The organism is Prevotella sp. P5-50 (assembly GCF_002251295.1).
In the GTDB taxonomy this organism is placed as follows: Bacteria; Bacteroidota; Bacteroidia; order Bacteroidales; family Bacteroidaceae; genus Prevotella.
Window position 1 is genome coordinate 57,672 of record NZ_NPJA01000002.1, and the last position, 57,671, is coordinate 115,342.

Consider the following 57,671-nt stretch of genomic DNA (forward strand, 5'->3'; position numbering starts at 1 on the left):
CCTCAAAGAGGGAAATGCTATTAAGGATTTCATGTCTCCCGACCGTGTAGTGGTTGGTGTGGAGAGTGAACAGGCCAAGAAGGTGCTTACAAAACTCTATAAGCCATTTCTTATCAATAACTTCCGTGTCATCTTTATGGATATTCCGTCTGCGGAAATGACTAAATACGCAGCCAATTCCATGCTTGCCACGCGTATTTCATTTATGAACGATATTGCCAACCTTTGTGAACGCGTGGGTGCGGATGTCAATATGGTGCGTGCAGGAATAGGAGCAGATACCCGCATTGGCCGCAAGTTCCTCTATGCAGGTTGTGGCTATGGTGGAAGTTGTTTTCCTAAAGATGTGAAGGCGCTGATCAAAACTGCCGATCAAAACGGCTATTCCATGGAGGTGCTCAAGGCGGTGGAGCGCGTCAACGAGCGTCAGAAGAGCATACTCTTCGATAAACTGAAACGTGCTTTCGACGGAGAGTCGCTTGAAGGTAAGACGATTGCCCTTTGGGGACTTTCGTTCAAGCCGGAAACCGACGATATGCGTGAGTCCACAGCACTCGTCATGATCGGATTGCTGCTTGAGGCAGGATGTACGGTTCGTGCCTACGACCCTGTGGCCATGGCAGAGTGTAAGCGTCGTATCGGCGATAGTATTTCTTATTGCCGTGATATGTATGACGCTGTACTTGAAGCAGATGCACTTCTGTTGCTGACCGAATGGAAAGAGTTTCGCTTGCCCACCTGGGGAGTGATTCGTAAGGCCATGCGACGCCCGCTGGTCATCGACGGTCGTAATATTTTTGATAGCGAGGAACTTGAAGAAAATGGATTTGAATATCATTGTATTGGTAAGTGAATGTGTAAATTGAAATATATTCTTTGTCTCGTTGTGTCTGTCTTTCTATCTGTCGGTTGTAAACAACAATCGGCTGGTCAAGTAGAAGAGCGTGCGGAAAGCAAGCAAGCCAAACAGTTGTTGCAAGGCGTTTGGATGGATCAGGAATCAGAGATGGTGGTCTTCAAGATGCAGGGCGATACCGTCTATTTTCCTGACTCTACCAGTGTGCCTGCCTATTTCCGTGTGATCAACGACACCTTGTTTATTGGCGACAACGACATCAAATATCCTATCGTCAAGCAAATGCCCCATGTATTGTGGTTCAAGAATGCCGGAGGTGACGTGGTGAAACTTGTCAAGAGTACCGATCCGGAAGACGCGAATGTCTTTAAGCGAAAACGCCACGGCAAGGTTCTTACAAGCAGACAGATCACAAAGACCGATACCGTGGTGATGTACGACAATAACCGCTATCATTGTTATGTGGCAGTCAATCCGTCCAAATACAAGGTGACGAAAAACAGTTATAATGACGACGGACTTCAAGTGGAGAATGTCTATTACGACAATATTATCCATCTGAGTATCTTCCAGGGTTCAGCACGCGTTTATTCACAGGATTTCCGCAAACAGATGTTTGAAAAATATGTGCCCAAAGGTGTCTTGGAACAGTCGGTATTGGGAAATTTGGAATATGATAAGGTCGGTGCCGACGGATTCCGTTTCTTGGCAACCATAGGAATTCCAGATGATGCCAGTTGTTATCAGGCAGAAGTCGTTGTATCGCTGAATGGCAAAATGTCTATTAAACAAATGAATTATTGATAAGGCGTTAAAAAGATGAAAGTCACGCTGTTACAGATTGACTCTAAATGGATGGATGAACGCGGGAATATCTTGCGTGCAACAGCTCTTATGGACTCCCAGCCAGGAAGCGATTTATATGTCTTGCCGGAAATGTGGAGTACCGGATTTGTAACAGACACCATGGAGAATGTTCCAGATGAAAAGCATAGCGTGGCTTTGCAGTGGATGAAGGAAGAAGCGGCACGGCGCCGTTGTGCCATCTGTGGCAGTCTTGCCGTACGAGATGATGAAGGGGCATATCGCAACCGACTTTATTTTGTTGACGGACGTCATGACCGTGTGGCGTATTATGACAAGCATCATCTTTTCTCTTATGGCGGCGAAAACCTACATTATACTCCCGGACAGCATCACACCATTGTCGCGTATGAAGGAATGAGAATCCTTCTGCTGACCTGTTACGACCTGCGCTTCCCCTGCTGGATACGTTATGCAGACGATCGGGCGTATGATGTCATCCTCTTGGTGGCTAATTGGCCCCAAGGTCGCCAATCGGCTTGGCAGATACTTACAGCCGCCCGGGCTATAGAGAATCAATCCTATTTCATAGGAGTCAACAGGGTCGGTGACGATTTAGTCACACATTATATTGGTGGGAGTTGCGCCATTGACCCTATCGGTCGCACGATGGTTTCTCTTGGCGATACAGCAGAGGCTGTCAGCGTAGCACTCTCACAGTCAGAACTGTTAAGAAGACGTGAAAAATTCCCTGTGCTCGATGACCGTGATTGAAATATTCTCCAAAAACGTTGCGCATTTGCTGAAAATAGCCTACCTTTGTAGTCGCAACAAAATAAAAGGCGTAAACCTATGACACTGATTATCGTACTCATGTTCGTTGCGGCATATTTGCTGATTGCCACTGGTCATTTTACCGGTGTCAACAAAGCTGCAATTGCCATGTTCCTTGGCACGGCTGGATGGGTGGTCTATGTTTGTTATGGCACAGACTTTGTCATGCAGCAACACCCTGCGGATTACCTCGAATACCTATCAGGCCGCACTCCAAATAGTGAAACAGTCAAGTATTTCATTTGCGAGAATGTCTTCTTGAAGTATGTAGGCAAGGCTGCGGCAATCGTTATGTTCTTGTTGGCCACCATGTCGATTATCGAACTGTTGAACAACAACGGATGCTTCGATTTCATTTCCGAATGGATCCGGACACGCAACTCCAAACGATTACTGTGGACCATTACCCTGGCCACTTTCATCATCTCTGCCAATCTTGACAACCTTACCACCACTACGATGATGCTTGTCATCATGAATAATGTTTTGCAGAGCGGACGCCAACGGATGCTCGTAGGTTCTGCCATTGTGCTTGCTGCAACTTGTGGCGGATGCTTTACGGTAATAGGTGATCCCGTCGGACTTATCCTATGGGGCGATGGCGTGGTTACCGCCAGCCATTTCTCAGCCTATATGCTGTTGCCTGCCCTGATAGCCTGGATAGTTCCTACTATGCTCATCAATCGTGAGTTGCCCGACCGCCTCGATACCGAGTGGATAGCCTCTCCTTACCGTGGTGACGATACTCGCCTGAACCGTTGGCAACGATTGGTCATGCTCTTTGTGGGCATCGGCGGATTGTGGTTCATCCCAACATTTCACAATATCACCAAACTATCCCCCTTCTTAGGCGCTTTGTGCGTCTTGAGCGTGCTTTGGCTTGTCAACGAAGCTTTCAACCGCCGATTGATGAATGCCGATCAGATGGCGCAGCGTCGCATCCCCCGTGCCTTACAATATGGCACCATCCAGCAAATCTTGTTTGTCATGGGAATCATGATGGGCATGGGTGTCATGCTTGAAACGGGAGTGCTTGGCGATATAGGCATTTGGTTGGCAGAAACATTCCATAACAATTGGTTGCTTGGCATTGGAGCAGGACTGCTTAGTGCCGTGGCAGACTCCTTTACCGTGGGCTTAACCCATATCATGCTCTATCCTCTGGCAGAGAGTGGGGAGATGGCGGTAAACGGAGCATATTGGATGATTATGGTGTTCTCAACGGCTGTAGGCGGATGCCTGCTTTGTGTAGGATCGGTCAGCGGTGTGGCACTCATGAAGATGGAACATGTTCGTTTGGGATGGTATCTGCGCCATCTCACATCGAAAGTTGCAGTAGGATGGTTGTTGGGACTTGCCGTCTTGTGGGCAGAAATACACCTATTATAATATTAAGAAGGATAACTCATTAATACCATATTATTATGTCTAAGATTAAAACAATAGGAATACTTACATCGGGAGGAGATGCTCCCGGTATGAATGCAGCCATTCGCGCCGTCACCCGTTCGGGTATCTGCAATGGACTTAGTGTAAAAGGCATCTACCGCGGTTACGACGGACTGATCAAAGACGAAGTGAAATCGTTCACGACTGAGGATGTGAGTGGCATTATCACGCGAGGCGGTACCATCCTGAAAACTGCCCGTTCCAAGGAGTTTATGACTCCTGAAGGCATGCAGAAGGCATACGAAACATGTATCAAGGAAGAGATAGATGCCCTTGTGGTCATCGGCGGTAATGGTTCGTTGACCGGTGCACGCAATTTTGCTATGGAGTACGACTTCCCCGTAGTGGGACTTCCAGGCACTATTGACAACGACCTTTACGGTACTGACTCAACCATCGGCTACGATACTACGATGAATACCATCATGGAGTGTGTCGATCGCATTCGCGATACTGCTAACTCCCACGAACGCATCTTCTTCATCGAAGTCATGGGTCGTGACGCTGGTTTCCTTGCTCAAAACTCAGCCATTGCCTGTGGTGCAGAGGCAGCCATCATTCCTGAGGAATCTACCGATGTCGATCAGCTCGCACGTTTCATGGAGCGCGGCATCCGAAAGTCTAAGAAATCATGTATCGTCATCGTTTCCGAGAGTCCCAAATGCGGTGCGCTCTACTATGCAGACCGTGTGAAGAAGGAATTCCCTGAGTTTGACGTGAGAGTATCTATTCTGGGACATTTGCAGCGAGGTGGAAGTCCCTCCGCCCACGACCGCATCCTGGCCTCCCGTACTGGCGTAGGAGCCATCAAGGCACTGATGCAGGGCCAGCGCAATGTGATGATTGGCGTGCGCAATAACGAAGTGGTCTTTGTGCCATTCAGCGAAGCCATCCGCAGCGACAAACCATTAAACAAAGGACTGATCAAGGTGCTTGATGAACTGAGCATCTGATCTGGACGGACCTTGTTGACAATCCCATCATAATAAGTTATAAACACAGCATATGGAATTTAAGGATTTAGTACAGATGCGTCGTTCCCACCGTAAGTTTACCGAACAGGAAATCGACGGAGACGATGTAAAGACAATATTGCGTGCCGGACTGATGTCACCCACCTCCAAGGGTCAGCGCTCCTGGCAGTTTGTCGTGGTTGACGACAAGACCGACCTGGAAAAACTTTCCGACGCCAAAGATTTGGGCGGACAGTTTCTGAAGGGTGCTGCATTAGCCATTGTTGTGCTGGGTGATCCCCTGCAGAACGACTGTTGGGTGGAAGACGGTTCTATTGCTGCCATTTCCATGCAGTATCAGGCAGAGGCCCTCGGACTTGGTTCATGCTGGGTGCAGATGAGAGGCAGAGGACTTTCCGACGGTACAAGTGCCGATACGGTTATCCAGGGTGTGCTCGACATTCCCGAAAACCTTCATTGCCTCTGCATCTTGGCAGTCGGTCATAAAGCAGACGAACGCAAGCCTCAGAATGAAGACCGGCTGAAGTGGGAGAACGTACACCTCAACAAGTTCTGATGCAGATCGTATTGATTGGCGCAGGACGCCTCGCCACCAATCTTGCCGTTGCCCTCCATCAAGTGGGCCATGACATCGTGGCAGTATATAGTCGTACCATGCAGTCTGCCCAGGAACTGGCGCAGCGTGTTGGTGCGTGTCCTACCGACAGGATAGACAAACTGCCTGTTAGGGCAGACGCCTTTATCCTTTCGGTTTCCGACAATGCCCTTGAAGACATAGCCCGACAAGTGGTGAAGGGTAGGGAAGAACAAATCTTCTTTCATACCGCAGGATCCATGTCTATTGACGTGTTGGCACATGCCCGCCATTACGGAGTGTTCTATCCCATGCAGTCGTTTTCCAAGGAGCGGTTGGTCGATTTCTCAGTCATTCCCTTGTTTGTAGAGGGAAGCGATGATCAGACCTTGCAGACCGCTTTAGCCTTGGCAGACAGCATTAAGGCAAAAGCCTATCCGTTGTCCAGCGCCGACCGCCAATACCTGCATGTTGCAGCCGTCTTTGCCTGCAATTTCGCCAACCATTGTTATGCGTTGTCGGCAGAGGTGTTGCAACGTCACGGCATAGACTTCCGTGTCATGTTGCCGTTGATCGACGAGACAGCACGAAAAGTCCATCAGCTCACTCCTGTTGAAGCACAGACAGGTCCTGCCGTTCGCAACGACATGAATGTGGTCACCCACCATCTCGATCTGTTGTCCTCTACACCGTGGTTGGCAACTATCTATGAAGAGTTTTCCAAAGACATACAACGCACAGCATTGACAAAATGATAAACTACGATTTACAAAAAATTCGAGCCGTAATCTTCGATTTGGACGGAGTCCTCTCTGCCGAAACCATCTCACTTGGTGCCGACGGAACCCCTTTGCGTACCGTCAATATCAAAGACGGTTATGCCATTCAACTGGCGGTGAAGATGGGACTCCGTGTGGCCATCATCTCAGGTTGTCTTATCGAGTCAGTACGCAAACGCTACGAAGGCCTGGGAATGACAGACATCCATCTTGGAGCATCCGTTAAGATCAAGGTCTATCAGCAGTTCAAGGAGAAATACGGACTGACCGACGAAGAGGTCATGTTCATGGGCGATGACATACCCGATCTCGAAGTGCTACGCTTGGCAGGCTGTCCTGTATGTCCGCACGACGCCTGTCCCGAAGTCAAGGCAGCCAGTCTTTATGTCAGCGACTACGATGGAGGCTACGGCTGCGGTCGCGACGTATTGGAGCAAGTATTGAAAGCACAAGGCAAATGGCTGAAGGATGAAAAAGCCTTCGGGTGGTAATTCCCTCAGTTGCGCATGTGGGGAAGTTAAGGGAAGTTAGGGAAGTAAGAGAGAAGTTAAGGGACACGACAAATGATGTTAAACAGCAAATACAAGATAATCCTTGCAAGCAATTCTCCTCGTCGTCGCGAATTACTTGCAGGCATTGATGTGGATTTTGAGGTAAGGGTAATACCCGACATCGACGAGAGTTATCCACCATCGCTTCCCGTAGATCAGGTGGCAGGATTTATCTCGCAGAAGAAAGCAGACGCCTATTTGCCGACCCTGCATGATGACGAACTTGTCATTACAGCCGATACCGTGGTTATTGTAGGACAGGAAGTGCTCGGCAAACCAGCCGATGAGGAAGAGGCCCGCACCATGTTGCACAAGCTGAGTGGTAAAACCCATCAAGTGACAACCGGAGTGTGTCTGGTTACCCGTCATCATCGCGAATCGTTTTCTGTCACTACTGATGTCACTTTCAAGACATTGTCAGACGACGAGATTGATTATTACATCCGCACATATCGTCCTTTCGACAAGGCTGGCGCCTATGGCATTCAAGAGTGGATCGGATATGTTGGCGTGACTTCCCTTCATGGCAGTTACTTCAATGTGATGGGATTACCGGTGCAACGCATCTATGAGGCGCTTAATAAATGTTAATAGCACACTTATAATATGCATAAATGGTTAAAAAACGTGCTTAAAATGCATTTTGGTGTTGATAGAGTGTTGCTATTCTGAAATTAAATTGTACCTTTGTATCACGCAACTAGTAATTTTAATCTATATTTATCATTTTCCTCGGGGGAAGCAATCTGTGAAGACGCTTCCCTTTTTCTTTATATCACATAGAAACTACAGAAATTTTTAATGTCACACGGACGACACGGAATCACGTAACAAGCAACAACGGGCTGAAAGCCCAATGGTTTTCCTAGCCCAGGGCAACGCCCTGAGGATATCATGGCATATTATCAACTACGTCCTGTAAGGACAAAAGTGAAAACACGGGGGCAAGTCCCCTTGTTTCATGTTTGTTTTCAATAAATTAGCTTATTATACTCCAGAACTCTTCTGGCAGAGATATATTCTCCACATTCTTAGCTGCTATGAATAGTGGAGCGATGTCTTCTGGTTCAAAGCCAGCAATGCCGCAACCTATAGGAGTCACGAGAAAGTGCATTTCAGGATGCTGAGAAGCGAATGCCAGAAACTCATCCACATAAGGTTTGATAGTCTCTACGCCACCTTGCATGGTAGGAATGGCATACGACTGTCCCTGAATACCGACACCGTTACCCATGACAGCACCGAAGTTCGTGTGAGCCATACGTGCTGCACCACCTGCGTGAATACCTTGAAGGTTTGAACCGAAAACAAATATCTCGTTTGATTTGAGGGAAGATATAAAAGAAGGAGTAATACGCTTGTTGTCCATATATGATTGATTTTTTGCCATAATAGAATGTCCGAGCTCCTCGTACATGCGAGCATAACAAGATGTGCCGCGTGGAGTCTCCTTGTCCATTCTTTTACACAATTCCACAGTGCCTGTGTAAAGACCGGATCCATAGTTTTCTATAACGAAAGGAGTCACCACCTCTTCCATCATTTTCTTGTATCGTTGATTAACGGCTGCTGGAGTCATTCCCAGTTGCGCAGCCACCTCTTTCTGTTTGAAACCGACACGGAAGATCATGAATGCAATGTCATGCATGATACGGTCATGGTAGTGAGCTGCAACAGCCTCTGCCACATAAGAGAGCATTCCCTCTTCCTTATCGGTAGAGCGAACATATTCCAGTACCACGTCAGCAGCTTCCTCAGCCTTGTGTTCAAATTCCTTGTTGTATGCTTTCAGCGCATCGAGTACTACAAAGTGAAAACCTTTGGCCATCCAAGTGGAGAGTTTCATCTCCTTTGGCTTATCCAATAGAGGCTTGAACTTGAATTTCAGCAGATGGATGTAATACTCATGTGCCAGTGAGTAGAAGTCCAGTCCCGTCTTGTTGCGGAGTTGGTATTTATAATCATATATGTTATATGCGCGACGGCAGTAACCATAGAAGTATTCTTTGGTTATAGCAGGATCGAACGAGCGGAATCCGTCAATGATGTATTTATCAGCATGTTCCATCATATTGAACTTTTGTAGTTAACTGCAAAGATAATCTTTTTCAATCAAAAAAATCGAGTTTTTACAGTTTTCTGCTTAATTTTTTTCACCAGATTCTCTTCTTAATGTATAAAGACGTCTTATAAATCAATGTTTAATCATCTAAATTCCAACAATTATGACAACAGAAAGCAAAACCACCAAGAGAGTATATAACCTTGTTATCATCGATGAATCAGGCAGTATGAATATCATCCGCAGACAAGCACTTGCAGGTATCAACGAGACCATCACCACCTGTCAGAAGATGCAGAAAGCCCACAAAGACCTGGAGCAGCGAATCACCCTCATCACCTTTGACAGCGATCATTTCAAGCTCCACTATGACAATATCAATGCAGCAGAAGCATGTCCATTGACTCTGAAGGACTACAAGCCATGTGCAGCCACTCCACTTTACGATGCTATCGGCAAGGGAATTGCCAAGATCAACGCACAGACAGAAGCCGATGACAATGTTCTTGTTACCATCATCACCGACGGCGAGGAAAACTGTTCAGAGGAGTACAATCTCAAGATGGTCAAGAACCTCATTGAGAAGCTGAAGAAGCAAGGCTGGACATTCACGCTCATTGGTACAGAAGACCTCGATGTGGAAGGCATGGCAGGTTCCATGGCCATTGACAACCACCTTTCATTTACCGAAGATGCCGAGTCAACAGAAAGAATGTTCGCCCAGGAGCGCAGAAGCCGAGAGCGTTATAATGAATGTCTATACTGCAAACGTGAAATGCCTATAGGCAGTTACTTTGACGAAGACAAAGCATAATATACAAAAAGGGAGACAAGCGACACTGGTCATACTTCCAGTGTCGCTACTATAACGGAGCAGAGAATCCCCCGAACCCCCACTTTTCATGTCACGTATGTCACGGGGTAGGTCGTTGTCATCCCCAAATATCCGACGTTCCGTTATGACATTGACCTTTCTCTGTGTTTAGTTTATAGGTTAAAGTTTATAGTTAAAGATTATTATTTCTGGCCATAGGCCATATTTTATTAAAGATTTCCTCCAAAGATTTCTAGCCTTCAGGCTACCCCAAAAAAATCCACGGATCACACGGAGAACACGGAGAAAGATTTTCGTTAAAGATTATTCTAAAGATTTTCGTTAAGATTTCGAGCCTGTAAGGCGATCCATAACAAAGTCCTTCCCAGAAGCGAGGAACTCGAGCGCATTTTGGTTAGGGATTTTTGTTAAAGATTTTGTTTGCTGCCTCCCTGAATTACAGATTATTTCTTGCGAAGCACCCCCCCCCAAAAAAAAATCCATTTCCCAAAACTGTCAACTGTCAGACAGTAACGCAAAAAAATCATTTTTGGAAACTGTCAACTGTCAACTGTAACGCTTGTAACACAAAAAAAAATGGTTCATCCGAAAAATGCGTAGTTACGATGTAGGAAAAATGAAAAAAAAAGGGCTCTGTAGATTTTGTCCGTGGATAGCCCACACATAACTGTTAGCCATATATCATCGTGCAACGGTACAAGAAGAGCGGCAGAACATGTACACCTGTAATAAGCAAATTTAAACACACCTTTTTCGTAAAATTAAACCGCCGTATGCCGAACGGCACGTACTGTGGTGTGAGAGGAACGGAAACGAAAGTAGGTCAGAAAACTTTCGTTTCCCGACCTACTCGATTCAGAGTTTGCGAACTCCTATATGTATGTAGCGCCGTATACGAGACCAGTTCATACGGTGCAATGAAAGGTGCTAGGGGAGAAATCCCATACATCGACTCTATTATCGATTTGGTGTACCGTGCTGATCGTACTTAATGCCCTTTATATTAACACCCCATCCCCTAACCTTAGTTGAAGAAGTGCGGTATAGACCTAAGAACCAACTGTGCTTCTCTGTCTCAAACTCCGGTTCGAGAATAATATCCACATTTGCATTCTCTTTGGCACGATAAAGAGCCTGAGCTTCACGCTTGTTCAATCCCTTGTAGCGGTTGGCGCTCTTCAAAGTCTTGTTGCCATTGCGCTCCAATTGAATGAAACCAAACAAAGTGGAAGTGTTTACAGAAGCTTGCACTTTCTTCGCATTTACGTAATCAAGTTCAGCCTCAACATAAGTGTTAATGTTGTTGTTGCCAAGACTCATAATAGCAGCCTCTTTCTGATAAGATGCACAACTTGTAAAACTCGCAGTGAGTAGGCCTGCGCAAATGACCGTTAGAAATAAATTCTTTTTCATATATAATTGTCATTTCGCCTATTGACACCCCAGATTCGGCAAAGTTAGTAATAAACTATCTTTATCTCATATATGCGAAAAAAGCGTAGGTGCCAGTTTCTGTCCATCCTGGATCAACGAACCATCGCATCACCTTCCCTACACAGGATAGACAACGCAGTTAGCCTACGCCAGTACCGTTGGTCACAAAGACAAATGTTAGAAAACGTCTTTCTCAGATATATGACCGACCCTTACCCACATGGGGTTAACGGTCGATGTTGCAAAATTAAGTCTTTTTTTAAATATTCGCAAATATTTAGATAATAAAAGTTTAATCCCTTAACATTATTAAACAAACGATGCCTTCAATCCTTATTCGTTATTCCACATATTCCACCTGTTCCGCAACTTCTACCACCTCTTGCGGAAAGTTGGTTGTTCTAAGTTGAAATACTAAAGATTTTGAGATTCAGGGATTTGTTTGTAATTTTACATTCAGTTTTACATCTTAATCATAAAGATTATGAGGTCAGTCGGCTCTGCAGATTTTGTCCGTGGATAGCCCACACATAACTGTTAGCCGAATATCATCGTGCAACGGTACAAGAAGAACGGTTGAACACATACACCCACCGAAGTTCGGATCAGAAGCCTTTTATCTTGCTCAAAATGCCTTTAAGAATTGTCATAATTGTTAAATTTTTTGGTTACACATGGTGGAGGGTTAGCTGCCCGTCCACGTTTCTATCTCTGTTGCCGCTCTGCTGTTTCCCGCCACATTTGGGGAGTCAGTGGGGAGCAGCTGCGGACCTGCTTCGCAGGAGGCGTTGTCGCGACATCTTTCCACACCCGGTGTGCACCCCTGTTGAGGCAAGTCCTCACTCTACTTATACGCTTTTTGCACAAATAGAACCCGAAAACGGACGATCTTTAACAAAGTTTACGGTTTTGGCCGTTTTTGGTCACCATTCTGCAAATTTCACCCAGAGCGTGCAGCCCCAGGGTTTTGGGTGGCAAAATGATGACAAAAATGATGACAGATGACAGAAAATGATGACAGTTTTAGTTAAAAAAGTAAAACTGTAATTTTTCAAAGCATTGATATTCAATGTTTTACAGACGAAAATTGCCAAATGATGACAATGACAGCAAAAAAAAAGGTTCATCCGACAAACGCGTAGTTTTTATCATGCAGAGATAGGATCTTGAGTTCGAGGAATTTCTCATCTCGATACCCATATGCTTGCCGTTTCATTGTTTTGATTTTATTGTTGATACCTTCTATTTTTCCTGTGGAGATATGATGTTCATACCATGGCAGTATTCCACTTCGGTGTGCAAGTAGCGTCATTGCATACTTCTGTAGGAGTGGCACTTTTGAGTCTTGTGCCTGTTTTACCCAATCCTTCAGCACTTGCTCGGCCTGCTCTTTGGTGACCTGCATCCATATTTCCCTAAGAGATTCCTTGAGATAATACCCTTTCATCAAGGGTGCATTCATCTCAAGAGCGTTCTCCAGCCTGTTCCTATGGCAGGAATCGTAGATATCCTCTCCGTTGCAGAGCAGCAGCCATCTTGCTCCTTTCAACACCTTGCGCTTCATGAGGTCTGCTTCCTGGTTATACGCCTGACGCCGCAGTTTGTCCAATGTGTCGTTCATCAGTTTGACTACATGGAAATGGTCAAAGACAAGTGTCGCTTCCGGTGCATTCTCCTTCACGGAGGATATGAAGGCAGCCGAGAGATCTGTCGCTACTGCCTTTATCCGGGTCTTTGCCTTACGTACTTTCTTCCAGAACTTGTCGAGGGCATCAGCACCCTTACCATCTCCGACATATACGACCTGCCCTGTCAGAAGATTGACCACGATAGTCTTGTAGACATGCCCCTTGCGGACAGCAAACTCGTCTATGCCGATATACTCCAGCTTGCTTAGGTCGGGATTTCCGTAATGACGCTGGAGATAGCGCTTCTGTATGTCCTTTACAGTATCCCATGAGATGTTGAGGAACTGGGCAACGTCCTTAATCGTTCCTATACGGGAGAGGTCAACAACATAGCGGGCGAACTTGTTGGTATAACTCCGCTTGCCTGTTACGAAGTGAATCTTCTCCTGACGGATACAACCACACTCCTTGCATTCTATACGCTGTACTTTCATGCGAAGAATCGTTTCTCTATGCCCGACAGGGACACTCCTTATATCTCTATATATGCTCCCAGAACGGATAATCTTGCGACTTTTGCACTCAGGACAGCATAATTTCTCTTTGCGAGTCTCGATATAATGAATATTTTGATTACCTTTGTACTCAGTTTTGGTACATTCTTGGTGACGAACACCAAATGCATGATACAGATAGCTGGGATTCATATTACTATGCTTTAGTTAGGGGTAACCAAAGATAGCAAAGATGTCACAGGGACAGGTCAACGACATCAAGAATAATGCACAGTTTTTGGGTTTTAAGAATGATAGGGGAGTAATTCCCCTGTGTTACGATTTTCCATGCAAATTTATAAAAATAAAATGAGAGTTGCGAAGATGTTGACTGAAAAAAGTTATCTTCGTCTTTATTTTCTTTGGCCAGGCCTTTATCGAAGAATGATACAGGAGGTCAAAATGGCCCTTGTTTTTGCTTTCCCCAAACTGTTATCTGTTATCTGTTATCTGTACCGCAAAAAAATCATTTTTGGAAACTGTCAACTGTCAACTGTAACGCTTGTAACACAAAACAAAATCTTTAACGAAAATCTTTCTCCGTGTCCTCCGTGTGATCCGTGGATTTTTTTTTGGGTAGCCTGAAGGCTAGATGTTTTGGAGTAGCGAAGACAGAGTGAGAGACGCGGCTTTCACTATGCTGAGTCACGACAAAACAAACCATAGGTAAATCTTTTGGGGAAATCCTGTTTAAGATGTTGCCTACGGCAAGAAATAATCTGTAATTCAGGGAGGCAGCAAACAAAATCTTTAACAAAAATCTCGACTGAAAATGCGCTCGAATACCTCGCTTTTGGGGACGAATTTATTATGGATCGCCTTACAGGCTCGAATTTTTGGAGTAGCGAAGACAGAGTGAGAGCTCGCGGCTTTCACTATGCTGAGTCACGACAAAAACAACCTATGGTGTAAATCTAAATAAAAATCTTTAGAATAATCTTTAACTAGAATCCGTGTCTTTTCGTGTGACCGTCTAAATTCCGATGATTGATTTCTGGCCATAGGCCATATTTTTATTAAAGATTTCCTCCAAAGATTTCTTGCCGACAGGCAACTAAAAATATAATCTTTAACAAAAATCTCGACTGAAAATGCGCTCGAATACCTCGCTTCTGGGAAGGGTTTTATTTTGGATCGCCTACGGCTCGACATCTTAACGAAAATCGTGAAAATAATCTTCAACTATTTTCCGCTTTCTATGTTAAAATCCAAATATTTTGACCATTATTTTTAATTTATGCTGATATTTTATATTCTGGTGAGAAAATTTGGCGATTTCGGACCATAGCAGTGACCAAACGTATGAGTTTGTTCTTTACATTATTCAGTGCAACCTGCTTCATCTTTCCACGTTCTACGAGTCGCATATAGTATCTTGCGATAACGGGATTGAAGTTGATGGCAGCCAGTGCAGCCTGCGTCAGCATGGACTTTATCCGGCGGTTAGCCATGTAATGTACACGAGGATCAGAATGCACACTGGTACCCGAATCCTTGCCGAACGGGGCTATGCCATAGTAGCAGGCAATCTTGCGTGAGTCGTAATTGAAACGACGGAAGTTATCGGTGTATACCATCAGGCACACGGCGTTCTGCGTTCCTATGCCAGGCACCGAGGTCACGATGGTGAATACCTCGGTTAGCTCCTCGTCCGACTTAATAAGCTCGGCGATTCGCTTGTCTATCTTCTCGACTTCCTTGTTGAGTTCTGACACGATATGTCTTCCGCTCTGCGAGATCATTGTCTTGACAGGCGACTTCTCCATTGTGAGTTTCTTCTCGCCTCTACGCACCTGAAAACTGCATCTATGGTGTACCACCATTTGACGATACAGGAACAGCTCACGCAGTTGTGCAAGTGACTCGCTAAGTGGCTCGTACATAATGGCTCTGTCGTAATTCCTCATTGCGTATTCGGCAATCATTGAGGCGTCGGCACGGTCAGACTTCAATCGTCTAAGACCTGATGCATCCTTGATGCTCTTGGCATTCTCAAGCCACATGTCGTAGCCTTTGCCATAGAGAAAGTTGCACAGTCCCTTACTGTAATCGCCAGTGTTTTCTCCGCAGAAGAGCCACAAGGAAGGCTCAATGCCGCTGGAGTTCTGCTCCACCCACTTGATCAGTTGTTTGTAACCAGACACAGTTGTCTTGAATTCGTTGAACACTCTTGAGGCTGTTTCTGCAAGTCCGTCTGCAAAAATGATAGCCACATCAACTTTTTCTTTCGAAAAATCAACTCCAATAAATAAATTCTTCATATCTTTGTACGACTTTAATTATGTAGAATTGGTCAATAGTTGTATGGACTAACACTCTAACAAGGCTCAGAGCCGATAACTTTCTATCTGGTCTTTGCAACTATGTCGATGAGGTCCGAAACGGATTATAGTCTTCAGACTAGTGAACTCTTTGGTTTACCTCTTCGACAGACCGATTCTACCTTTTTACAACAAAGGTACGAAACTGTCTTTAGCAATCATAGTTTTACCTTGATTATTTAACATTTATGCGACTGCGTCGCATTCTTCTGCAAACTTAGAGTGTTCTCCGTGTGATCCGTGGATAAAAAAACACCCACGAACCACACGGGGCGGTTCATGGGTTTGCCAGAGGGAGTGTCACCCGATGGTGAAACCAAGGGCCGAGAGCACGGCGGTGATGGTGGTCAAAGCAATGTTGATGATGACGCTCCACTTGTTTTTAGAATCTTGAGTCATAGTTTTCTGTTGATGATGTTGTGATAGTCTTTAATGCCGAGGAAGGTGGCACACAGTATCAAGAGCTGGGCAACGAGGATGAGGACGGATCCCGAAATCTCACCTTGCGGAGGCATCATCATGCCAGCTGCAGCGAAGAGGATAGCACAGACGAAACTGGCTAATGAGAGTATTCGTTTCATACGCTAAAAGTGAGGGTTAAAGAGTCCCGCGGACGTTCCGCAGGACTCTGTGGTTCAGCCTTCCAGTCCACCACCACCGGGTTCCTGACCACCAGTGTCGCTATCCGACTTGAAGTAGGCAGTGAGGGCGGTGTTTGAACTGAGCGTGATGCTGCGTGAGGCATTGGTGTCGCCATCGCTCCATCGGTTGAACTGGTAGCCTTCGGCAGGCGAGGCACTAATCTCCACCGACTGACCCGCAGGGTAGCGACCTGCACCGGTCACCGTGCCACCGACAGAGGGATTGGCGAGGAGCTTGACCTCAAACTTCCCGTCGGAGGGAGTCACATCGGGGACAGCGGGAGTGACGGGAGCTACCGAACCGTTGCCGTCGGGAGTGAGAAACACATCGGCGCTACTGCCGTAGCTCTTGCACGCCTTGGTGAACGCATCGTCCGTCTTGTACGCCTGCAACATGCTGTTATTGTCGATGAGGTATTGGGTCGATACCTTGGTCTTGCCGTAGTCGTTGCGACTGTGTACCCAGGCAAACACACCGTCGCCCTCGTTCTCGCCATGGGCGAGGAAACCCTCCTTGGCAGCGAATCCCACCTTGTCAACGAGATCCCAGAGCTTCGCAGTCGATTCCTTGTCGAGCACCACGTAGCTTGCACTGAAGGCGCAGTAGGGAATCTGAGTTTCCGCGTTCAGGCGCTGCAACACCTTGTAGAAGCTGATCTGGTCGCCGTAGTCGAACTCCTGATTGTTGGTCACCACCGCCTTGGCGAAGTCCTTCACCGTGGTATTCTCGTCGATGGCGAGACCTCCGAGGTTGATGCTGGTCACCGCCTTGTCGCCAGTACCCTTCACCGAGATAGAGGGCAGCGTGCCTTGGGTGATCTGATAGGGAGCTGCGATGCATGCGCCGCCATCCGATTCAGCCTTGGTGAGATAGACAGGAGCTGCCATGCTGTTCGCACGGACGAACATGTTGTAGTCGGTGTGGTACTGCGCTTTCCTCTCGAAGGCATTTTTAAGCAGCGGAACGAGTCCTGCATACATGCGGACGATGTTCACCCATTTCATGCGCTGACGCTGTTGTCCCTTGGTGCGAGTGTTGCGTACCTTGGTCACTTTCTCCGATACTACGGTACGTCCATTGACAGTCTTGAAAGTCAACTGACCAGCCGATCCACTCATTTTTTTGATAAGTCCATTTAGAATAGCCATTTTGTTTCCCCCGTTTGATAGACCAGTGGGGGTTCTGGGGAATAGTTGTTAATAAGTTAGTGAGCACTCATTCCCACATCGTCGGTTTCTCCTTTTCAGTTCCCATGTTCCTCCCATTTTGTCCCATCGTTGTCCGCCTAATTTTGGGATTTAGTGCGGATTCACTGGTGACTTACTGAGGAGTTGCCCACGTCTGTGTGCGGACGGAATGTTCAGTGCGAAAGTGATTCTCTCTTGAACCACGGTGCCGCCTATCTTGGACTGCGGTGCAAAGGTACGAAGAAAAATAATCGGTTGTTCCACTTTTCCCACGGCTTGTGACCACTTTTCCCACGGCTTGTTACATTTCCCTGTGTATCAGTTGGTTACAAAGCCAAATTTTGAAGTATAAATCTTGATGATTATCGTATATTGCTGAATATAAGGCAGATAGGTGGAGCGCTATACTTTATTGGCTTGAACCTGTGGTAAGATCATGGGGAGAATGTTAGACGCTGTAAAGAAAAGAGCTAAAAACGGCATTTTTCAATGAAACGCAAAAAATGGCAATAACAAATAACAGATAACAGATAACAGTTTTGATAAACCGAAAATCAAAACTTCGAGCCAAAAATTTATATATATAATATATATATATATTAATATATATATATTTATATATAAGTTATATATGTTATATTTTGAAAATTGACTTCTTCTCTCTCTGAGGTGCTATTTATTTGCTTTACGGAAACTGTTATCTGTTATCTGTTATTTGTTATTTTCGTCATAAAGTAAATAGTTTTCATCGCTCACCAGTATAGATTTAATCCAAAATAGAAAATTCAAGCGCTATTCTTCCCGTTTCCTTTTTGTGGTCTCGAAATTATTTACTACTTTTGTCGCTAAAATAAAAAGCCACAAAAAATCCTGATCATGACCACATACAGATTTGCGATTACCGGACTACGTCACCATGACTTTGCCAACAGACTCGATGAACTCTACGACAAGGCTATGGGGAAGCGTATGTCTATCAGTATAGAACACGATAACCCTGGAGAAATGGATGCTGTCATCGTGTATTGGGGGCGTTGCTTTGTGGGCTATGTGCGCAGCGGAACAGACAGAGAAAAGGCTTGTTCGCTGATTCTTAGTTCGGGAAGAGGAGCGATGTTTGGCAAGATTGTGGAGGTGGATCGCGATCACAGGGTACTGTGGATGGAGATTGTCACAGATGTTGAACCGCAGACTGTTTGTCTGCCCTCGGTATGCCCATTTGCCAATTGGGATTACGATGATAAAATATTGCCTCTCAGTCCACAGGAAGTACAGGTTCACACCATGCTCAACTGTCTGGAAATGGTGATCGAGGCCGGTGAACCGTGGAACAGCGAAATGGAAGAATGGCTGTCGGCTGTTGAAGAAAATCTATGGTGTGCCATCAGTTGTGAAACCACCCAACAAATCATCAGAATCATTGAGATGATGACCAACGCTCCCAATCATCCACAGTACAAAACAGGTAAAGACAGGCTGCAACAGGCATTAGACCACATGGGCAGTCCGGAGGTGCGTCGCTTGCAATGTCAGAAAATTTTTGCCAACGCCGAATCAAATGATATGTTGCAGCTGCTGTGCTACTATGGCGACAGAGCCGAAGATGCCGTAGCCTCGCTTCCGTCGGGTTTCGTCATGATGTTTTTACGGGATGGCGAGAGTGCTATGGGAAAGTTGTGGTACATGCACTATCCCCGTAAGAAAATCCGTGCCATTATGTCTTTGCTGGCTATGAAAGTCCACATGATGAAGAACGAAAAGAAACCTCTTGAAAGGAGTATTCCCCAACAATGGTTGGCAAACTGGACTAAAGAGCAGCATAGCAAAATGGCTACTGCCGTCATCACCAAATGTGTCAGCGACTTTGAACTGCAACACACGTCTCCACAAGTCTATAACGAGTTGCAATCATTGCAACAGGCAACGAGACCGCACATCGACTATCATGTGAACACGAACACCTATATTGAAAACCAAACAATCAAACAACAATAATTATTTTATGGAGAACGATAAAAAGTGTGAACGCCACTTCCATTTCAGCGATAAAGTGACCTATATCGAACATCAGGAAATAACCGTACAAAGTGGTGCAAACTTTTATAACGGTCCTGCCGTGGAACCTCAAAATGCGAGCCAACAAGAAATAGACATAGAAGCGGCACTGGAAGCCCTTTACGAAGAGTTTGTCGAGACAGACGGACGAACCGAACCGCTATTTTCTGATCAGACCCAATGGTATGCAGTTTATCGTGTACTGTCAGAATATTGTAACTATCCAACCAAGATGTCAGACTTCGTGAAACTCATAAAAGAAAAGAAGCTCGATATAAAGAAACCCTTGTGTGTTTACAGTTCTATCAGAAAGGCAAATACCGACCTTTCGGCTTTGGCTGTAAAAGTAGGCCAGTGGTGGTTGCATAAAGACAAAGGAGAAAAGTATATGAAACAATATCTTGTAGCGCAGTTTTTATTGAAGAATTTAGGCTATGAGGAGTGAGTAGCATATTCGGCTATTCCCTAAACAATTCCCATTTTCCCAAAACCATTCCCAATTGAGTGAAATGCTCGGTTGGGATTTTTTTTACTCCTAATTTTGCACCAGTCGAAGGACAGAAGCCTTGGCGCGGTGCCGGTTTTCTTTTCCCCTTCGCAGAAGAAAACAATGAGCGTATATTTCAATTTTACAATCATCAACTGGACGTTCTCGTTTAACGTGAGAATCGGTTCTAACTAAAACACATTTATTAATCTGAGTTGAACATTGCGGAGGATATTCCCAGGGTAAAGTGCACAAGAATCCAATTTGTTTCCGCTCGCAAAAATCAACTAAGATGAAAACAGAAGAAAAAATCATTAACAACCAGTTTAACAACTGTGACCACATCCAACTCGAAGGCGTAGCGCATTACGACGAGCGCAGATCCTTCTTCTTCACCCCTGACGACCCCATTCCCCTCAGCGTGCAGCGCTTCCGCACCAACGGGGTGGCGCAACAGATGACCGACGGGACGTTTGACTTCGTGGCTAAGCCATGGCGGAGATCGCAGTCTGTGCTGATCAAGAAACTGGCACATGGGCGCGTTTCTAAGACCAAGGACGATGGCATCCAACTGACGCTGAAGGTGTATTGTCATGAGTCGATCAATATCGCCAACACCATCAAAAGAGAGGCAGCCGAAGCTGTCAAGGCACTTATTAACTATCAACTAAAACACTAAGAGACAATGAGTTGTTTTGTAATCAAGATGGAGAGTGGCCGTAAAATCGGCTACCCCATCACTTCGAGAGAGCAGTATATGAAGCTCAGGGAATCGGGCGAACAGACTGCCTGTCTGACGAAAGCCCGCAACGGCAATAAAAAGGCGAAGTTGCGCCTGATGCAGTTTAACTATTCGTTGGCAGGATCAGAACCCTTTGCATTGAAAGGCTACGACATCGTGGGAAAAACCGTGGGCATGGATGTGGATTTTGACCCAGAGGCGAAGGACTATGAGAAGCGCTTGAAAGATGCACCGCAGCTGATCCTTGACAAGAAAGAGGAACTCGGACTGGTGCTGTTGGAGCGGTCGGTCAACAAAGGTTTTCACTTGGTATTCCGCCGTAGGGCAGGACTCTCGCAGGAGGAAAACTTGCGGTGGGCAAGCGACCTGTTGCAGATACCGTTTGACCAAGCTGCCAAGGACGTGACGCGCGTGTTTTTTGCCACTGGAGCGACGAAAGATGATTTGATTTATCTTGACAATACACTCTTTGATAATGCCCCGTTTGAGGCAGAAAATGCACCTGTGGCAGAGTGTGAAATGACGGAGGAAACGTCAAGTCAAGAGGCGACCAAGGACCAGCCTGCAACGTACCCCATCATGTATCAGGGCATGCCTTATACGTCGATTGTCGAGGCACTGGAAAACCAGTTGGGCGGACGCCCTGAACACGGGTCGCGTAATGCGTTCATCTTCTCCATGGCGTGCAACCTGCGTTATCTGTGTAATGACGACCCACAATGGATTGCAAGTCTCTTGCCCAATTACGGCGAAGAACAAGGTCGGTGGATGTCCACCATCCGTTCGGCATGCGAGCGCAAGCAGACGATGGCGATGCCCGAAATAGTGAAGCGAGCCTTGAAGGTGGCGCAACAGGAAAACCGCTGTGATGGTGACGGAGAGGGTGAGGATGCTCCGCCTCAGATGCCGAAACGGTTGCCCAAACTCATCGAACTCCTGACCTCGCAGACGCCAGAGATCTATCGGGCTGCCGTGGCGCATGCGGTATTCCCTCCGTTGGCAACCCACCTGTGGCGCACACGCTTCCCCTATATAGATAATGTGGAGCATGAAGCCACGCTGATGTGTGTGCTGATGGCTGGAACGGGTGCCGGTAAATCGTGTGTCAGCGACCCCATCAAGCATATCATGGCGGATATTCGGGAGCGTGACAGAGAGAATCTGGAACGCGAGAAAGCATGGAAGGAAGAAGCGAGCAGAAAGGGTGCCAACAAAGACAAGGCGAAGCGCCCTGAAAACCTTGTCATCCAGGAGATTGACGCCGACATGACCAATCCTGCTTTCGTGATGCGTACCGCCGAGGCACAGGAGCATTTTCTCTATACGTCGCTCAACGAAATAGACCAGTTTGATGCGCTGAAAGGTCAGGGCAAACAACAGTTTCGCATCATGTGTCTGGCATTCGACCCAGGAAATACCTACGGACAGACGCGTGTGGGTATGCAGTCGGTGACCGAGCGTGTCACCGTCCGGTTCAACTGGAACGCTTCGACAACCATCCTCAAAGGACAGCAGTATTTCCGCAATGTGCTGACCGATGGTCCTATCTCGCGTATCAATTTCTGTACGATACCGGAGCGAGAGATTGGCGCAGAAATGCCCGTCTATGGCACTTATGATGATCACTTTGACGAGCAGCTCAAGCCATATATTGAAAATCTGTGTCGGGCAAACGGCCTTGTGGAATGTAAGGAAGCCATTGCGCTGGCACAGCAACTGAAAGAAGAGAATGCCGATACGGCACGCATGACGCAGAGCAGAGTGTATGAGAACCTGTCGTTTCGTGCCAACGTCATCGCCTATCTCAAAGCGTGTGTACTCTACGTGGCAAACGGTTGCAAGTGGGAAAAGGAGATTGTTGATTTCGTGCGTTGGTCAGAACAGTACGACCTCTGGTGTAAGATGCGCTTCTTCGCTTCTGCCATAGAACAGGCGGAAACTGAGGGGGAGAAATCCAACCGCAGAGGGCCGAGAAATCTGCTGCAACTATTGCCCAACCAGTTTACTATGCAGGAAGCAGAGGCTCTCCGACTGCAACAGGGATTGGATAAGAAAGGCGCCTATAATATGTTGCACCAATGGGCGTTTCGTGGCTATGTGAAAACAAATGGCGTTACAGATTACAGATTTACAGTTTTTGAAAAGCTAAAATATAGAAATTACGAGAAATGAAGATAACAATCATTCGTGCCGAATGTTCCAAATATGGGCAGGACGGTGTACTCTATATCAACAATAATCCAGTGTGCGATACGTGTGAACATCCTGAGCGTAAATTGCCAGCAGGAGAATATTGTTTGGAGATGGTGATGAACAGGAAACTTCAGCGGTTTGTGCCTACACTTTCTACTGGGAATATCATCACCGTGGGGAATGGGCCGTTCTTACTCAACAATGACATTATTGTGGGTAAGCGTCTGTTGCGAGGGGTGTTGTGTCAGACGTCAGAGGCTAATAAGAAGCTGGTCGATCGGCTCTATAAGGCGCAATTAAGAGGATTGAAATTATCATTAACAATTAAATAACGAAACATTATGAAAGAACTTTTCAAGGTAATCTCACAGTCAGAACCTACCACCATCCGTAAGCAGGATGGCTCTCAGATCAGTAAGTCCATCATCGTACTGCAAGAGATTGGCAGTCAGTATGAAGACACTTTCGCTGCTACCCTGTTGGGCAACCAGGGGAAATACAGCAAGGGCGACCTCGTGTATTGTGCGCTGCGGTTTAACGCACGAGAGTATAACGACAGCATCTATCAGGATGTGGTGATCAAGGACATCGTGAAGTTTCATTCTACCAACGTATTCTGATCATGGCAAAAGACATCATTCTTTCAGAGCATTTCCGCTTGTCGGAGTTTACCAACTCCTACATGGCGAAGCGATTAGGCATTGACAACACGCCTTCATTGGCGGTAGTGAGCAACCTTCAGCAACTCTGCCGGCATGTGTTAGAGCCCCTGCGCCAGTATGCCGGTTGTCCCATCATCATCAGTTCGGGTTACCGTTGTCCGTCGCTCAACCAGGCGGTGGGCGGTGTGAGCAAGAGTCAGCACCTCGTTGGTGAAGCAGCAGACATCGTATTGCCATCCACGGCAGTAGGTCGTCAATGGCTGTGTTGGTTGATGGATCAGAAGTTTGACCAGCTCATCTTCGAGCGTGCGAGCGTCAAGAGCACAACCTTCTGGATTCACGTGAGTTATCGGCAGGATGGCAAAAACCGCCAACAGGTGATTGAAGGATTGACTAAAATTTAATGTCGCAGAAAATTTGTTGAAGGCAAAAGTATAAAAAGAAGAGAGGCGGTATTCACATACGGCCTCTTTTAAATCCTTTAAATATGAAAAATTTATTTTCTGTATTTGAACCATTGTACGTTGCAAATATACGAATATTAACGATATGTTCCAAGTTTTTAGAGTTATTTTGGGAAAATAGCAGTTTTTACAGTTTTACAGTTTTACAGTTTTGGAAAACGTTTTTTTTAAGATGCCACAGAGAAAGGTCAATGTCATAACGGAACGTCGGATATAATGTCACGGGGACAGGCAAACGACATCACCCCCAAGCGTTACAATATAACAATATAACAGTTTCCTAAACGCACACGGATGACGCGGATTGTCACGGATATTATATTTAAGTTTGTCAACACTCCAAAACTCACTTGCAACACGCCTTATATAAAAAAGACGTTCATTAATTGACTCTGATCGTCTAAGTATCTCATAATGATGGGTAAACTGCACTGTAAGGAAAGCTTCCAGTGTTGCTTTATCAAATTGGTCAGTTATTAACTGACCAATTGTTATTTCATCATTGTCTGCAGAAACAGGTGAGGTTTTAATTAGAATATTAAACAAAAATCTTTAACTAGAATCCGTGTCGTCCGTGTAATCCGTGGATTTTAGTTGCTTCGCAAAAAAAGAACATGGGGACAGGAATCTGCCCCCATGTTTCATCATTTTGCTTTTTGATAGGTTCTTTGTATATTATCATATTCTATTTCCTGCGACTCTTGAAAAATGCTTCAAAGAAGTCCATCTGGCGCTGGTTGGGCAGGCGGTCGAGGTGGAAACCCTCATGGATGATCATCACCGTGGGTTTGTCCTGTTTGTAGGTAGTCCAATAGGGCAGCGAGTCACCGTTGGGATTACCTGTCTTGGTGAAGTTAATCCAATAGCGCGACATGATTTGCTGCATGTGACGCTCGGTATCGGTCATGCGACCGCCCTTAAAGCTGAATCCGTAGATGAACGGCATCTCAGCAACATGGCTGGCACCGCCTCTTTTGCTGCGGAGAATGGTGTTTTCGGAGTCTTGGTCGAAGTAGTACATATATACACGTCCCTTACCGGTCTTGGTCTGCAGGTTGGCCCAGGCGTAGGTGCCCCAGGCAAAGCTACCGTCGCGGAAGATGTCTGACAGCGCGAAACAGGCCTCCTGTTCGTTGGTGGCGGGGTATATCTCCAGCAGACGGTCGGCCCAGTCGCCATAGATGTCCTTGACCCGTTTCTGATAGGCTTCGACGGGCATGGGGAACGCGAACAAGGAGCCTTCGTCGGAGTTGGTGCCGATGAGGATGTCAACGTCGTTGTATTGTCCAGCCTCGTAGAGCTTGTACTGGTCGTCTATGATGGCATGGCCGTCAACCACAGGCCAGAATATATCCGGCTGGGTGTTGTCAACGAGCTGTTGGAACGGCACCTTGCGCATTTGCTTGAGGTTCTTCTTGCCGAGGCGCTTTTGGAAACCGATACCGGCCTGCTCGGCACTACGCACCGTACACACGGCGACATTTCCGTCGCGCTTCTCACCGACGGGCCAGAACGAACTTCCGCTCTCGCAGATGGCGGCGCGGAACAGTCCCTTGGTTAACGGCGAAGCACAGAGGATGCTCACGGAGATAGCTCCTGCAGACTCGCCGGCAATGGTCACCTTCTCAGGGTCGCCGCCAAAGGCCGCAATGTTGTTGTGCACCCATCGCAGGGCTTCTATCTGGTCGAGTATTCCGTAGTTACCGGAGAGGCCACCAGCCTCCTTGCTGAGTTCCGGATGACTCATGAAGCCGAGTGCTCCAAGGCGGTACTCAATGCTGACATAAACGATGCCCTCACGGACAAAGCTCTCCTGCGTGCCGCTGTACGATCCGGTGAGGAAACCACCGCCGTGAATCATCACAAACACGGGCAGGCGCTCATCAGATGACTTTGCGGGTGTCTCAACGCTCAGGTACAGGCAGTCCTCACTCATTGGAATCTCGTTGCCGTTCTGGTTGGGGTCGGTTGGTTGTGGGGGGCGGTTGCCCCACTTGTCGGCCTTGTACACTCCTGTCCACGGTTTTTTCGGCACGGGAGCCTTCCAGCGCAGGTTGCCTATAGGTGCCTCTGCGTATGGAATGTTCATATACAGGGCGTGGCCGTTGCGGCTGACACCCTCAATCTCTCCCTGCGCAACATTGGTGCGCAGCAGTTGTGCTGTGGCGCTGGTTTCTATCGCCAACAGTGCACAAACTAAAATAAACCATTTGTTTTTCATATTCTGCTCGTGTTAATGAATAGATGTTGCAAAATTAATAAATAATTTTGATATGGTGCAAATGTGTGTGATAAAATTCGGGTGGAATGCGACATTAATGGCGTTGGAATTGGAAACGGACGACAAGGGGGAGGTGGTCGCTGAAACCATTTTGGAAACGGTATCCGTTGTAGGTGCGAAACGGTTTGTCACCGCCATACTTTTTGTCTGGTTCAAGAAGGAAGGGGGCGTCATTGATATGACAGTATTCCAAATGGGGCAATAACGAGGGGCTGACGAAGATGTGGTCGATGCCTTGCCAATGGCCAAGATAACGGTAGGAGGCTTTCGCAACACCATGTCTGCCCTTAACTCCCTTGCTGATATTATGGTAGCCGTGTGCTTCTAATGCTGTGAGCACAGGACTGTCTGCAACATCGTTGAAGTCGCCTGTGATGATGATTTTGGCTGTTGGCGACTGCACTTGGATGCGGGTTGCCTCGGTAGTGATGCGTTGCAATACGCTTTGTCGCCATAACTGTGACGAGCGAGCACCACTCAGCTTGCTGGGGGCATGGACAACAAAGATATGGAGGGTGTCGCCAGAGATGTATTTCCCCTTGACGTAGAGGATGTCGCGCGTGGGACGCATGCCTTCCATGGGTTCTACTGTCAGACAATCGTAACAGAGGGGACGGAAGACTAATGGCTGGTATAAGAGTGCCACGTCAATTCCACGACTGTCGGCGGACTCTGTCATGAGGTAATGATATCCTGCATTGCGAAGTAATGACCGACGGGTGAGATCATGGAGCACGCGGTCGTTTTCCACTTCTGTCAACGCGATGAGATTAGGGAGTCCCCATGATGCGGTATCGTTACTGCACGACATGATCTCCTGGGCAATATGGCGCTGTTTCAGCCAATAGCGCTGAGGCGACCAACGGCGTACGCCACCTTCTACCCACTCGGTATCGTTTTTCCCTGGGTCGTGTTCGTAATCGAAGAGATTTTCGCAATTGAGTTCTACCAGTGTGAGCCACACGGTAACGACAAGGACTCCTATAGACATAGGCGTGATAAGAAAAAAAAGCGCACCCCTTGATGAGGATGCGCCGTGATGATAAAATGTTTATTTTGTAACGCGTTCAAGCCATTTGACCATGCCGAACATGACACCCATGGAAATGAGGCAGACCACGAGGAATACGGACCAGCACATCCATATGGGCCACTTATTGTACATCAACGGGCCAATCCACAAGAGGAGGTTGCCTACGGCTGTGGCACCGAGCCACAAGCCCTGACAGAGACCCTGCAGGTGTTTGGGGGCTACCTTTGAAACAAACGAAAGTCCCAGTGGTGAGATGAACAGTTCTGCTACGGTGAGGAAGAAATATACGACGATGAGAACCCAAGGTCCTGCCTTCATGGTAGCCTTAGCGGTATCGCCCATCATCTTGAATTCCTCGGCTGAGGGATAACCCTGCATCATAGAATAGATGGCAAGGAAGAGATAAGCCAATCCGGCAATACCCATACCGTAGGCTATCTTACGTGGGGTAGAGATGGCGCGTCCGGCACGTGTCAGACTTCCGAAAATCCACATGATGGCCGGTGTGAGGGCAATAACGAAGAATGGGTTTACTGCCTGCCAAATCTCAGGAGCTATGGTGTCGGTAACCACAAAGTCGCGTGCGAAGAGACTGAGTGACATACCATTCTGGTGGAATGAGAACCAGAAGAATACGGCGATACCCAACACAGCAAAGAGGGCGAACATGCGCTGCTTGATTTCTGTTGCCATTTCGCGCTTTTCCTCTTCGGTATATTCCTCTGCCTTAACGGCTTCTTTCTTACCTGGTGTGGGGAAGATGTTACGAGAAGAGATGAAGATGACCAGCGAAATCAGCATGGCCACTACCGATGCAATGAAGGAATAGTGGATTCCGGTGTTGAAGATGTTCAGATAGTGAGAGCAGAACGCTGTCAGGTCTCCGCCTGTCTGTCCTCCCACCTTGGTCACCAACTCACCCAGATTGTTGAGGGCATCTGCCGAAAGCGCTGCACCATTGTTGATATACTGGTGGCAGAGGGCTGGCAGCGAAGCATCATAACTGAGGTTGTTGACCTGCAACCACCATGAGCGAAGCATGGGAGCTACGAAAGGTGCAACGAGTCCTCCAATGTTGATGAACACATAGAAGATCTGGAAACCAGAGTCACGCTGACCTTTGGCGATGCGGAGTGCTTCTTCGCCTTTTTTGGCAGCTTCTGCTTCAAAATTATCGTACATCTGACCGACGATCGCCTGAAGGTTGCCTTTAAACAGACCGTTACCGAAGGCAATGAAGAACAGTGCCAAACAGGTCAGGGGCAGCAGCCACGACACATTATTGCTGGTTGCCATAACAGGCACAGACAGGATGACGTAGCCCAGAGCCATCACCACAAGACCAGTCATGATGGTGCCTTTGTAGTTTTGTGTACGGTCAGCAATGATACCGCCCACTAGGCTTAGCACATAGATGCCGGCATAGAAGAAAGAGTAAATCACACCGCTTGTTTCGTCAGACAAGCCGAATTTAGAGCAGAGGAAGAGCACGAGCACGGCATTCATAATGTAATAGCCGAAGCGCTCACCCATGTTGCTGAGTGCTGCAAGTAGCAGACCTTTTGGATGGTTTTTAAACATAGAAATATTTATTTGATTTTAGAGTTGTTGGTTTTAAACACGTCGAAAAGATAGGTTAACTTGACGACGATCTGTCCGAAATTGGATTTACCGAAATAATCACTCTTGGTATTCCCAAAGATATTGCCGAGTCCATAGTAATAGCGGCCTTCGAGCAGGAAGTGTCCCAGTTTGGGGTGTGAATATTCCATTCCGGCTCCTACGGCGATACCGTAGTCGAACTTATTCTCCACCGCCATCGTGTCTTGCGCTGTGATGTAGGAAGCACGCTGTTCTGTCGGTTCGTATCCTTTCACAAGATTGGTATTGGTCTTCTCGTTGAGGAAGAAACCCACCTGCGGACCTAACTGGAAAAAGCCTTGCAGTCCATTGCGCTCACGTCCCCACCCCAGTCGTGCCATGACAGGAATCTGCACATAGTTCATCTTGCGCTCATAGTAGAGCGGATGGTCGGGATCGTCAGCATAGAAGCAGGGGTTGTCGTTGACATCGAGGATATCTTCTTTCCATCCTGTTTGTACGTAGTTGACTTCTGCCACAACGGCACAGATGCTTTTGAAATATTTCTCGCACGTGTAACGCAGGGTGATACCGCCGCTTAAACCAGCGAGCTGTTTCTGCGGAACGCGAGGTGAGAAGCCTACGCTACTCATCATCATGCCACCGTTTACACCGATGGCAAACTCGTTACGATAGTCGCCTACCTGTGCTGACAGTCTTGTGGCGATGACCAGTCCTGTGAGTATGAGTATGTATCGGCACTTCTGCGTGGCGCTTATTGTCAGTTTCTGTTTTTTCATGTCCTTCCTATGGTGTTAGAACTTGATGATTTCAGTTTTACGTCCTGTGGTGAAGTGTACAAAGAGTGTACTCTTGTTTTGCAGTCCGCCGTTTCCAAGACGCTCGAAATGAAGTGGTGTCTGAATAGGCGTGTAGCCTACCATGCCCGATGCTCCGGTAAACTTCTTACCGTAGAGATGGAGTCCCTTGATGAAGAAATAGGCGTGGTCGAAACCCGTAATGGCAAACCGAGGAAGGGCGTTCATCATATCGGCATGGAAATTCCACCGGTATTTGAGATTGATTCTATCGGTCTTCGACGACAGGGGATTCATATAGAACGTTGCCGGGATATAGGTGTCGAAACGGTAGAAATTATCGAGTTGATGACGGGTGTAGAGCATCCATTCGGTATAGCCAAAGAGCGTGATCTGCATTTCCGGGTATATGGTCTTGAGTCCGCTGAGGCGTGCCAGAGCCACACCGAGCTGTGGAGAACGCCCCGTGTTCAGAACAACAACATTACGCTTGGTCATGCTGAACGATTTACGAAACATTTCTTCGCCCGATTTCAGATTGGTCACATTATAGGTCATGTGCTTGGCTTCGAGACGACGACGAAGGGGGAAGGTGAAATTACCTTTCTTACTGGTGGTATCGTTGCAATCAATGATGACAGTATGGCAGTCGGAGAAGCGTTGCAGGAAATGAGTGATATAGGAATCATTCTGCAAATCCTGCGACTGAAACACCTGATAGATATTTCTGTTGGTAGTGAGTTCCGGCGCATTGATAGAGAACGGTATCAACAGGCGGATATCATTCTTCTTCACGAAATCACTCATGGGCTTCACCATTTTAGAATAGAGCGGACCGATAATCAAATCGCGGTCGGCAGCATGGGGATCCTGCAAGAACTTGTTGATGTCTGAATCTTCAGCCACATTCCATGCTCTCACATCGGTAGAGATACCGTTGGCTCTCAAACTATCGCAAGCCATGAGTACACCTCTATAATATTCTGTCATGCGCTTGCCGTCACCGTTAATATCGTGCAAGGGTAACATGATGCCGATGCGTATTTCACGCAGCGTCATGTCACAGTCTTGTACTTGCGGCTTAGCGGGCATTTTGATTTCTGATGTTGCCCCTGCTGAATTTCCTGCCGAGGGATGATTAGACGGCCAGGGAATTTTGATATATTCGCCTTTCTTCAATTCATAGCCTGGCGTATTCATCTCCGGGTTTGCCTTGATGAGTTCCTCAATGGTGAGCCCATTGTCTTTGGCAATACCAAAAATGGTTTCCTTACGCTTCACTTTATGGAGCTCGCGGTAAGAATTAAGCTGCGCACAGGCTGTCTCTGCCATGAAGGCAAAGAGGCCAAGAAAGAGGAGTTGACGTAATATTCCGTTCTTCATTTCCATCATATTTTAGTCTTTCGCCTACAAAATTACAAAAAAAGATGCGGTAAATCTACATTTTTCCGTAAATTTGCAAAAATATTAGTATATGACACTCAAAATAGCACTGACAACGTCACTTTTTCTCCTTCTCTCACTGCCCGTCTGTGCACAAACGGACAACAGCGAAACAACGGAGAGCCGCTTGGAAATGCCCAATGCCTTCTCGCCAAACGGTGATGGCATCAACGACATCTATCAGGCGAAGTCGAACTATGAAAACATCGTTTCGTTTCGTGCCACCATTTTCAATCGGAAAGGGCAACGCCTCTACGAATGGAGCGAGGTAGCAGGAGGATGGGACGGTAGCAGCGGAGGACATCCCGCGAAAGACGGAGTCTATTTTGTGCGTGTGGTGGCCAAAGGCGGCGACGGTCGCGACTACGACATCAAGAAAGCCGTGACCTTACTGCGACAATTCAACGAATCAACTGAAATGAGATGAACAACGACGAAAAAATAAACGTATGGGGCGCTCGCGTCCATAACTTAAAAAACATAGACGTGGAGATTCCACGCCACTCCCTAACCGTGATCACCGGACTGAGCGGATCGGGTAAATCGTCATTGGCCTTCGACACCATCTTTGCCGAAGGACAACGCCGCTATATTGAAACCTTCTCTGCCTATGCCCGTAACTTCCTGGGAGGCATGGAGCGACCTGACGTGGATAAGATAACAGGTCTGTCGCCCGTTATCAGCATCGAACAAAAGACTACCAACAAGAATCCCCGTTCTACCGTAGGTACAACGACTGAAATCTACGACTACCTGCGTCTGCTCTTCGCCAGAGCAGGCAAAGCCTACAGTTACGCAACTGGCGAGGAGATGGTGAAATACACAGAAGAGAAGGTCATCGACATGGTGGCAGCCGACTATAGCGGCTGCAAAATCCTTATCATGGCTCCTGTGGTAAGAGGCAGAAAGGGTCACTACCGCGAACTCTTTGAAAGTATGCGGCGAAAGGGCTATCTCCATATCAGAGTGGATGGCGAAGTGAAAGAAATCACACGGGGCATGAAGGTGGACCGCTATAAAAACCACGATATCGAAGTGGTCATCGACCGGTTGGCTGTCAAAGGCAACGATGACGAACGACTCAAGAAGAGCATCCGCATCGCCATGAAACAAGGAGACGGTCTGCTGATGGTCATGAATCACGACACGGGAGCGGTCAAGTATTTCTCACGCCGGCTGATGTGTCCAACAACGGGAATCTCCTATAGCGACCCCGCCCCCAACACCTTCTCGTTTAACTCACCGCAAGGTGCGTGCCCTCGCTGTAAAGGGCTGGGATACATCAATGAAATAGATCTCGGTAAAGTGATTCCTAAACGCAATATGAGCATTTACGAGGGAGCCATCGTGCCATTAGGAAAATACAAAAACCAAATGATATTCTGGCAAATCGATGCCATCCTCAAGAAATACGACTGTACGCTAAAAACAAAAATTGAGGACATCCCCGATGATGCGCTCAACGAAATACTCTACGGTTCGTTGGAAACGGTGCGCATCGACAAAGAACTGGTTCATACGTCAAGTGACTACTTCGTAGATTTCGACGGTGTAGTGAAATATCTGCATGATGTGATGGAAAATGGCGAGAGCAACAACGGACAGAAATGGGCGGACCAGTTTCTTGCCGAATGTGTATGTCCGGAATGTAAAGGACAAAAGCTCAATCAGGAAGCACTCTCCTATCGCATCTGGGATAAAAACATTTCGCAGCTTGCCAATATGGACTTGGTAGAACTGCGCGAATGGCTCAACGAGGTGGGAAACCACATGGACGACCAACAACGGCAGATTGCCACAGAAATACTCAAGGAGATTCGCACACGAATAGATTTCCTCCTTGAAGTAGGTCTTGACTACCTGTCGCTCAACAGACAGGCAGCAACGCTGTCGGGAGGTGAAAGCCAGCGCATACGTCTTGCCACGCAAATCGGTTCACAGTTGGTCAATGTGCTCTATATCCTTGACGAGCCAAGCATCGGACTGCACCAGCGCGACAACGACAGACTCATCCGTTCGCTGAAAGAGCTACGCGACCTCGGCAATACGGTCATCGTAGTGGAGCACGATCGCGACATGATGCTCAATGCCGACTATATTGTGGATATTGGGCCGAAAGCAGGAAGAAAAGGTGGAGAGGTGGTCTTCCAGGGAACCGTTGAGGAGATGATGCACACCAATACCATCACCGCCCAATACCTCAAAGGCGAGCAACAGTTGCAAAAAGGACGCCACAGAAAAGGCAACGGCCAGTTGCTGACGTTGCGAGGATGCCGAGGCAACAACCTCAAGAACATCGATGTTTCGTTTCCTTTAGGATGCCTGATTCTCGTCACAGGAGTCAGCGGTTCGGGAAAATCAACGATGATCAACGAAACGCTCTACCCCATCCTCTCCCAGCATTTCTACCGTTCGTTGCAAAAACCCATGCCCTACGACAGTATTGAAGGACTGGAGCATATCGACAAGGTGGTCAATGTGGATCAGAGTCCCATAGGACGCACTCCACGATCAAACCCAGCCACATATACGGGAGTCTTTGCCGACATACGATCACTCTTCGTGAATCTGCCAGAAGCACAGATTCGAGGTTATAAGCCAGGACGCTTCTCGTTTAATGTCAAAGGCGGAAGATGTGAAACCTGTGGTGGAAACGGATACAAAACGATAGAAATGAACTTTCTGCCCGACATACAAGTTCCGTGTGAAACCTGCCATGGCAAGCGATACAACAGGGAGACGCTGGAAGTGAGGTTCAAGGGAAAATCTATTGCCGATGTCTTAGACATGACCATCAACCAGGCCGTCGAATTCTTTGAAAATGTGCCCGATATCTTGAGGAAGATCAAAACCATACAGGATGTGGGATTGGGATACATCAAACTCGGACAACCTTCGACAACGCTCTCTGGAGGTGAAAGCCAGCGCATAAAACTTGCCACAGAACTGTCGAAAAAAGATACGGGCAAAACCCTTTATATCCTTGACGAGCCAACCACGGGACTTCATTTTGAAGACATCAGAATCCTTATGGATGTTTTACAGAAACTGGTAGATCGTGGAAATACCGTTATCGTCATAGAGCACAACCTCGACGTCATCCGCCAAGCGGACTACATCATCGACATGGGGCCGGAGGGCGGACGAAAAGGCGGTGAGGTGCTTTCTGCCGGTACACCAGAAGAAGTGGCGAAGAGCAAAAAGGGATTCACGCCCAAATTCCTGCTTGAAGAAATGAAGAGAAATAGTGACGCTCCCGACAAACCCTGTGGAGGTAGCTGTACAGATACTTGAAACAAGTTCTTTGTAAACAAATGAAAAGTCTACAAGGTCATTAATTTGGCGAAGCAAGTGCTTCTGTGGAACGACCTTGCCATATAGACCGGAATAATCGGTAAACTGGAATGTTTCTTATTGTGGCCAGCATATCTCTCTAAATATGCTATAAAGGTACAAAAAAATAATGCACATATGCGAGCAAAGCGCCCTACACATGAGCATTATTTTTAGACATAAAAGAATTTGAGAGGTTTTTCAGTGCTCTCCATCGAACTTAACTTTCGATGGGAGCAACTCTCAAATTTATGTAGATAAAGATTGGTCAGAAACTGTATGAGAGGGTGCAGAGTACCTGATGGCGCTTGTCGCTCACACTAACAGGTGAACACTCATTGACCTCGGTCTGACGCACATTGTCGGCATCAATATAATCGGCTGAATAATAACTCATGAAGGGATAGAAATCGCCGTTGCGCTGACTATACTGGTAAGCCAAGTCTAAACGGAACTTGTCGAAGGTGAAACCTACACCTGCCGTGATACGGTCGGTTGCCCCCCAGTTCGTATAGTCGGTGGTCGAAGCATAATAGACACCCGGAGAGTCGATGGTCTGGTCGCGCACAGCACCTTTGTTAAACATCGGTGTCACGTGGTTATAACCCAAACGAATGGCGAAACTCTTATCAGGACGGAACTCGCCTCCGAGTTTGATAGTGCTCACACCTTTGAGATTCTTCTTGGTCAACTGGTTCATATAAAACTCACTACTGCTATTCTCATGATAGCCATCGTAGTAGTCGTAATAGGCATCGTCGATGGTGCGCATGTCACACGAACCGTAGTCTGCATATTCGTAAACGGCTCCAAGGGCAATCTGATTACCAATGGTGTGACCGAGGCTTATGCCAAACTTCCATGGCGTATTGAAACGGAAATCCTCACTGGCTGCCGACTTATCAACATTGGAACCAATAGTGGTGTAGTTCTCTGTGGTGAGCTTATAGAAGGTGGGAGTAGCTACAGAGAGACCGATGCGGAAGGGAGACTCTTCAATGGGACGGAAGATGGCACCTGCCTTGATATTGAAACCTGTTCCCGTAATATTGTGCTGATCGCTGATGAGCACACCTTCTATCTGATCTTGGTTTGGCTGTAAAGTCTCGTAATACTCGCTGTAGTCCTTATAGTGCACATCGCTAATACCTATGGTAAGACCAAGATAGAGGCGGTTTTTTTTATTACCACTGATATTGATGTCGTAGTTGCCTATGTAGCCTGAGGTAGCACGATTGAAGTCGTACATATCGCCTCCATAACCCACAACATATTTTTCATGCGTATCAGGATCTTCTTGGAGCAGCAAATTACCCAGATAAATATCGTCAAGCTGCGAATAAGCCAACGAATTCTTATTGAGCAGTCCGTTCATGTCCTTGAGCGTGGTCTGCAAACTCTGCGACGAACCATTCAACTTGGCTGCAGCGGTGAGTATCTGATTGAAATTGCGGCTTTTGTGATAGTTGAAACCAAAATTGAGGAAACTGCTCACACCGGTTCTGGTGCTGAGCACCACACCAATCTGGTCAAACGACACATTGGTCTTGTTGGCATTGGCAAACGAGGCGGCATCCTGCAAATTGACAAAGCCAAACGAAGTGCTCACCTGTCCCTTGCGAAACAATCCGATACCGGCAGGATTGGTGCCGATTGTGGAAATATCTGCGCCAAGCGCATCCATGGCTCCACCCATACCCACATAACGGGCTGTACCATTCAGGTCTTCTGTAGATAATGCTGCGGCATCATACGAGTCGCCAACGGCTGGCACCTCAGATTGTGCCTGCATCTGAACTGCTGCGGCAGAAGCCAGCATGACAGCGGTAATTGCTTTTATATTCATAGTCGTATTTTGTTTTCGTTGATAAAATATTTGTATCTCTCACCAAATAGCGATGACGCATCAGCGGCGTCCGCCATAGTTATGACCGCCTCCTACTGAGCGTCCACCACCAGAACGGCTGCTTCCGCCAAACGACGAACCGCCATTGCTGTAAGACGGACGGCTGTAGGAACTGTTGCTGTTACTGTTGTAAGAGCGTGAACGATAACCGCCCAAATCGCGCACATTGTTACGCTGACCGCGGGTGCCGTAGTCTATGTTACTATTACGCTGACCACGATAGCCTGCCAGACTACCTCCACGGCGGTTGGCATTACTGTCGGTATTGCCTGCGTATTTATGATGTGAATAGCCTGAGCGACTCCACGATCTGCCGGCATGCACAGGACCTGAGATATAGACTCCTCCTCCCCAACCCCAATAGGGACGATCCCAGTAATAGCCGTAATGCCAAGGACTGTACCAAGTGGAATAATAATAAGGTGAATACCATCCCCAATAAGAACTATAGTACCAGGGATCATACCATGGGTCGTACCATGACGAACGCCAAGGACTATACCACGAACCGTACCAAGCATCGTACCATCCCGGACGCACACCTGTCCATCTTCCGTCGCGGTAACCTTCCCAATAGGCTTCACTGGGCGTATAACCGTCAAAACGACTCATCTTACGCGTACAAGCGTAGTCGTCGGCTTCTGAATATGCGGAATCAGGATAGACACCCTCTGTGGCTGAGAAATTGATAATATCATTGCCTGCCGAATCAATGGGAGCAACAGAAGACCATGCACGACGATTGTACTCGCGCGATGATTTCTTACTACCAGAATAATAGGTGTCTGCGGGCATTCCGTAGGATTTGAGTTCTTTGGCTTTCGATTCCTTGGTGGGAACGAAATACATATCGTCATCCTGTGCCATAGAGAGCATCGGGAGACTCACCAAAATCGTTGTCATTAAGATAATCTTCTTCATATCTCATTGCATTTTTTATAATTTCACATTGCAAATTTATTATCAAATATCATGCAAATTTAGGGATTTTCCCTAAGAAGGGGTAGGTTTTTCCCTATTTTTTGTAATTTTGCACCAAAATAAAGCAATAAGATGAAGTATTTTGAAGTAGATTTCCAATTATCGCCTCTCTCGCAAGATGCTTGCGACATTTTGGCAGCACTTACTGCCGACGCAGGATTTGAATCCTTCGAAGAAACGCAACACGGCATACGGGGCTACGTACAGCAACCATTACTCGATAGACAAGCACTCGAAGATATAGTAAACAACTTCCCTATAATGGGTACCAATATAATTTACACAATAAGCGAGGCAGAAGACAAAGACTGGAACGAGCAATGGGAACAGGAAGGCTTCGAACCTATCATCGTAGGCAACAACAGACTGGCGATTCACGATGGGCGACACCTGCCTTCCCAACCTGCCGACATCAGTGTGGAAATAGATGCACGACTGGCATTCGGCACGGGCACCCACGAGACTACCCAGATGATTTGCGAATGGATGCTCGATATGCCCATGAAAGACTTACGCGTCATGGATGCGGGATGCGGAACGGGCATTCTCGGCATTGTTGCACTAAAACTCAAAGCAAACCATGTAACTGCCTACGACATAGATGAATGGAGTAGCGACAACACTCGCCATAATGCCGTTATCAACCGTGTTGACAGTCAATTGTCTGTTTACTGTGGCGATGCCTCCCTACTCGACTCCAAAACTGCCGACTACGATTTGGTACTTGCCAATATCAACCGCAACATCCTACTCAACGACATGCCTCGCTTTTGTCAAATCATGAAGCAAGATGCTAAACTCATTCTAAGCGGATTCTATACCGAAGATATTCCGTTGCTTGAAGCACGTGGAAAGGAACTCGGGCTTACATTGACAGGTGCGAAAAACCGCGACAAATGGGCTTCCATCATCATGCAACGCGTAAATAATGCGTAAATAAATTAGGTGGAATCATTTCGCCAATTCGCAACTTTTTGTTACCTTTGCATAGCAAAAAAAAGAAAAAAATTCATAAACACACATAATTATGCTTACACTTAAACTCATCAACGAGGAAACAGAACACGTCATCAGCGGACTGGAGAAGAAACAGTTCAAAGGTGCACGCGAGGCCATCGAAGAAGTATTGGCCGTGGACAAGAAACGCCGTGAAACCCAGCAGCAGTTGGACAAAAATCTAAGCGAACAGAAACAGCAGGCTGGACAGATTGGCAAACTGATGAAGGAAGGAAAACGCGAAGAGGCGGAAGCCATCAAGAAAGAAGTGGCAGCCATGAAAGAGTCCTCTAAACAACTGGAACAGCAGATGGGTGAAGCACAGGAAACCCTGGTAAAACTGCTCTGCCAGATACCAAACATCCCTTACGATGAAGTGCCCGAAGGAAAAGCCGCAGAAGACAACCATGTGGTAAAGAGCAATCAGAAGGAATGCGACGGAACAGATACCGTGGGAACATGGACTGCCAACCCCAAAAACGATGAAGCAAAAGTGCCCCACTGGGAACTTGCCAAAAAATACAACCTCATCGACTTTGACCTCGGTGTGAAGATTACCGGTGCCGGATTTCCCGTTTACATTGGTAAAGGTGCACGCCTGCAGCGCGCCCTCATCAACTTCTTCCTTGACGAGGCACGCAAGAGCGGATACACCGAAATCATGCCACCTACCGTGGTCAACGCTGCTTCTGGATACGGAACTGGACAGCTGCCCGACAAAGAGGGACAGATGTACCACTGCGAGGTAGATGATTTCTATCTCATCCCTACTGCCGAAGTGCCCGTGACCAATATCTACCGTGATGTCATTCTCGACGAGTCGCAACTTCCTATCAAAAACTGTGCCTACACTGAGTGCTTCCGTCGCGAGGCTGGATCATATGGTAAAGACGTGCGTGGACTGAACAGACTGCATGAGTTCTCAAAAATTGAACTCGTACGCATCGACAAGCCCGAACACTCAAAACAGAGTCATAAGGAAATGCTCGATCACGTAGAGGGACTGCTCAAAAAACTCGAACTCCCCTACCGCATCCTCTTGCTCTGCGGAGGCGACCAGTCATTCACCTCCTCCATCTGCTATGATTTCGAGGTTTATTCTGAAGCACAGGGGCGCTGGCTCGAAGTATCGTCAGTTTCCAATTTCGATACCTATCAGGCCAACCGTCTGAAATGCCGCTATCGTCGTGCCGACAACAAGAAGATCGAGCTCTGCCACACTCTCAACGGTTCGGCTCTCGCACTCCCACGTATCGTGGCTGCCATTCTCGAAAACAATCAGACTGAGAAGGGCATTGTCATTCCAAAGGCACTCGTACCATACACTGGCTTCGACATCATCGACTAAACAGAAGCCTCATACTAAACAAAAACAATACAAGCCAACATCATGAACAAAATCGTAAGGAAAGAGCAATTCTCTGAGAAGGTATTTCTCTTCGAGATAGAAGCTCCCCTGATTGCCAAAAGCCGTAAGGCTGGCAACTTTGTCATCGTGCGTATCGGTGAGAATGGTGAGCGCATGCCGTTGACCATTGCCGGTGCCGACATTGCCAAAGGCACCATCACACTCGTCGTACAGCAAGTAGGTCTATCATCGAAAAAGCTTTGCATGCTCAATGAGGGTGACTATATTACCGACGTGGTAGGACCACTGGGCAACCCCACACGCATCGAAAACTACGGCACCGTCGTCTGTGCTGGAGGTGGACTCGGTGTGGCTCCTATGCTGCCCATCATCCAGGCACTCAAAGCTGCCGGAAACCGCGTATTGTCAGTCATGGCAGGCCGCTCTAAAGACCTCATCATTCTGGAAGACAAAGTGCGTGAAAGCAGCGACGAAGTGATCATCATGACCGACGATGGCAGCTATGGCGAGAAAGGCGTGGTGACCATTGGTATTGAGAAATTCGTAGAACAGGAACACATCGATAAGGTGTTTGCCATCGGACCTCCTATCATGATGAAATTCTCAAACCTCACCGCACAGAAGCACAATATTCCTTGCGAGGTGTCACTCAATACCATCATGGTGGATGGTACAGGTATGTGTGGTGCCTGTCGCCTGAGCATCGGTGGTAAAACCAAGTTTGTCTGCATCGACGGACCTGAATTTGACGGTGCACTCGTTGATTGGGATGAGATGTTCAAGCGCATGGGTACTTTCAAAGAGGCTGAGCAGGAAGAGCTGCAACACTTTGAAGAACACCTCAACGCATGCAAGAAATGCGACAAGCAGAAGAAAAACACCGACGTGGAGATGGACGTAGAGCCTACCGACGAACCCATGGAAGTGCTTATCGACCGCAATGCACCATGGCGAGATGAACTCCGCAAGAGCATGAAACCCAAAGAGCGTACTCAGATTGAGCGCGTGAAGATGCCCGAACTCGACCCTGTCTATCGTGCAACAACACGTACCGAAGAGGTCAACATCGGCCTCACCAAGACCATGGCGATGACCGAGGCCAAACGCTGTCTGGACTGCGCAAAACCCACCTGTGTGGAAGGCTGTCCTGTAAACATCAACATCCCTTCGTTCATTAAAAATATAGAGCGCGGACAGTTCCTTGCAGCTGCAAAGGTGCTGAAAAACACCTCTGCCCTACCTGCTGTCTGCGGACGTGTATGTCCACAGGAGAAACAGTGTGAGAGCAAATGTATCCACCTGAAGATGAACGAACCTGCAGTAGCCATCGGCTATCTGGAGCGCTTCGCGGCCGATTATGAGCGCGAGAGCGGCAATAGCAGTCTTCCTGAAATTGCTCCCGCCAACGGCATAAAGATTGCCGTAGTAGGATCAGGTCCTGCCGGACTCTCCTTTGCTGGCGATATGGTTAAGAAAGGCTATGAGGTCCATGTCTTTGAGGCGCTACACGAGATTGGCGGTGTACTCAAATATGGTATTCCCGAATTCCGACTCCCCAACCGCATCGTCGATGTAGAGATAGAAAACCTCTCGAAGATGGGCGTCAATTTCCAGACCGATGTCATCGTGGGAAAGACAATCAGCGTAGAACAACTTGAAGCAGAGGGCTTCAAGGGAATCTTCGTGGGATCGGGCGCTGGACTGCCTAACTTCATGGGCATTCCTGGAGAAAACGCTATCAACATCATGTCGAGCAACGAATACCTGACTCGTGTCAACCTCATGGATGCTGCAAACCCCAATACCGACACTCCCATCAACTTCGGTAAGAATGTATTGGTGGTAGGTGGAGGAAACACCGCCATGGACTCTTGCCGAACCGCTAAACGACTGGGAGGAAACGTAACCCTCGTCTATCGCCGCAGCGAACAGGAAATGCCTGCCCGTCTGGAAGAGGTGAAGCACGCCAAGGAGGAAGGTATCAACTTCCTGACCCTCCACAATCCTATTGAGTATCTGACCGATGACAAGGGAGCCGTCAAGGCTGCCGTTCTTCAAGTGATGGAGTTGGGCGAACCAGATGCTTCAGGACGCCGCTCACCTGTTGCTGTAGAAGGAAAGACTGTCACCCTTGATGTCGATCAGGTCATTGTAGCAGTAGGTGTATCTCCCAATCCATTGGTTCCCAAATCCATTGCCGGACTGGAACTCGGTCGTAAAAACACGATCGTTGTCAATGAAGGTATGCAGTCTGCCCGTGAGGAAATCTTCGCAGGTGGTGACATCGTGCGCGGTGGCGCAACAGTCATCCTCGCCATGGGTGACGGACGTCGTGCAGCAGCCCACATGGACGAATATCTGAAAAAGCAGTAATCGAATGAACGGAATATATACCGTATGTCTGTTGCTTTTAAGCAACATCTTCATGACGTTCGCATGGTATGGACATCTGCGATTACAGCAGACTGGAACAAGTAGCAATTGGCCTCTCATCGGGGTCATTGCTTTTTCTTGGGTCATAGCCTTCTTCGAGTATTGCTGTCAGGTACCTGCCAACCGCATTGGTTTCGAGGGTAACGGTGGGCCATTCTCGCTGGTACAGTTGAAGGTCATCCAAGAGTGTATCTCGCTGATTGTCTTCGCTGTGATTGCCAATGTGATGTTTCAAGGACAAGAGCTCCACTGGAACCATTGTCTGGCTTTCCTCTGTCTCATAGCCGCAGTCTATCTCGTATTCATGAAATGATTACACAACCAAACTAAAACCCGAAACTTCCGAACGTAAGGAACGAAGTTAAACTCGTTAGAGTTTGGGGCATGGTGAGAAACGAAGGATGAAATTGATATGGATTTCGTCCTTCGTTTTTTTAATCACACACGCCTCACAAATATACTTTTGCATGTATAATATATTTACCATTTTATATTTCTCTTTTCATTACATTACATTTCGCAGAACTCCCTTACCTTAGTTTTATAAGAACAAAACCATGAATATCTTTGGGAAGATTTGCCTAATTAGAACAATAAAATTAGCTTTTCAAAAACTGTAATACTGTAGGACATTTCGTCACGAGTTGACGGACAAATGGGTGAACCTATTGCTTTTCTTTGTACCTTTGCACTGGCGTCCAAGATAGGCGGCACCTCGGAAATGAAAAGAAAAACGAGTTTCTCTTTTACATTCCACTCGGTTTGCACTATCTTTGCACTGCGATTCAAGAGAGAATCACTCATCGCACTGAACATTCCGTCCGCACACAGACGTGGGCAACTCCTCAGTAAGTCACCAGTGAATCCGCATTAAATCCCAGAATCAGGCGGGCGACGATGGGACAAAATGGGAGGAACATGGGAACTGAAAAGGTGAAAGGCCAACGATGTAGGAATGAAAAGGTGCGAAAAAAATGGAGGCGTGACAATGACTTTGACACACCTCCCAGTATAATGAAAATCTGATAAATCAGTCGAGACCGAACAACAGTCGCAAGCCGCCGTCAACTCCAGAGAAGCCCATGAAGGCAAGACTCAACAGACCTGCTGACAACATGACGATAGCCATGCCACGCATACCCTTGGGGATGGATGAGAGTTCCATCTGCTCGCGCATTCCGGCAAACACGGTCAATGCCAAGCCAAAACCGAGGGCTGTAGAGAACGCATAGACTACCGACTGGAGCAATGAGAAGTCTTTCTGAATGACGAGGATTGCCACACCAAGTACTGCACAGTTGGTGGTGATAAGAGGCAGGAAAATACCTAATGCCTGATAGAGCGCTGGCGACACCTTCTTGAGAATAATCTCTACCATCTGCACCAGAGCGGCAATGACGAGGATGAAGGCTATCGTCTGAAGATAAGCCAAACCGAAGACGTCGAGCACATAATGCTGTACAAGCCAAGTAACGATGGTGGCGAGAGTCAGCACAAAGGCTACTGCGGCAGACATGCCGAGCGAGGTATCTACTTTCTTTGAAACGCCAAGAAACGGACAGATGCCGAGAAACTGTGACAACACGATGTTGTTCACAAAAATGGCGGAGATAAATATCAATATATATTCCATAACATTATGCCTTCTTTAGTTTGTTTACAATAGCCACAAGGAAACCGAGAGTGATGAAGGCTCCTGGAGGCAATACGAAAAGTAGGATATTGTAGGTCTCGGGCAAGAGTTGCAGACCAAATACGGAACCAGAGCCTAACAGTTCACGGCAAACGCCAAGCAGTGTCAGACCGATGGTGAAGCCCAGTCCGATACCGATACCATCAAAAAGCGACGCTACGGGCGAGTTCTTTGCAGCAAAGGCTTCCGCTCTACCGAGGATGATACAGTTGACGACAATCAAGGGAATGAAGAGTCCGAGAGAGGCGTCGATTTCAGGCAGATAGGCCTTGATAATCATTTGGAGAATGGTAACAAACGCTGCAATCACTACAATGAAAACAGGGATGCGCACCATGTCGGGGGTGACTTTCTTGATGCAACTGATCACAAAATTGGTGCAGATGAGCACCGCCATGGTTGCCAGTCCCATTGACATACCGTTGATAGCGGAAGTGGTCGTGGCGAGTGTAGGACACATACCCAACATCAAGACGAAGGTTGGGTTTTCCTTCACGATTCCATTTTTTATTATACTCAGATAACTCATAACGTATTACTTTTCATTAGTTTGTTGAGTGGCTCCGGTCTGCGCATCGGCAGAGGCTCCATTCTGGATGTTCTTACTGTTCTGCATATAAGCGGAATAGGCATTGTTGACAGCCTTGAGGAAGGCACGACTTGTGATGGTAGAAGCTGTAATCGCATCCACATCACCACCATCCTTCGATACGGTGAGCGGGGTGATAGGGTTCTTACCAATGATGTTACCCTTTTCGCCCTTCTGGAACCACTTATCGGCCTTGGCGCCCAGTCCTGGGGTTTCAGCGTGTTCCAAGAGTGTATAGCCCAAGATAGTGCCAGCCTCGTCAAAGCCTACCAGTACCTTGAGGTCGCCACCGAAGCCACCTGTAGTACTCTCTATGGCAGCGCCATAGGGTTGACCGTTGTTTTCAATAGTGTAAATGACAAATAGCTGTTCCTTTCCCTTGCTATCAGTCTGAGACAAGGTATCGGTTTCAGCAACGACAAAATTGTCTATTCCCATGACCGCCTTGATACCGTCAGCGAGGGCTTTCTCTTTCTGTTGTGCTATGGGTTTACTCGTGATGTCGTTGACAGCAGCGAGAATGCCTCCCATGATGACCGTAACGGCTGTGAGCACGAGGGTCATATTGAGCAATGATGATTCTAATTTCTTCATTTGGCTACCTCCCCGAAACGTTTAGGTTTAACATAATTGTTGATGAGGGGTGTGAAGGCATTCATGATAAGAATGGCAAACGACATACCTTCAGGATAGGCGCCCCAGTTACGGATGATGACGGTTAGTGCACCGATTGCCACACCGTAGATGAGTTGTCCGCGATGAGTCATCGGCGAAGTCACATAGTCGGTAGCCATGAAGATGGCACCAAGCATCAGACCGCCACTGAGTACTACTGAAACGGGATCGGCATAGACAGGATTAACCACGTGCATCAATCCGGCAAGAACAAATACCGTGACGATAATGCTCACGGGAATGTGCCAAGTGATGATTTTCTTCCACAGCATATAAGCCAGTCCAAGCAGCAGGGCAAGGGCACAGATTTCACCCATGGCACCTGCTCCGTCAGGATGATTGCCGAGGAAGAGCGACAAGGAGTCTGGCAGACGGTCGAGCACAGAAGCATCACCACTCTTGATAGCCTGTTTCATGATAGACAGCGGTGTGGCGCCGGTCTCTGCATCGAGATAGGAAAAGGTCTGTCCTACCTTAGGCCATGTGGTCATCTGCGCAGGGAAAGCTACCAACAGGGCTGCACGTCCTACGAGTGCAGGATTGAACAGATTGTTACCCAGTCCTCCGAATGGCATTTTTGCAAAACCGATGGCGAAAAGGGCACCGATAATGATGATCCACAACGGAAGGTTGGACGGAAGGTTAAAGGCAAGGAGCAATCCAGTGAGCACGGCAGAACCGTCGCATACGGTGGTGCGCTCATTACGGAGCATGTATTTGTTTATGGCCCACTCGAAGAGCACACATGCTGCAACACTTGTTGCAGTCACGATGACCGATCCTATGCCGAAGAACCAAAACGAAGCCACCAAAGCAGGCAACAGGGCGATGATGACGCCATACATGTTGCGCTCGACGGTATCAGCTCCATGAGCATGGGGCGATAATGAAACGATGAGTTTTCCCATTATATTTTCGATATTTATATTTTAAATAATATGTCTTTTGATTATTTCTTGGCCTGACGGCTGCGGATGATTCCCATGACGGTCTGCTTACCCAAGCGGATGTTATCAAGCAGCGGACGATGGGCGGGACAGGTAAACTGGCACGATCCACATTCAATGCAGCTGACAATGACTTCGGACTCGCAACGTTCCCAATTACTCACAGCAGAAAGTTTGGCAAGCAGATAGGGTTCGAGGCCCATCGGACAAGCACTCACACACTTGGCGCATCGGATACAGGGCTGTGGTTCTTTACGTACAGCATCCTCACCAGAGAGGATGGTCACCGAGTTAGTACCCTTGCACACAGGAACATCTGTGGAGGTCAGAGCTTTACCCATCATAGGACCGCCTGCGAGCACCTTAGAATCTTCTGCTGGCATTCCACCGCACACGGCAATGAGATCTTTCATAGGCGTTCCCATACGCACCAGATAGTTGCCTGGCTGACGCAACTTCTTACCAGTCACGGTTGTGTAGCGTTCAAACAGAGGTTTGTGTTTCATCACTGCCTCATAGACAGCAAAGGCTGTTCCTACATTCTGCACAATGGCGCCAACATTGACGGGTATGGCAGGAGGTGCGGGCACCTGACGGTTGATAACAGCATCAACGAGCTGTTTCTCACCACCCTGTGGGTAGCGCTGCTTCAAGGGTACTACTTCTACCTCATAGGCAGAACCGCCAAACTTCTTGGCACACTTATCAGCAAGGAGTTCAATGGCCTGAGGCTTGTTGGTCTCAATACCAATATAACCACGGGTAACCTTGGCAGCCTTCATGAGCAGTTCGAGACCAACGAGAATCTCATCTGATTTCTCAAGCATAAGACGATAATCTGCGGTGATGTATGGTTCACACTCCACTGCGTTGATAATGACACACTCAGCCTTGGCTGTGGGAGGCGGACAAAGCTTAATAAAGGTAGGGAATCCTGCACCACCCATTCCAGTGACGCCAGCCACCTTGATGCGATTGACAATCTCTTCTGGGGTGAGTTCGGGATGTTCCTCTACGGTTTCGAGTTTGTTAGAGCGGTCGATACTCTCCTCCCACTCGTCACCATCTACATTGATGATGATGGCAGGTTTACGGTAACCAGTAGCATCTACGGCAGTGTCAATTTTCAACACGGTACCGCTTACCGATGAATAAATAGGTGCTGAGACGAAACCGCCTGCTTCAGCAATCATCGTGCCGACCTTCACCTTGTCGCCTTTGGCAACAACAGGTTTGGCAGGAGCACCAATATGTTGCGAGAGTGGGAAAATAGCTTGAACCGGTAATGCTGCTACCTGAGTTGTCGCATCGTTGCTGAGTTTGTTTTCCTCTGGATGTATTCCTCCTATACTGAATGTTCTGATTTTCATGCTTGTTCCTCCTCTTGTTTGGTTGTCGTACTGGCCTTTGGCTGTGCGACAGGTTTCACTGCCGAAGGAGTAGCTTCAGTCTGCACCTCTGCCTTAGGTTTGGGGGCAGGGAAATTAACAGCCTTGATGGCGTGTGTAGGACACACTGCCACGCACTTGCGGCACAGACGACACTTGGTATAATCAATATACGATACGTTGTTCTCTACAGTAATGGCGCCAAAAGGACACTCCTTGGCACACTTGCCACAGCCTATGCAGGCAGCCTTACAGGCCTTCATAGCAACGGCACCCTTGTCTTTGTTAACACACTCCACATAGACGCGACGGCCCTTGACACCTTTCTTGCGCAACTCAATGACGTGGCGCGGACAAGCCTTGGCACAGGCTCCACAAGCCGTACAGCGGTCTTCATCCACTTCTGGAAGACCCGTTTCTGGATTCATGTGGATCGCGTCAAACTGGCAAGCAGACACACAGTCGCCACAACCGAGACAGCCGAAGCCGCAACCGGTCTCACCGGCTCCACAGGCATTCATTGCCGCACAACTGCGAAGGCCGTCATAGGACACAACCTTCTGGCGTAACTCGCAAGTACCGCCACATCGAACTACTGCCACCATAGGGTCGCCATTGGCAATGGCCATTCCCAAAAGGTCTGCCACTTTGCCCATCACTTCCTGTCCACCAACGGGACAGCTGATGCCGTCGAGACTTCCTGCATCAGCACCTTTGACCAGAGCATCGGCCAAGGCACTACATCCGGCAAAGCCGCAACCACCACAGTTAGCACCGGGCAACAATGCTGCAACCTGCGAGATACGAGGATCCTCATAGACAGCGAATTTCTTCGAGCAGACATACAATACCAAGGCCGCCACCAAACCGATAGCGCCCAATACTGCCACTGCAATCATCATAAAATTCATAATAGCTTTTATATTTGTTTTAGTTTAATGCCTTTCTATTCCGAAAGTCAACTGCCGGCGCATACGATGGCGCAACAGATAGAGTACACCATAATAAGGCAACAGCGACAGCAAAGATGCTACAGCTGCAATACCCTCATGACCAACAGTCTCCATCAACACAATCAGCACAGTCACCATCAATACAAACGGTATGGCAAAAGCCCATAACAACGCACGCGATGCTACAGCAGCAGTGGCCCACACCACTACACTATCACCCTTTTCAAAGGACGAAGCAGAAGAGGTAAACACATCTACCATTTTCTCCTTAGATTCAGAGGCATGGCAGAAAGAGGCTGCCTGACAAGCTGCACACGCAGAAGTCTGCATGATACGCACCTTTACAGCATGTGGACCAACACTTTCCACAACACCTTCGTGACGGATTCTTTTTTCCATTGAATTGCAATCTCGACTTTACAATGCAAAGATACTATAAAAATGCGAAATATATAACACGTCAGAAGAAATATTTTTATTTTTCTTCGTAATCGTTTGCAATTATCGGTACTTTTTCTTACTTTTGTACCATATAACATAAATATGACTATGAAAGCAAACGAGCAAACCCTACAACAGATTGAAAGGGCAATCAGAAAAGTGGCGGATAAATTTCCACCAGTTGAAGAACCCACCGTACTGACAGACATCCACTTACGCGTCAATCAAGAGACGGGCGAGCTGTTGGCATTTGATGATGACGACAATGAAATCACTCGTTGTGTAGTGGAACAATGGATAGATAACAAGGATGATAATTTCTACGATGAGGTGACTGCAGCATTGCGCAAGACCATTGCCAGCAAACGAGAAATGGTCAACCAAATGTCTATACTCAAGCCCTACTCTTTCGTACTGGAAGACGAAGAACGAGAGAATATTGCAGAACTCTACGTGGTAGATGACGACACCGTCATTATCGACAAGGAACTCATGGAAGGGCTGGACAAAGACCTAAACGACTTTCTCAACCAACTACTGGCGTAAGCCGCATCCACCTGCCTAACGCAGGTAAAGGCGGTCGCCCACTTCCAACTGGTAATCGGCAGGAAGATGGTTGAGTTTATAGAGATACTTCAGACGGATTCCATACTTCTGGGAAATGGAATACATCGACTCACCCGGACGTACATAGTGCGCCCGGTTTTTGTATTCTTTCGGTGCGTTACGACGCTTCTTTTGCAACCACACATAAGTGCCTTCCTCTAATTCTGCACCAACATAAAGTTCGTTGAAAGATGCTAACTTACGCGCAGAAACACCAACTTCCTTACCAATCAACGCAAACGTATCTCCTTTTTTAGCAACAACATAATAGTTTTTATTAAAGGAATGAATAGTATGCATCAATGAAGTAGGCTGATGGGTTTGATACTCATTATAACGGTTGTATTTGCGTGCTTCGTCGTACTGATAGAGTTTGTATAACTGGATGATATCTATCAGTTGAGCGGCGTAACGCGGATTGGTGGCATAGCCACACGACTTTAAGCCATGGGCCCAACCCTTGTAGTCTTTCAGGTTGAGTCGGAACAAGGAACTGTAACGGCGACTACTCACCAAAAAGACAGAATGGTCCTCATAACTGTCATAAACATTGTCATAAGCACGGAAACATTCATTGCGCTCATCATCATCGTGATAAGTGGTACGACCAGTCCAACCGTGACACTTAATGCCAAAATGGTTATTACCCTTACGAGCCAATTCACTATAACCTGCACCCGACTCCAACACTCCTTGTGCCAGCGTGATACTGGCGGGAATGCGATGTTTCTTCATCTGTTCGATGGCGAGATCCTTGTAGCGGTCGAAATATTCCTGATAGCGTGTATTCCACTTGATCTGTGCCACAGACGTAAACGGCAACAGCAACAAGAGAGCCACTCCAATGCTTATTCGTCTCATGTGTGTTATTTTTCCTAATTCTGTTGCAAAAATAAAGAAAAAATATTATATTTGCAACAAAATCCTATACATTATGAAAAAGATAACCTTGAATATTGACATTCAACTCGCTCAAATTGACGAATTGCCTGAAGAGGACCAGCAACTCGTCAAGATGGCGATAGAACAGACAGAGCATTCATACTCACCATATTCGCATTTCTCAGTTGGTGCTGCGCTACGGTTGGAGAACGGCATGACGGTGAGAGGATGCAATCAAGAAAATGCCGCCTTCTCTGTCACCATCTGTGCAGAACGATCGGCGCTGTTTGCTGCGGGGGCAGCCTTCCCCGATCAAGCCGTCACCACACTTGCCATTGCTGCAAGAAAAGAAAACCACGAACTATTGGAAGAACCAATCAGTCCATGTGGCACTTGCCGGCAAGCCATCATCGAGACGGAGACTCGCTTCAAACGCCCAGTCAGAATTTTGCTTTATGGTAAAAAACACATCTATGTGTTTGACAGCATCAAAGCATTAATGCCGTTATCATTTACTGAATACTAAACACCATGATGCCGCACGACACGAGAAAAATGGTATTAAGGTTCTGAACTTGTTGTTTTCTCACGAATGTCACCAATGCCGAGTTGATAGGCTGGCGAAGTGGGCAACAACGAAAAATCATAACTTTGAATAGTTTCATCCACAAGGCGGAAATGTGACTTTCCGCCTTTTTCGTCATCCGTCGCCTCCCATACTATATCAGTAAAGGTATCGCCCATCAAAGGTTGATCACTACGAATCATGCAATGGGAGAAATGAAGATCGGAACTTTCTGCACTAAATACTAAATCATCGTATCCTGTCATCAGCGAATGGGTGCAGGCTACAGAAGCTTTGATGGTTCGGAAGGCCTCACCACGATCAGCCGAGAAGGGATAGAACTGTGCAAAAGTACAATGGTCAGCTGTCACACTCCCACCCTTTGCCTCTAAACAGCATCCGCCAGCATTGGTCAGCCGGCAATGAGTCAAGGCGAGATGTGCTCCTTCTGAAAAGATACCTGATGCACTGCTGTTGTGAACAGATGTGCGCAAGAGTGTGGCTTCCGCATTCGAACCTAACTGGAGCGCATCGGTGGCATTGCGAATCACACAGTCGATCCATTCACCTTTGGCATTGGGTGCCAAGACAATACCTTTCCATTGTCCGCTAACACGGTCGTAGGGCAAATCATCAAACATGGCATCGAGGCGGTCACCACGAAACAGGCATTCTGAAGCTTGAAGACTGCCTTCCACGTCAATGCCAGCACCATCATGAAAGAAAAGTTGCGCAGACCGAAGCGTCAGCTTGGCTCCCGTTGCAATATGCAATCCTTTCCGTATAATGATAGGACACGGACTATCCAGCGTAACATTTCCGTTAACATCCCACTGGTCGTGAATGTCAGCATCCCACTGATGAGCCCGCAAAGGAACCTTCTGTTGCTTTCCATGGGAAAGGTTGAACACCAGACAGTCGCCAATGGGTTGCACATCTGTTTGTCCACACTTGGGTGCGGTAAGTTCTACAAATACACAAACGGAGTCACCCTTGCGGACTTCTACCCCATTTAGCTCCCCGTCAAGATATTCGCCATCAACATTGACGCGAAATCCCTGTGTGCCCTTTTCAAGGGCGACACGATTTATAAGAAGAGAGGCGTCACAACGGTTATAGACCCAAAAAGAATAGGTAGATGAAGAAATAGTACTGAACACCGTGTCCATCTTCAGAGTGTCAACGGAAAATGTCAACACATCAGTATTGGTAGTCGAATACTTCTCTTCATCGGAGCAAGCAGCAACCATCATAGCAAGGGTTATACAGAAAATAAATATCCGTTTCATCATTAGACAAAACGGATATTCATTATGTTTATTGTCATCCACAGCTAAAAATAATTTGTTGCCATGGAATCTTCCGAACTTTTGGCAAGTCAGATGGAAATCTTATTTGCCAAAATATCTCTTCAGCAGTCCTGCGAAGCCTGCACCATGGCGAGCCTCATCTTTAGCCATTTCGTGTACGGTATCGTGGATAGCGTCAAAACCAGCTACCTTAGCATTCTTGGCAATACGGAACTTGTCCTCACAAGCTCCAGCCTCTGCAGCTGCACGCTTCTCCAGATTGGTCTTGGTATCCCAAACACACTCTCCAAGGAGCTCTGCAAACTTAGCAGCATGCTCAGCCTCTTCGAAAGCATAACGCTTGAAAGCCTCAGCAATTTCGGGATAGCCTTCACGGTCTGCCTGACGAGACATGGCAAGATACATTCCCACTTCTCCACACTCACCATTGAAATGGTTGCGCAGGTCTTGAATCATCTCTTCGCTCACACCTTCGGGTTTTCCATCTCCAATCTTATGAACTGTGGCATAAGTCATTTCTGCATCGTCTTTCAGTTCGGTAAACTTAGATGCAGGAGCCTTACAGATGGGGCACTTTTCAGGGGCAGCGTCGCCTTCGTAGATATATCCACAAACGGCACAAATAAACTTTTTCTTCATATTAGTATTCGTTTAGTTTTTTATTTGATTCAATGGCAAAGATACACATAAAAATTAAATCCCGCAAGAATATGCAGGATTTTATTTTTTAGTGTTTCGTTTTTTCCAAATTACATACATCGCCAGACGTACGGTAACGCGACAAGAGGGGAATCTCTTTGCAGAGTGCATCTGCCAGTCGCTGGGCTACCATGTGGGCACCATAGATATTGTAATGGGTGTTGTCCTGCCTACCTTGAGGGATGGCTGGATGTTCACCTGGCGCGTAAATCATGTGCAGTTTCTTAGAACCTTCCTCACCCAACGAATCTTCAAGCAGGTGGGTAATGCGGTTAGCATCTACGAAATGGACATTCATACGCTGCGCAACATCACGTGGTGCAACGATATAGAGACCATGAGTATCTACAAGTACGTGAGGGAGTTCGACGGCAGTTTTCTTCTTCTTGCGTTTAGCTTTCTCTGCGGAGGTAACCTTTCCTGTAGCCACCGTATTGCGCAGATTCTCATCGTCGATTTTCTGTCCAACAGGTTTTGCAGTCTGAGCCTGATCGGCAGGAAGCCAATTGCGTCGTACTACTGCATTCATCAGAATGGGGATTCCCCCTTTTTCACGCGTTTCTCTTACAAACTTTGCCAAGTTGTAATCGAAAGTAGAGCCTGGGTCTGTATGACGGTCGGCCTTAGGTTTCTCATCGTTGTGACCAAATTGGATAATGACGTAGTCTCCTGGTTTGAGGAGCGACAATACTTTATCCCAGCGTTTCTCGTTGATAAAGCTCTTAGAAGAACGTCCGTTGACAGCATGGTTATCAACTCGTACAAAGGTAGAATCAAAATAACATTGCAGAGCCATTCCCCACCCTCTTTCTGGTGACCCTGTAGAAAGGTCTTTCTGTGCAGCCGTTGAATCACCTATGATAAATATGGTGGTCACATGGTCGGCTTGGAAGGCACATACCACGCAAAACATGACGGCAAGCATAAACCAACGTCCAATCTTTTTCATCATTCAACTTTTTTATCGGATTGACGTTCAAGCCTTAACGATAGTCATCAGTTCATCACCAGAAACCATCTGCTGTTCGCCTGTTATCATGTTCTTCAACGTCACCTTACCTTCGTTCATCTCGTTTTCTCCTGCAAGGACAACAAACGGAATCTGCTTGGCATTGGCATAGTTCATCTGCTTCTTCATCTTGGCAGCATCAGGAAACATTTCGGTACGAATACCTGCCTGACGAGCCTTAGTGACGAGGGGCAGACAATAGGCTGTTTCCTTTTCACCGAAATTGATGAAGAGGAGTTGTGTAGCGTTAATGGAATCTTTTGGATAGAGATCGAGTGTGTTGAGGACATCATAGATGCGGTCTGCTCCAAACGATATGCCGACACCGCTAAGTCCTGGCATTCCGAAGATGCCAGTAAGGTTATCGTAGCGTCCACCACCTGTAATACTACCAATCTGCACATCGAGAGCTTTGACTTCGAAGATGGCACCGGTATAATAGTTCAGGCCACGGGCAAGTGTCAGATCGAGCTGGATTTCGTTGTTCAGTCCGATTGTTTTGAGCGTTTCAAGAATATAGCGAGTTTCCTCTACACCTTTCAATCCTGTTTCGCTCTCAGCCAGAACACCAGCGATGGTATTGAGCTTCTCATCATTACTTCCTGTCAAGGAGATAATAGGTTGCAACTTTTCTATCTGTGCGTCGCTGAGTCCGTCTTGACGGAGTTCCTCATTCACATTGTCAATACCGATCTTGTCGAGTTTGTCGATGGCAACGGTAATGTCAACAATCTTATCGGCAGCACCGATTACTTCAGCAATTCCCGTGAGAATCTTACGGTTGTTGATCTTAATCTGAACACGGATACCGAAACGGCTGAATACCGTATCTACGATCTGCATCAGTTCCACCTCGTTGAGCAAAGAGTCGGAACCCACCACATCAGCATCACATTGATAGAACTCACGATAACGGCCCTTCTGGGGACGGTCTGCGCGCCAAACGGGTTGAATCTGATAGCGCTTGAAAGGAAGTTGAAGTTCGTCGCGATGCATCACAACGTAACGTGCGAAAGGCACGGTAAGATCGTACCTCAATCCCTTTTCACACATTTTCGATGCCAAGTGGAGTGCATTACGCTCTGCGAGTTCTTCATCGCTTACCTTTGACAGGCAGTCACCACTATTCAGCACTTTGAAAAGCAGTTTGTCGCCCTCTTCGCCATATTTCCCCATGAGTGTTTGCAGCGTTTCCATGGCAGGGGTTTCAATCTGCTGGAATCCATAAAGTGCATAGACCTCACGGATGGTGTTGAAGATATAATTGCGCTTAGCCATCTCTATGGGAGAGAAGTCGCGCGTTCCCTTTGGAATATTTGGTTTCTGTGCCATTTATTTTCTTACGATGGTTTGTGCTCGGTCTGGACCGATTGAGATAATCTGAATGGGAGTCTCAAGTTGGGCTTCCAGGAATTTGATATAATCGTTGAATGCTTGTGGGAACTGCTCTTCGCTGGTAAACTGAGTCATGTCGGTTTTCCATCCTGGAAGTTCCTCATAGACCGGTTCAATATTTTCCTCAATATTATAGGGGAAATAGTCAATCTGCTGTCCATTCTGCTTATAGGCAACGCAAGCCTTGATGGTGTCAAATCCGTCGAGTACATCACTCTTCATCATGATAAGTTTAGTAACACCATTGACCATGATAGCATATTTCAAGGCAACAAGGTCAATCCATCCACAGCGGCGTTCACGACCGGTCACAGCACCATATTCGTGACCGAGGTCACGGATGCGCTTACCTGTTTCGTCAAAGAGTTCTGTGGGGAATGGTCCTGCTCCGACACGTGTGCAGTATGCTTTCATGATTCCAAATACATCTCCTATTTTGTTAGGACCGATACCGAGTCCGGTGCATGCTCCAGCACAAATGGTGTTAGAAGAAGTCACAAAGGGGTATGAGCCGAAATCCACATCAAGCATAGTGCCTTGAGCGCCTTCACAAAGTACGCTCTTGCCGCTCTTCAGCAGGTTGTTGATTTCATGTTCAGAATCGACGATATGGAACTGGCGAAGATAATCTATACCTTCCAGCCATTTCTTTTCCACTTCAGTAATGTCGTACTCGAAGTTCAAAGAACGGAGGATGGCTTCGTGGCGTGCCTTGCAAGCAGCATATTTCTCTTCAAAGTTTTCAAGGATGTCGCCTACACGGAGACCGTTACGTGATACTTTATCAGTATAGGTCGGTCCAATTCCCTTTCCTGTGGTTCCTACCTTATTCTTACCCTTTGCAGCCTCATAAGCGGCATCAAGAACACGGTGTGTGGGCATGATGAGGTGAGCCTTCTTAGAAATATGAAGACGGTTTTTCAGTTCATGACCACTGGCTTCAAGCGCCTTGGCTTCTTCCATGAACAAGTCTGGAGCGAGCACTACGCCATTGCCGATGATATTCACCTTTCCACCCTGGAAGATACCGGAGGGGATGCTGCGTAGCACATACTTCTGACCTTCGAACTCCAGCGTGTGACCAGCATTAGGACCACCTTGGAAACGTGCCACTACATCGTACTGTGGGGTCAATACATCGACCACCTTACCTTTACCTTCATCGCCCCACTGCAAACCAAGCAGGACGTCAACTTTACCTTGATTCATTGTTTCGGATTATTTTGATTCTTTATTTTCTTGTTTTTTCTTCTCCATCGTTAGTTTGGCCTGACAACTGCTACACACACCATAGATATATAATGTGTAACTGTCTTTTTTGAACCGTCGCAGCCGCATGGATTCGACTGCCTTCACGAGCGCTGTCGCCTTCACATCAGTCACTTTTCCACACAGGGTGCAAATCTGAAAGAACTGTCCACCTTTGTTGTATGCGGCACTATAAGTTACCTGTTTTTGGAAATGATGTTCTATTATAAGTCGCAGTTTGAGAAATAGCTTGATAGTATTGTAGAGTGTTGCCCTACTAACTGGGAATCTACGTTCTTCTGCGAGTCGTTTTCCAAGTTCATCGAGTGTGAAATATCCGTTCATAGCATAGACAGTTTCCAGAATAGCATATCGCTCAGGAGTCTTACGCCTGTTGTTCTGTGCCAGATAATTGTCTAAGATCTGCGTTACCGTTTCTTTCACGTTCTCTTTCATGACAGTTGCAGTTTAAAACCGCACAAAGTTACGACATTTTATCGAGATTATGCCTATATCGTTTAAAAAATGTCTATTTCTATTTGTTTTAATGCACTTTTGGCCAATCTTTCATAGACAAGTCCAAGGTCGGCAAAACGCGTCATCGTCTGAAGGGCAGCCTTCTTAACCGCCAGATTGTCACCTTGCAGGGCTACAAGTGCTTGGTCTATAAACTCGTTAATACCTCTTTCGTTAGGTTCTTGTCCCTTCATAAAAAGGCGGGTGAGCACATGGAAGCCACACAACTGGTAGAGTGGTTGTGGAGAGGCAATCCACTGGTAGGCTTTCTGTGCAGCAAATGGCAGATGCTGATAGAGGTTGAATGTGGCTTGTTCAGCAATTTCCTGGGTATGGGTCTGTTCCATCCAGATATCCACCACTTCAGCACATATTTCATCGGGAGGCATCAGCATGGTAGCTAAGATTTTACATTCCCTCACGTCAGCTTTCCACAATTCAATGGCGAGGTCGTAATCCTGTCCTATTTCTGCGGCCTTTTCTTTCAGCATAAG

General features: G+C 47.1%; 54 protein-coding genes (2 of these 54 cut by a window edge). 25 read left to right on the top strand and 29 right to left on the bottom strand.

All coding sequences use genetic code 11. From position 1 onward, the window contains the following. The 9 genes from CIK88_RS00670 to CIK88_RS00710 all read left to right on the top strand — a co-directional run. Positions 1 to 853, top strand: partial view of a UDP-glucose/GDP-mannose dehydrogenase family protein gene (locus tag CIK88_RS00670; RefSeq protein ID WP_094391053.1) — the 3' portion only. 464 nt of this gene lie to the left of the window's left edge; 853 of the gene's 1,317 nt are visible here — the last part of the coding sequence; its start codon lies off the left edge, out of view; its stop codon occupies positions 851 to 853. Further along, complete coding sequence (locus CIK88_RS00675) at positions 854 to 1,660, top strand: DUF4738 domain-containing protein (RefSeq protein ID WP_094433978.1); 807 nt, start codon at positions 854 to 856, stop codon at positions 1,658 to 1,660. 15 nt (positions 1,661 to 1,675) lie between these two features. Further along, positions 1,676 to 2,434 (top strand): nitrilase-related carbon-nitrogen hydrolase, encoded by a 759-nt coding sequence (locus CIK88_RS00680; RefSeq protein WP_094391051.1) that lies wholly within the window; start codon positions 1,676 to 1,678, stop codon positions 2,432 to 2,434. A gap of 78 nt (positions 2,435 to 2,512) precedes the next feature. Continuing rightward, positions 2,513 to 3,883, top strand: a complete 1,371-nt coding sequence (locus tag CIK88_RS00685; RefSeq protein WP_094433979.1) for an SLC13 family permease — start codon at positions 2,513 to 2,515, stop codon at positions 3,881 to 3,883. 35 nt (positions 3,884 to 3,918) lie between these two features. After that, the gene (gene pfkA, locus CIK88_RS00690; RefSeq protein ID WP_094391049.1) at positions 3,919 to 4,896 is read left to right on the top strand and encodes a 6-phosphofructokinase; all 978 of its coding nucleotides are present in this window, start codon (positions 3,919 to 3,921) and stop codon (positions 4,894 to 4,896) included. A 52-nt stretch (positions 4,897 to 4,948) separates the two neighbouring features. Next, a complete protein-coding gene (locus CIK88_RS00695) occupies positions 4,949 to 5,473 on the top strand; it encodes a nitroreductase family protein (protein WP_094391048.1) in 525 nt (174 codons plus the stop codon). Further along, positions 5,473 to 6,246, top strand: a complete 774-nt coding sequence (locus CIK88_RS00700) for a Rossmann-like and DUF2520 domain-containing protein (protein WP_094391047.1) — start codon at positions 5,473 to 5,475, stop codon at positions 6,244 to 6,246. Before CIK88_RS00695 ends, CIK88_RS00700 begins: the two co-directional genes overlap by 1 nt. Further along, positions 6,243 to 6,761 carry an HAD family hydrolase gene (locus CIK88_RS00705; protein WP_094391046.1) on the top strand — a complete coding sequence of 173 codons (519 nt, stop codon included), beginning with the start codon at positions 6,243 to 6,245 and terminating at the stop codon, positions 6,759 to 6,761. The genes CIK88_RS00700 and CIK88_RS00705 overlap by 4 nt, the downstream gene beginning before the upstream one ends. A 75-nt stretch (positions 6,762 to 6,836) precedes the next feature. Next, the gene (locus CIK88_RS00710; protein WP_094391082.1) at positions 6,837 to 7,412 is read left to right on the top strand and encodes a Maf-like protein; all 576 of its coding nucleotides are present in this window, start codon (positions 6,837 to 6,839) and stop codon (positions 7,410 to 7,412) included. Between the two features lie 388 nt (positions 7,413 to 7,800). Here CIK88_RS00710 and CIK88_RS00715 read toward each other — a convergent pair whose 3' ends face one another. Next, positions 7,801 to 8,190: a hypothetical protein gene (locus CIK88_RS00715; protein ID WP_173815113.1), complete on the bottom strand. Its 390-nt coding sequence runs from the start codon at positions 8,188 to 8,190 to the stop codon at positions 7,801 to 7,803. An 856-nt stretch (positions 8,191 to 9,046) separates the two neighbouring features. Between CIK88_RS00715 and CIK88_RS00720 the strand changes: the two genes are divergently transcribed. Then, positions 9,047 to 9,697, top strand: a complete 651-nt coding sequence (locus CIK88_RS00720) for a vWA domain-containing protein (protein WP_144007210.1) — start codon at positions 9,047 to 9,049, stop codon at positions 9,695 to 9,697. 978 nt (positions 9,698 to 10,675) lie between these two features. Here the strand turns inward: CIK88_RS00720 and CIK88_RS00725 are convergent. The 6 genes from CIK88_RS00725 to CIK88_RS00750 all read right to left on the bottom strand — a co-directional run bounded on the left by CIK88_RS00725 (position 10,676) and on the right by CIK88_RS00750 (position 17,445). After that, entirely contained in the window at positions 10,676 to 11,131 is a 456-nt protein-coding gene (locus CIK88_RS00725; protein ID WP_144269553.1) for a hypothetical protein, read from the bottom strand. A 1,144-nt stretch (positions 11,132 to 12,275) separates the two neighbouring features. Next, the gene (locus tag CIK88_RS00730; RefSeq protein ID WP_094433981.1) at positions 12,276 to 13,487 is read right to left on the bottom strand and encodes an ISL3 family transposase; all 1,212 of its coding nucleotides are present in this window, start codon (positions 13,485 to 13,487) and stop codon (positions 12,276 to 12,278) included. Between the two features lie 1,082 nt (positions 13,488 to 14,569). Then, on the bottom strand, positions 14,570 to 15,595 hold the full coding sequence (locus CIK88_RS00740) for an IS110 family transposase (RefSeq protein ID WP_094433983.1): 1,026 nt from the start codon (positions 15,593 to 15,595) through the stop codon (positions 14,570 to 14,572). Positions 15,596 to 15,955: 360 nt separating this feature from the next. Further along, entirely contained in the window at positions 15,956 to 16,054 is a 99-nt protein-coding gene (locus CIK88_RS12320; protein WP_158214619.1) for a smalltalk protein, read from the bottom strand. After that, positions 16,051 to 16,236, bottom strand: a complete 186-nt coding sequence (locus CIK88_RS00745) for a hypothetical protein (RefSeq protein WP_094390209.1) — start codon at positions 16,234 to 16,236, stop codon at positions 16,051 to 16,053. Before CIK88_RS00745 ends, CIK88_RS12320 begins: the two co-directional genes overlap by 4 nt. A 54-nt stretch (positions 16,237 to 16,290) precedes the next feature. Beyond that, positions 16,291 to 17,445 carry a hypothetical protein gene (locus CIK88_RS00750; protein ID WP_144269554.1) on the bottom strand — a complete coding sequence of 385 codons (1,155 nt, stop codon included), beginning with the start codon at positions 17,443 to 17,445 and terminating at the stop codon, positions 16,291 to 16,293. Positions 17,446 to 18,360: 915 nt separating this feature from the next. Here CIK88_RS00750 and CIK88_RS00755 point away from each other — a divergent pair. The 7 genes from CIK88_RS00755 (at position 18,361) to CIK88_RS00785 (ending at position 24,027) form a co-directional block, all read left to right on the top strand. Beyond that, positions 18,361 to 19,479 carry a hypothetical protein gene (locus CIK88_RS00755; protein ID WP_094433985.1) on the top strand — a complete coding sequence of 373 codons (1,119 nt, stop codon included), beginning with the start codon at positions 18,361 to 18,363 and terminating at the stop codon, positions 19,477 to 19,479. Between the two features lie 7 nt (positions 19,480 to 19,486). Continuing rightward, positions 19,487 to 19,984, top strand: a complete 498-nt coding sequence (locus tag CIK88_RS00760; RefSeq protein WP_094433986.1) for a hypothetical protein — start codon at positions 19,487 to 19,489, stop codon at positions 19,982 to 19,984. A gap of 334 nt (positions 19,985 to 20,318) precedes the next feature. Then, positions 20,319 to 20,705 carry a hypothetical protein gene (locus CIK88_RS00765; RefSeq protein ID WP_094390734.1) on the top strand — a complete coding sequence of 129 codons (387 nt, stop codon included), beginning with the start codon at positions 20,319 to 20,321 and terminating at the stop codon, positions 20,703 to 20,705. 6 nt (positions 20,706 to 20,711) lie between these two features. Beyond that, complete coding sequence (locus tag CIK88_RS00770; RefSeq protein ID WP_254046816.1) at positions 20,712 to 22,940, top strand: hypothetical protein; 2,229 nt, start codon at positions 20,712 to 20,714, stop codon at positions 22,938 to 22,940. Continuing rightward, entirely contained in the window at positions 22,937 to 23,293 is a 357-nt protein-coding gene (locus CIK88_RS00775) for a DUF5675 family protein (RefSeq protein WP_094390428.1), read from the top strand. The genes CIK88_RS00770 and CIK88_RS00775 overlap by 4 nt, the downstream gene beginning before the upstream one ends. A gap of 9 nt (positions 23,294 to 23,302) precedes the next feature. Further along, positions 23,303 to 23,581 (top strand): hypothetical protein, encoded by a 279-nt coding sequence (locus CIK88_RS00780; protein WP_094390427.1) that lies wholly within the window; start codon positions 23,303 to 23,305, stop codon positions 23,579 to 23,581. Positions 23,582 to 23,583: 2 nt separating this feature from the next. Beyond that, on the top strand, positions 23,584 to 24,027 hold the full coding sequence (locus tag CIK88_RS00785) for a D-Ala-D-Ala carboxypeptidase family metallohydrolase (protein ID WP_094433987.1): 444 nt from the start codon (positions 23,584 to 23,586) through the stop codon (positions 24,025 to 24,027). A 745-nt stretch (positions 24,028 to 24,772) separates the two neighbouring features. On the opposite strand, the gene CIK88_RS00790 is transcribed toward CIK88_RS00785, so the two are convergent. The 5 genes from CIK88_RS00790 to CIK88_RS00810 all read right to left on the bottom strand — a co-directional run bounded on the left by CIK88_RS00790 (position 24,773) and on the right by CIK88_RS00810 (position 31,192). Then, on the bottom strand, positions 24,773 to 26,308 hold the full coding sequence (locus CIK88_RS00790) for a carboxylesterase/lipase family protein (RefSeq protein WP_094433988.1): 1,536 nt from the start codon (positions 26,306 to 26,308) through the stop codon (positions 24,773 to 24,775). A 94-nt stretch (positions 26,309 to 26,402) separates the two neighbouring features. Further along, the gene (locus CIK88_RS00795; RefSeq protein ID WP_094433989.1) at positions 26,403 to 27,359 is read right to left on the bottom strand and encodes an endonuclease/exonuclease/phosphatase family protein; all 957 of its coding nucleotides are present in this window, start codon (positions 27,357 to 27,359) and stop codon (positions 26,403 to 26,405) included. A 60-nt stretch (positions 27,360 to 27,419) separates the two neighbouring features. Further along, on the bottom strand, positions 27,420 to 28,982 hold the full coding sequence (locus CIK88_RS00800; protein WP_094433990.1) for a peptide MFS transporter: 1,563 nt from the start codon (positions 28,980 to 28,982) through the stop codon (positions 27,420 to 27,422). Between the two features lie 8 nt (positions 28,983 to 28,990). Then, positions 28,991 to 29,782 (bottom strand): porin family protein, encoded by a 792-nt coding sequence (locus tag CIK88_RS00805; RefSeq protein ID WP_094390421.1) that lies wholly within the window; start codon positions 29,780 to 29,782, stop codon positions 28,991 to 28,993. 15 nt (positions 29,783 to 29,797) lie between these two features. Further along, positions 29,798 to 31,192 (bottom strand): LysM peptidoglycan-binding domain-containing protein, encoded by a 1,395-nt coding sequence (locus CIK88_RS00810; protein ID WP_371591460.1) that lies wholly within the window; start codon positions 31,190 to 31,192, stop codon positions 29,798 to 29,800. Positions 31,193 to 31,274: 82 nt separating this feature from the next. Here CIK88_RS00810 and CIK88_RS00815 point away from each other — a divergent pair, with 82 nt between their 5' ends. Both CIK88_RS00815 and uvrA read left to right on the top strand, forming a co-directional pair. Further along, positions 31,275 to 31,670, top strand: a complete 396-nt coding sequence (locus CIK88_RS00815; protein ID WP_094433991.1) for a gliding motility-associated C-terminal domain-containing protein — start codon at positions 31,275 to 31,277, stop codon at positions 31,668 to 31,670. After that, entirely contained in the window at positions 31,667 to 34,537 is a 2,871-nt protein-coding gene (gene uvrA, locus CIK88_RS00820; protein WP_094433992.1) for an excinuclease ABC subunit UvrA, read from the top strand. Before CIK88_RS00815 ends, uvrA begins: the two co-directional genes overlap by 4 nt. A 307-nt stretch (positions 34,538 to 34,844) precedes the next feature. On the opposite strand, the gene CIK88_RS00825 is transcribed toward uvrA, so the two are convergent. Then, positions 34,845 to 36,422 (bottom strand): OmpP1/FadL family transporter, encoded by a 1,578-nt coding sequence (locus tag CIK88_RS00825; protein WP_094433993.1) that lies wholly within the window; start codon positions 36,420 to 36,422, stop codon positions 34,845 to 34,847. Positions 36,423 to 36,482: 60 nt separating this feature from the next. Next, positions 36,483 to 37,403, bottom strand: coding sequence for a hypothetical protein (locus CIK88_RS00830; protein ID WP_254046360.1), 921 nt, complete (start codon positions 37,401 to 37,403; stop codon positions 36,483 to 36,485). Positions 37,404 to 37,535: 132 nt separating this feature from the next. Here CIK88_RS00830 and prmA point away from each other — a divergent pair, with 132 nt between their 5' ends. From prmA to CIK88_RS00850, 4 genes are all read left to right on the top strand, one after another. After that, positions 37,536 to 38,399, top strand: a complete 864-nt coding sequence (gene prmA, locus CIK88_RS00835; RefSeq protein ID WP_094433994.1) for a 50S ribosomal protein L11 methyltransferase — start codon at positions 37,536 to 37,538, stop codon at positions 38,397 to 38,399. Between the two features lie 91 nt (positions 38,400 to 38,490). Continuing rightward, positions 38,491 to 39,807: a serine--tRNA ligase gene (serS, locus tag CIK88_RS00840; protein ID WP_094433995.1), complete on the top strand. Its 1,317-nt coding sequence runs from the start codon at positions 38,491 to 38,493 to the stop codon at positions 39,805 to 39,807. A 42-nt stretch (positions 39,808 to 39,849) separates the two neighbouring features. After that, the gene (locus CIK88_RS00845) at positions 39,850 to 42,201 is read left to right on the top strand and encodes a bifunctional dihydroorotate dehydrogenase B NAD binding subunit/NADPH-dependent glutamate synthase (protein WP_094433996.1); all 2,352 of its coding nucleotides are present in this window, start codon (positions 39,850 to 39,852) and stop codon (positions 42,199 to 42,201) included. Between the two features lie 4 nt (positions 42,202 to 42,205). Next, positions 42,206 to 42,574 carry a DMT family protein gene (locus tag CIK88_RS00850; protein ID WP_094390414.1) on the top strand — a complete coding sequence of 123 codons (369 nt, stop codon included), beginning with the start codon at positions 42,206 to 42,208 and terminating at the stop codon, positions 42,572 to 42,574. A gap of 717 nt (positions 42,575 to 43,291) precedes the next feature. Here the strand turns inward: CIK88_RS00850 and rsxA are convergent. Genes rsxA through CIK88_RS00890 form a run of 7 tightly spaced genes read right to left on the bottom strand, consistent with a single transcriptional unit; the run spans position 43,292 to position 48,905 of the window. Continuing rightward, positions 43,292 to 43,894, bottom strand: coding sequence for an electron transport complex subunit RsxA (gene rsxA, locus CIK88_RS00860; RefSeq protein WP_094390412.1), 603 nt, complete (start codon positions 43,892 to 43,894; stop codon positions 43,292 to 43,294). Between the two features lie 4 nt (positions 43,895 to 43,898). Further along, a complete protein-coding gene (gene rsxE / locus CIK88_RS00865; protein ID WP_094390411.1) occupies positions 43,899 to 44,483 on the bottom strand; it encodes an electron transport complex subunit RsxE in 585 nt (194 codons plus the stop codon). A 6-nt stretch (positions 44,484 to 44,489) separates the two neighbouring features. Then, the gene (locus CIK88_RS00870) at positions 44,490 to 45,137 is read right to left on the bottom strand and encodes an RnfABCDGE type electron transport complex subunit G (RefSeq protein WP_094433998.1); all 648 of its coding nucleotides are present in this window, start codon (positions 45,135 to 45,137) and stop codon (positions 44,490 to 44,492) included. Further along, entirely contained in the window at positions 45,134 to 46,126 is a 993-nt protein-coding gene (locus CIK88_RS00875) for an RnfABCDGE type electron transport complex subunit D (protein ID WP_173815636.1), read from the bottom strand. The genes CIK88_RS00870 and CIK88_RS00875 overlap by 4 nt, the downstream gene beginning before the upstream one ends. A gap of 41 nt (positions 46,127 to 46,167) precedes the next feature. Continuing rightward, entirely contained in the window at positions 46,168 to 47,535 is a 1,368-nt protein-coding gene (gene rsxC / locus CIK88_RS00880) for an electron transport complex subunit RsxC (RefSeq protein WP_094434000.1), read from the bottom strand. Beyond that, positions 47,532 to 48,464 (bottom strand): Fe-S cluster domain-containing protein, encoded by a 933-nt coding sequence (locus CIK88_RS00885; RefSeq protein ID WP_094434001.1) that lies wholly within the window; start codon positions 48,462 to 48,464, stop codon positions 47,532 to 47,534. The genes rsxC and CIK88_RS00885 overlap by 4 nt, the downstream gene beginning before the upstream one ends. Positions 48,465 to 48,488: 24 nt before the next feature. Beyond that, positions 48,489 to 48,905, bottom strand: a complete 417-nt coding sequence (locus CIK88_RS00890) for a SoxR reducing system RseC family protein (protein ID WP_094434002.1) — start codon at positions 48,903 to 48,905, stop codon at positions 48,489 to 48,491. Between the two features lie 150 nt (positions 48,906 to 49,055). Here CIK88_RS00890 and CIK88_RS00895 point away from each other — a divergent pair, with 150 nt between their 5' ends. Further along, entirely contained in the window at positions 49,056 to 49,493 is a 438-nt protein-coding gene (locus tag CIK88_RS00895) for a hypothetical protein (protein WP_094390405.1), read from the top strand. 15 nt (positions 49,494 to 49,508) lie between these two features. On the opposite strand, the gene CIK88_RS00900 is transcribed toward CIK88_RS00895, so the two are convergent. After that, positions 49,509 to 50,414, bottom strand: coding sequence for a glucosaminidase domain-containing protein (locus CIK88_RS00900; RefSeq protein ID WP_094390404.1), 906 nt, complete (start codon positions 50,412 to 50,414; stop codon positions 49,509 to 49,511). 73 nt (positions 50,415 to 50,487) lie between these two features. Between CIK88_RS00900 and CIK88_RS00905 the strand changes: the two genes are divergently transcribed. Then, complete coding sequence (locus CIK88_RS00905) at positions 50,488 to 50,961, top strand: cytidine deaminase (RefSeq protein ID WP_094390403.1); 474 nt, start codon at positions 50,488 to 50,490, stop codon at positions 50,959 to 50,961. Between the two features lie 35 nt (positions 50,962 to 50,996). Here the strand turns inward: CIK88_RS00905 and CIK88_RS00910 are convergent, their stop codons facing one another. The 7 genes from CIK88_RS00910 to CIK88_RS00940 all read right to left on the bottom strand — a co-directional run. Then, positions 50,997 to 52,253, bottom strand: coding sequence for a right-handed parallel beta-helix repeat-containing protein (locus CIK88_RS00910; RefSeq protein WP_144269555.1), 1,257 nt, complete (start codon positions 52,251 to 52,253; stop codon positions 50,997 to 50,999). A 138-nt stretch (positions 52,254 to 52,391) separates the two neighbouring features. Beyond that, on the bottom strand, positions 52,392 to 52,949 hold the full coding sequence (locus tag CIK88_RS00915) for an NADH peroxidase (RefSeq protein WP_094390401.1): 558 nt from the start codon (positions 52,947 to 52,949) through the stop codon (positions 52,392 to 52,394). An 88-nt stretch (positions 52,950 to 53,037) separates the two neighbouring features. Further along, on the bottom strand, positions 53,038 to 53,961 hold the full coding sequence (locus tag CIK88_RS00920) for a rhamnogalacturonan acetylesterase (RefSeq protein WP_254046817.1): 924 nt from the start codon (positions 53,959 to 53,961) through the stop codon (positions 53,038 to 53,040). A 24-nt stretch (positions 53,962 to 53,985) separates the two neighbouring features. Next, entirely contained in the window at positions 53,986 to 55,350 is a 1,365-nt protein-coding gene (gene hisS, locus CIK88_RS00925; RefSeq protein WP_094434004.1) for a histidine--tRNA ligase, read from the bottom strand. Next, the gene (locus CIK88_RS00930) at positions 55,351 to 56,622 is read right to left on the bottom strand and encodes an adenylosuccinate synthase (RefSeq protein ID WP_094390399.1); all 1,272 of its coding nucleotides are present in this window, start codon (positions 56,620 to 56,622) and stop codon (positions 55,351 to 55,353) included. It lies immediately after the preceding gene. Positions 56,623 to 56,631: 9 nt separating this feature from the next. Beyond that, the gene (locus tag CIK88_RS00935) at positions 56,632 to 57,117 is read right to left on the bottom strand and encodes a Fur family transcriptional regulator (protein WP_094390398.1); all 486 of its coding nucleotides are present in this window, start codon (positions 57,115 to 57,117) and stop codon (positions 56,632 to 56,634) included. A 62-nt stretch (positions 57,118 to 57,179) separates the two neighbouring features. Continuing rightward, on the bottom strand, positions 57,180 to 57,671 hold the 3' portion of the coding sequence (locus CIK88_RS00940) for a DNA alkylation repair protein (RefSeq protein WP_254046362.1). The gene runs 132 nt beyond the window's last position; 492 of the gene's 624 nt are visible here — the last part of the coding sequence; its start codon lies beyond the right edge, outside the window; the stop codon is at positions 57,180 to 57,182.

Coding starts and splice junctions, on each gene's coding strand:
- CIK88_RS00910 (WP_144269555.1), bottom strand. CDS start 52,253: ATGATGGTTGCTGCTTGCTCCGATGAAGAGAAGTATTCGACTACCAAT.
- CIK88_RS00890 (WP_094434002.1), bottom strand. CDS start 48,905: ATGGAAAAAAGAATCCGTCACGAAGGTGTTGTGGAAAGTGTTGGTCCA.
- CIK88_RS00915 (WP_094390401.1), bottom strand. CDS start 52,949: ATGAAGAAAAAGTTTATTTGTGCCGTTTGTGGATATATCTACGAAGGC.
- CIK88_RS00725 (WP_144269553.1), bottom strand. CDS start 11,131: ATGAAAAAGAATTTATTTCTAACGGTCATTTGCGCAGGCCTACTCACT.
- CIK88_RS00900 (WP_094390404.1), bottom strand. CDS start 50,414: ATGAGACGAATAAGCATTGGAGTGGCTCTCTTGTTGCTGTTGCCGTTT.
- CIK88_RS00810 (WP_371591460.1), bottom strand. CDS start 31,192: ATGATGGAAATGAAGAACGGAATATTACGTCAACTCCTCTTTCTTGGC.
- CIK88_RS00715 (WP_173815113.1), bottom strand. CDS start 8,190: ATGGACAACAAGCGTATTACTCCTTCTTTTATATCTTCCCTCAAATCA.
- CIK88_RS00790 (WP_094433988.1), bottom strand. CDS start 26,308: ATGAAAAACAAATGGTTTATTTTAGTTTGTGCACTGTTGGCGATAGAA.
- CIK88_RS00850 (WP_094390414.1), top strand. CDS start 42,206: ATGAACGGAATATATACCGTATGTCTGTTGCTTTTAAGCAACATCTTC.
- CIK88_RS12320 (WP_158214619.1), bottom strand. CDS start 16,054: ATGACTCAAGATTCTAAAAACAAGTGGAGCGTCATCATCAACATTGCT.
- CIK88_RS00750 (WP_144269554.1), bottom strand. CDS start 17,445: ATGGCTATTCTAAATGGACTTATCAAAAAAATGAGTGGATCGGCTGGT.
- CIK88_RS00775 (WP_094390428.1), top strand. CDS start 22,937: ATGAAGATAACAATCATTCGTGCCGAATGTTCCAAATATGGGCAGGAC.
- pfkA (WP_094391049.1), top strand. CDS start 3,919: ATGTCTAAGATTAAAACAATAGGAATACTTACATCGGGAGGAGATGCT.
- CIK88_RS00935 (WP_094390398.1), bottom strand. CDS start 57,117: ATGAAAGAGAACGTGAAAGAAACGGTAACGCAGATCTTAGACAATTAT.
- CIK88_RS00785 (WP_094433987.1), top strand. CDS start 23,584: ATGGCAAAAGACATCATTCTTTCAGAGCATTTCCGCTTGTCGGAGTTT.
- CIK88_RS00815 (WP_094433991.1), top strand. CDS start 31,275: ATGACACTCAAAATAGCACTGACAACGTCACTTTTTCTCCTTCTCTCA.
- CIK88_RS00745 (WP_094390209.1), bottom strand. CDS start 16,236: ATGAAACGAATACTCTCATTAGCCAGTTTCGTCTGTGCTATCCTCTTC.
- rsxE (WP_094390411.1), bottom strand. CDS start 44,483: ATGAGTTATCTGAGTATAATAAAAAATGGAATCGTGAAGGAAAACCCA.
- CIK88_RS00895 (WP_094390405.1), top strand. CDS start 49,056: ATGAAAGCAAACGAGCAAACCCTACAACAGATTGAAAGGGCAATCAGA.
- CIK88_RS00795 (WP_094433989.1), bottom strand. CDS start 27,359: ATGTCTATAGGAGTCCTTGTCGTTACCGTGTGGCTCACACTGGTAGAA.
- rsxA (WP_094390412.1), bottom strand. CDS start 43,894: ATGGAATATATATTGATATTTATCTCCGCCATTTTTGTGAACAACATC.
- CIK88_RS00675 (WP_094433978.1), top strand. CDS start 854: ATGTGTAAATTGAAATATATTCTTTGTCTCGTTGTGTCTGTCTTTCTA.
- CIK88_RS00905 (WP_094390403.1), top strand. CDS start 50,488: ATGAAAAAGATAACCTTGAATATTGACATTCAACTCGCTCAAATTGAC.
- rsxC (WP_094434000.1), bottom strand. CDS start 47,535: ATGAAAATCAGAACATTCAGTATAGGAGGAATACATCCAGAGGAAAAC.
- CIK88_RS00805 (WP_094390421.1), bottom strand. CDS start 29,782: ATGAAAAAACAGAAACTGACAATAAGCGCCACGCAGAAGTGCCGATAC.
- CIK88_RS00885 (WP_094434001.1), bottom strand. CDS start 48,464: ATGAATTTTATGATGATTGCAGTGGCAGTATTGGGCGCTATCGGTTTG.
- CIK88_RS00710 (WP_094391082.1), top strand. CDS start 6,837: ATGTTAAACAGCAAATACAAGATAATCCTTGCAAGCAATTCTCCTCGT.
- CIK88_RS00825 (WP_094433993.1), bottom strand. CDS start 36,422: ATGAATATAAAAGCAATTACCGCTGTCATGCTGGCTTCTGCCGCAGCA.
- CIK88_RS00755 (WP_094433985.1), top strand. CDS start 18,361: ATGACCACATACAGATTTGCGATTACCGGACTACGTCACCATGACTTT.
- CIK88_RS00830 (WP_254046360.1), bottom strand. CDS start 37,403: ATGAAGAAGATTATCTTAATGACAACGATTTTGGTGAGTCTCCCGATG.
- CIK88_RS00800 (WP_094433990.1), bottom strand. CDS start 28,982: ATGTTTAAAAACCATCCAAAAGGTCTGCTACTTGCAGCACTCAGCAAC.
- CIK88_RS00770 (WP_254046816.1), top strand. CDS start 20,712: ATGAGTTGTTTTGTAATCAAGATGGAGAGTGGCCGTAAAATCGGCTAC.
- CIK88_RS00765 (WP_094390734.1), top strand. CDS start 20,319: ATGAAAACAGAAGAAAAAATCATTAACAACCAGTTTAACAACTGTGAC.
- CIK88_RS00780 (WP_094390427.1), top strand. CDS start 23,303: ATGAAAGAACTTTTCAAGGTAATCTCACAGTCAGAACCTACCACCATC.
- uvrA (WP_094433992.1), top strand. CDS start 31,667: ATGAACAACGACGAAAAAATAAACGTATGGGGCGCTCGCGTCCATAAC.
- CIK88_RS00680 (WP_094391051.1), top strand. CDS start 1,676: ATGAAAGTCACGCTGTTACAGATTGACTCTAAATGGATGGATGAACGC.
- CIK88_RS00740 (WP_094433983.1), bottom strand. CDS start 15,595: ATGAAGAATTTATTTATTGGAGTTGATTTTTCGAAAGAAAAAGTTGAT.
- CIK88_RS00930 (WP_094390399.1), bottom strand. CDS start 56,622: ATGAATCAAGGTAAAGTTGACGTCCTGCTTGGTTTGCAGTGGGGCGAT.
- CIK88_RS00695 (WP_094391048.1), top strand. CDS start 4,949: ATGGAATTTAAGGATTTAGTACAGATGCGTCGTTCCCACCGTAAGTTT.
- prmA (WP_094433994.1), top strand. CDS start 37,536: ATGAAGTATTTTGAAGTAGATTTCCAATTATCGCCTCTCTCGCAAGAT.
- CIK88_RS00705 (WP_094391046.1), top strand. CDS start 6,243: ATGATAAACTACGATTTACAAAAAATTCGAGCCGTAATCTTCGATTTG.
- CIK88_RS00760 (WP_094433986.1), top strand. CDS start 19,487: ATGGAGAACGATAAAAAGTGTGAACGCCACTTCCATTTCAGCGATAAA.
- serS (WP_094433995.1), top strand. CDS start 38,491: ATGCTTACACTTAAACTCATCAACGAGGAAACAGAACACGTCATCAGC.
- CIK88_RS00720 (WP_144007210.1), top strand. CDS start 9,047: ATGACAACAGAAAGCAAAACCACCAAGAGAGTATATAACCTTGTTATC.
- CIK88_RS00730 (WP_094433981.1), bottom strand. CDS start 13,487: ATGAATCCCAGCTATCTGTATCATGCATTTGGTGTTCGTCACCAAGAA.
- hisS (WP_094434004.1), bottom strand. CDS start 55,350: ATGGCACAGAAACCAAATATTCCAAAGGGAACGCGCGACTTCTCTCCC.
- CIK88_RS00845 (WP_094433996.1), top strand. CDS start 39,850: ATGAACAAAATCGTAAGGAAAGAGCAATTCTCTGAGAAGGTATTTCTC.
- CIK88_RS00875 (WP_173815636.1), bottom strand. CDS start 46,126: ATGGGAAAACTCATCGTTTCATTATCGCCCCATGCTCATGGAGCTGAT.
- CIK88_RS00870 (WP_094433998.1), bottom strand. CDS start 45,137: ATGAAGAAATTAGAATCATCATTGCTCAATATGACCCTCGTGCTCACA.
- CIK88_RS00700 (WP_094391047.1), top strand. CDS start 5,473: ATGCAGATCGTATTGATTGGCGCAGGACGCCTCGCCACCAATCTTGCC.
- CIK88_RS00920 (WP_254046817.1), bottom strand. CDS start 53,961: ATGATGAAAAAGATTGGACGTTGGTTTATGCTTGCCGTCATGTTTTGC.
- CIK88_RS00685 (WP_094433979.1), top strand. CDS start 2,513: ATGACACTGATTATCGTACTCATGTTCGTTGCGGCATATTTGCTGATT.